The organism is Sphingobium sp. TomTYG73 (assembly GCF_055394245.1).
Genome location: NZ_AP027339.1, coordinates 2,123,784 through 2,177,899, shown reverse-complemented (window position 1 = coordinate 2,177,899; position 54,116 = coordinate 2,123,784). Strand labels below are relative to the sequence as shown.

Genomic DNA, 54,116 nt, shown 5'->3' with positions numbered 1-54,116 from the left:
AACTAGAGCGCGCGACCTGCGTCCAATTAAGCGCAGCGCGCTCTATCGGTGATCGTCATCAGACCGTCATCGGTCTTTCATGCCCATGTCCCTGAAATGAAGCGCTGATTTCACGCAGCGCTGCCAAGCCCCGGCCCAGGGACGCGGCATTCCGCCGACAGTCCGATCTGGAACAGGGGTAATTCATGTCTCACCTTACCGACGAGGCGCGCGCGCCTTTTCGCGATGCGGAACCCAGGATCGACGCAGGCAACGACTGCCTCGAAGCCATCGTCGCCGCCAATCCCGGCCGCCGTTCCGTACTGAAGAACGGTCTGTTGGGGCTTTCCATTCTGCCGATGCTCGGTACGCTTGCGGCCTGCGATGATGATGAGACCGCCTTCCCGACTCCCACCCCCAGTCCCACGCCTACTCCGACGCCCGCGCCCAGCTATGCGATCGCCTTTGCCCCTGTTGCCGCCAATCAGAATGATACGGTCACGGTCCCAGCCGGGTACACCGTCGATGTCCTGCTGAAAGCGGGTGACTCCGTTGAAGCTGGCACCCCCTATTCGGGCAGCTTCCCGACCCCAGCCGACGCTGAAAAATGGGCGGGCGGCAACCATGACGGCATGGAATATTTCGCGCTGTCCGGTGTTGACGCCAACGGGGGCGGTCTGCTCGCGATCAACCATGAATATCCCGACGTCCAAATCCTGTTCGCAGGCAGCTATGATGCCGCCACCGCAACTGCTGATCAGAAAGCGTTGGCGCTTTCGGCAGTCGGTATCTCGGTCGTGGAAGTCGCCAAGGGCACTGACGGTAAATGGGCCATCAAGGCAGGTTCGCGCTTCAACAAGCGTTACACCGGCAACAGCAACTATCGCGCGGGCGGCCCCGCCGCGGGCCAGCTGTCCGGCACGATCAAGGGCATGCTCAACAACTGCGCGTCCGGCCGCACGCCTTGGGACACATATCTGACCTGCGAAGAGACCACCGACAATTATCTCGACCCGACGCAGCCCCCGCAAAATTATGGCTGGGTGGTTGAAATCGACCCCTATCAGGAACTGGCCGATCCGACGAAGCGCACAGCCATGGGCCGTTTCGACCATGAAAATGTCGCGCATATGGCCGACAGCAACAATCGCGCCGCCTTTTACATGGGTGACGACAGCACGCCGGGCTGCATCTACAAATTCGTGCCCGATCGCGCTTTCAGCACATCCAACCGTGCCGCCAATACCGGCCTGCTGGATTATGGCACGCTCTACGTAGCCCGCTTCAACGCCGACGGCACGGGCGAATGGCGCGCATTGGTGCAGGGGCAGAACGGCCTGCTGCCCGGCGCTTCGGACCCCGGCAACATCAGCCAGAGCACGACGCCGCCCACGCCCGTCATCGTCAACTTCAACAGCCAGGCGGACGTGCTGATCAACACCAAGTCGGCTGCGCGTGTCGCGGGCGGCACCGTTATGGATCGTCCGGAATGGCTCACCGTCGCACCGGACAACAGCGCGGTCTATTGCACGCTGACCAATAATAGCGGTCGCCAGGTCACCGACGCGGCCAATCCGCGCACCCGCAACCTTCACGGCCACATCATCAAGTTCAAGGAGAAGGACAATTCGCCGCTGGCGACGACCTTCACCTGGGAAATCTTCCTGCTGGCGGGCGATCCCGCTCTGGCATCAGGTGGGGCCAATCTGGTCGGCAATATCAATGGAGACACCTTCTCCAGCCCTGACGGCATCCGCATCGATCCGCAGGGCCGCCTGTGGGTGCAGACGGACCACAGTGTCCCCGGCAATTCGGGCGTGACCGGCACGACCATCGATCAGGCCTTCGGTCACAACGCGATGTTCTATGTCGATCAGACCAGCAAGCAGTCCAAGCGCTTCCTGGTCGGTCCCGCTGGCTGTGAGATCACCGGCATCGCCTACACGCCGGACCTCAAGACCTTCTTCGTCAACATCCAGCATCCCACGGGTGACTGGCCGGTCGCGGGGCAGCAGCCACGCTCATCGACCATCGTCGTGACGCGCACCGACGGTCAGCCAGTCGGCAACTGATTGGTGGGAGGGCTTTGCGCCCTCCTCCCTTCGCTTCGAGCGAAGTCGAGAAGCCTCTCAAACCGTTTCTCGACACGCTCGAAACGAACGGAAGCACGGTTTCAATGACACAAGGAAAGGCCCGCTCCCTGACAGGGGCGGGCCTTTTCCATCGAAGCCATCAAATGGATCGAAGCGACCGAAGCCGCCTTCAGATCACTTGATCTTGGCTTCCTTGAACTCGACATGCTTGCGCACGACCGGGTCGTACTTACGGAAGCTCAGCTTCTCGGTCTTCGTGCGCGGGTTCTTCTTGGTAACATAGAAGAAACCGGTGTCAGCCGAGCTGACGAGGCGAATCTTGACGGTTGCTGGCTTGGCCATGGCCCTGGTTCCTGGTCGTGAATATCGTGAAAAAGAGAAGCGGCCCCGTGAAGGGCCGCCCCGTTTCAGCAGCCGCCCATGAGGGAGATTCGGGATAATGTCAAGACGCGCGTGGCGGCTGAACGGGCCGCGTGCTAGACTTTACGCGGCCTTAACAGGTTCCGATGCATCTTGTCATCGGAGCGACAGGACAGGGGGATGCTTCCCATGCGACATGATCCGATGCTGGCCATTCTTGCAGACATGCTGCGCCGCGTGGACGGCCTTGCCGGGCAGCGCGGGCAGGTGAGCCTGCTGCGATTGAGCGATGAAGTTGACCAGATTCGCCATGTCGCCCGCGCCTATCATCTCGACAGCGTCGAAGGGCTGGCGGACACGCTGCAATCCGCGCTGTCTTTGCAGGGCACGGGGCCGGTCATACTGTCCTACCTCGACCTCATGCGGGATGCCATCGCGGCGGAAATGTCCGATGCGCAGGTGATACCGATACTCATGGCAGCGAAACCGGCAGCAACCGCCGGAACGCCGCTTTCCTGCTGACGACCTTCCCTGCCGATGGATGCATTGCTGACCGCGCTGCTCGGATGCTTCCTGGCTGAGATTGGCGACAAGAATCAATTACTGGTGCTGGCGCTGGCGACGCGTTTCAGCCGCGATGGCGCGATCATTGCGGGCATCATGCTGGCCGCTGCGGCTAATGCGGCGATCGCCGCCGTCGCGGGCGCGTTTCTGGCGCCAATGCTGGGCTCTGATGCGCGGCTGCTGTTTCTTGCCCTGGCCGTGCTGTTTTTGGGCATAGGCCTCCTTTGGCGGGTGAAAGCACCCGATCCTCTCGCGGAATGGCCGACAGGGCCGTTCCTCACCACGGCGCTGGGGCTGTTCATCCTTGGCTTTGGCGATGGTTCCCAATTCCTGATCCTGGGCATCGCGACGCGGACGGCAGAACCGCTGCTGGCTGGAATTGGCGGCGCACTCGGTGTGACGGCGGCGCTCGTTCCGGTCGTCTTGCTCCGCGACCGCATCTTGCCTGCAAAGCCCGTCAGGGCGATCCGCCTGACCGCCGCTGCACTGATGCTGATCATCGCCTTAATGCTGGGCGTGACCGCCATGGGCCTGGCATAGGCGCTCTACTTATCGACGGAGTGGATCAGTCTGAGCGATGATTTCGTCGGGTAATTCCCGCCCTGAGATGGCACCTTATCGCCATCAGATCATTATACCCCCGAAATCATTTTCACGAGCCAGGAGCATGACATGACAGCCCCCGATCTCAAGACGCCCACCGACCTGCGCAGCAACGCCACAAAGTCCGTGGCGCAAGCGCTCAACGGCGTGCTCGCGGACAGCTATGCGCTGTATTTCAAGACCAAGAATTTTCATTGGCATGTGTCGGGGCCGCATTTCCGCGACTATCATCTGATGTTCGATGAGCAGGCGGCGCAAATCCTGGCCGTAACGGATGCCATTGCGGAACGCGTGCGCAAGACCGGCAACACCACCCTGCGTTCGATCGGCGACATTGGCCGTCACCAGTCGATCAAGGATAATGACGCGGAATATGTCAGCCCCGCCGACATGTTGAACGAACTGCGCGAGGATAATCTTCGCCTCGTCGAATCGCTGCGCGCCGCCAAGTCCGCCGCCACCGAAGCGGGTGACAACGCGACCGAAGGCATTGTCGATGACTGGACCGACCAGGCCGAAGAGCGCGCCTGGTTCCTGTTCGAAGCTGGCCGCAACGGCTGACACATAGAAAAGCCCTCCAGCATAGAACTGGAGGGCTTTTCTATTGCAAGACATTGGATGACCGGCGCTATTCTCCGTCGATCGTCTCGATGGCGAGAATTGTGATCGCGCCCGGCTTGCCAGCGAAGTCGATTGCCTCATCCACTTCCGCATCCATCATCGCGCGCGCAAGCGGTGCGGTGAAGGCGATCCGCCCCTCCGCCGGTGCCGCCTCGTCATCGCCGACAATGTCGATCCGCTTTTCCGCGCCATTCAGCCGGTAAGTCACGCGCGAACCAAAGGTCACCGCGCCCCCCGCCGCTGCTGGCTGAAGATGCGCCGTCGCCAGCCGCGTGCGCCAGTAGCGCAGCTCGCGCTTATGCTTCTTCGCATCCTCTTCAGCCATGGCCGCCGCATCAATCGCTTCCAGCGCCTCGACCTTCTCGCGCGTCAGCCGCAGCCCGCGCGTCGTCACCCAATTGGGCCCAGGTGGAATCGGAATCTCGAACGTCGGCTCCAGATGCTCCTCGTCGCTCTCGCGGCGAAAGGCGACACTCATGGCACACTCCTCAAAAACGCCTGCCCACCCCTATCCCAAGGTCGAGATCGCCGATCTTCTTTTCAAGGGAAGGCCGGGCTCAGATGGCCAAGCCGGGACAGTTTCGGCCTAATCTTCGTCGAACAGCCCGGCCAACTGCTCCACCATCGTCCCACCGAGTTGTTCGGCATCCATGATGGTGACGGCCCGCCGATAATAGCGGGTGACGTCATGACCGATGCCGATCGCCACCAGCTGCACGGGCGACCGGTTCTCGATCCACTCGATCACCTGCCGCAGATGGCGCTCCAGATAGGTGCCGCTGTTCACCGACAGGGTGGAATCATCCACCGGCGCACCATCGGAAATCACCATCAGGATGCGCCGTTCCTCATTGCGGGCAATCAAGCGGCTATGCGCCCACAGCAGCGCCTCGCCGTCGATATTCTCCTTCAGCAGCCCCTCGCGCATCATCAGGCCCAGATTCCGCCGCGCCCGGCGCCACGGCTCGTCGGCCTTCTTGTAGATGATGTGCCGCAGGTCGTTGAGGCGTCCCGGCATCGGCGGCCGTCCGGCGGCCAGCCAGGCTTCCCGGCTCTGCCCACCCTTCCAGGCGCGCGTCGTGAAGCCCAATATCTCCGTCTTGACCCCACAGCGCTCCAGCGTCCGCGCCATGATGTCTGCGCTGATCGCGGCGATGCTGATCGGCCGCCCGCGCATCGAACCACTATTATCGATCAGCAGCGTGACGACCGTATCGCGAAACTCGGTATCCCGCTCGATCTTGTAGGAAAGTGACCGGGTGGGATCGATGACGATCCGCGCCAGCCGCGCGGCATCGAGCAGCCCTTCCTCCTGATCGAAGTCCCACGACCGCGACTGCTGGGCCATCAACCGCCGTTGGAGCCGGTTGGCGAGTTTCGTCACCGCGCCCTGCAAACTCACCAACTGCTGGTCGAGAAAACCGCGCAGGCGGTTCAGCTCATCCTCGTCACACAGGTCCTCGGCGGTCACCACCTCGTCATGCGCGACCGTATAGGGCTTATAGTCGAAACCGGGCGGCAAGTCGGACATCGGCCGGTTGGGACGGACGGGCATCATGCCCTCATCGCCCATGTCGTCGGCGCCTTCATCGCTGTCGGCGTCGAAATCGTCGCTATATTCGGTCTCGCCTTCCTCGGTGTCGCCGCCCTGATCCTCGGCGCGCGCCTGGGCGTTCATGTCGCTGTCGCCAGCGTCCTCCTCGCCAGAGTCGCCTTCTTCCTGCTGCTCTTGCTCGTCCTCGCCTTCGTCCTGCGGCTCCTCCTCCTCGGTTTGAGGCGGCATATCGCTTTCAACGAGTTGCAGATGCTCCAGCATCGCCTGCGCCAGCTTCTGAAAGGCGCGCTGATCGTCGATGGCGAGGCCCAGCGCATCGAGATCGGCGCCCGCCTTCTCCTCAATCCACGCATCGACCATCGCCATGCCGGTGACGGCATCCTTGGGGACGGGCTGGCCGGTCAATCGCTCGCGCACCTTCAACGCCAGCGCAGTCGAAAGCGGCACTTCATCGGCGGATCGCGCCCGGCGCAGTGGGTCCGATTTCAGCCGCAAGTCCAACGCATGGTTGAGGTTGTCGCGCACCCCTTCCATCGCCCGCGATCCAATCGCCTCCACCCGCGCCTGCTCGACCGCGTCATAAACAGCACGGGCGGTCGCGTCGGCTGGCGCAGCGGCCGTATGCATCCGCGCATTATGGTGACGCAGGCGCAGCGCATTCGCGTCAGCAAACCCGCGAGCGAGCGCCACCTGATCGGGCGGCAGGTTCCGGCCCGGAGTCGGCACCTTGATCGCCTTGCCCGCCATGTGCGGCGCGTCGGCGGTAAAGCCCACCTCCACCTCTGCATCGCGCGCGATCGATCGAGCCGCGCCCGACAGCACGTCCTTGAAGGCATCCAGAGGCGACCGCTCCGCCATCAGTCGAGCAGCCTTTCGCGCAGGACTTGGCTAGCAGCCTCGTCAACACCGAGCGACCCGGCCAGATACCCCTCGATCCCGCCATGGTTGGCGTCCAGCTCCGCGAACAGACTGTCCAGATAAGCCACATTGACCGTCAGCACTGGCTCCAGCGCCTCCGCACGGGTCGACCATGCCCGCGCAACCAATGAGTTGCGCTGGTTCAGCAGCCAATGCCAATCGGCATGCTCTTTGGTCAGCAGATAATCCTCGACGATCGTCTCACGCGGCACGCCCAAAGCCGCCAGGATCAGCGCCGCGCCAACGCCGGTGCGGTCCTTGCCAGCCGAACAGTTGATGATGATCGGCAGGCGCCCGGCGGCAATCTGCGCGAACATCGCCCGATAGGATGCGGCGTGGTCCGCCGGAATGGCGCGATAGAGCGCGATCATCGCGTCACGCATGTCCTGCGCGGTCGCATCCTTCCGCTTCAGCATCTCGCCCAGAACGCCGCTGCTTTCGCTATAATCGCGGCAAAAATAATCGACCTCCGCCCCGTGCCAGATCGTGGGTTCGGCGCTGCGTTCATTGCCCCTGCGGAAATCGCAGATCGCCCGGATGCCGAGCGACCGCAGATGCGCGGCGTCCGCATCGCTCAGCAACGCCATCGTCCCCGACCGAAAAAGCGCGCCCCGACGAACCACACGCCCATCCGCCGTCGCATAGCCACCAAAGTCACGCAGGTTGAACGCGCGCTCCAACGGCAGGCGGCGCTGATCAGCGACCAGGGCGCTGGTTTCCGTCACGGCCGTTCACCTTCGCCAACTGGCGGCACGGCGATCGTCTCAATCCGCGTCTCGACTTCGCTCATCAGCTTGTGAACCGGACAGCGCGCGGCGACGCCGACCAGCGTGTCATGCTGCTCCTGCGACAACGGCCCGCTCAGCGCGATCCGCGTCGTCAGCCGGTAGATGCCGTCCCGTTCCTCACTCGCGTCACGGATGACGCCAACATGGATGCCCTCGACCGGAATGCCCTTGCGCTGCGCATACCACAGCATCGTCATCGCCTTGCACGCACCCAATGCCGAATCATACAGGTCATGCGGATCAGGTCCGGCATCATGCCCGTCAGGCGGCGTCATATCGACGATCAGCTCATGGCCCCGGATGTTGACCCGGTGCGCGCTGCCATCCGGCGCGATGCGCTCTACGACTATCATTGCGTCAGGCCGCCCGGTGGGCGACGCTTTCGGGCAGGTCCTTGCCGAATACGCGCTGATAATATTCCGCCACCAGCGGCCGTTCCGCCTCATCGCATTTGTTGAGGAAGGACAGGCGGAAGGCAAAACCGATATTGTTGAAGATCAACGCATTCTGCGCCCAGCTGATCACAGTACGCGGGCTCATAACGGTGGAAATGTCGCCGTTGATGAAGCCCTGGCGGGTCAATTCCGCCACCTTGATCATATTCTCGACTTCCTTGCGGCCGCCTTCATGGTCGTACTCGCCCGACTTGGCGAGCACGATCTGCGCTTCGGTCGCGGCGGGCAGGTAATTGAGCGTCACCACCAGATTCCACCGGTCCATCTGGCCCTGGTTGATCTGCTGCGTGCCATGATAGAGGCCGGTCGTGTCGCCCAGACCCACGGTATTGGCCGTGGCGAACAGACGGAAATGCGGATTGGGTCGGATCACGCGGTTCTGGTCGAGTAGCGTCATCTTGCCGTCGGTTTCCAGTACGCGCTGGATCACGAACATGACATCGGGGCGCCCGGCATCATACTCGTCGAACACCAATGCTACCGGGCGCTGCAACGCCCAGGGCAGCAATCCCTCCCGGAACTCCGTCACCTGCTGTCCATCCCGCAGCACGATCGCATCACGGCCGACCAGGTCGATACGGCTGATATGCGCGTCCAGGTTGATGCGGATGCAGGGCCAGCGCAGCCGCGCCGCAACCTGCTCAATATGGCTCGACTTGCCGGTGCCATGATAGCCCTGCACCATGACGCGCCGGTTATAGGCAAAACCCGCCAGAATTGCGAGCGTGGTATCCGGGTCGAACACATAAGCGGGGTCGAGATCCGGCACCCGCTCGTCCGCTTCGGAAAAGGCCGGGATTTTCAGATCGACGTCAATGCCGAACACTTCCCGCGCATCCACCTCACGGTCGGGCGCAGCCAGCAGCGTCTCTGATCGGGTATCGGGCTGGACGTTGGGAATGTCGGTCATTGCTCTTCTTTCTATTCGCTCTCCTCCGCCGTAACCCATGGCGAAGGCCGGTGTCGAGTGGCCAATCCATCCGGCGCGGCCTGCCCATTCACGCGAAGGCAGCCGCCTTGCGCAGCAGCCCATAGGCTTCGATCACGCCCTGCAATGCGCTTTCGTGGCTACGGTCGCCTCCATTATGGTCGGGATGATAGCGCCGCAGCAGCTCGGTATAACGCTGTCGCAACGCCTTGCGATCCGCATCGATGGGGAGGCCCATGACAGACAGCGCCTTGCGATCTTCCTTGGACAGGAATTTGCCGTCCTCGCGCATCTGCGCGTCGGCTCGTGCTTTTGCCACCCGCTCCTTGAACTTGGCGCCGATCGCGTCGAGCGGGTCCTGGAAGTCGGACCATTTGGGCGGCGGGCTGGTGGCGTTAGACGAAAAGGCGCGCGTCTCCCGCTCCCACCCCGCAAAGGGTCGTTGGGCAGCGGCGATTTCATCCGGGCTCATGCCGGTGAAGAAATTATAGCCCTGGTTGAATTCGCGCACATGGTCGAGGCACAGCCAGCGCCAGCGCGGACCTTCCTGATTTGACGCGCCCTCCAGCGGCGGCGCGCGAAACTCTCCGGGTTCGGCGCACCCATCGACCGCGCAGGGGCGGTCACTTTCCACGCGACCATGGAAGCGGTTGAAACGGCGGGTCGAGTACGGGTCGGTAGACAAGATTGCCCTGATGCATGATGGAACAAAGGGCCTATATAGGGGCGATGAGCACCCAACTGAAAGGCCCGGTGGCCACGGAAATCGAACAGCGGCTGCGCGCCGCCCTGTCGCCAGAGCATCTCGCCGTGATCGACGACAGCGAGAAGCATCGCGGTCATGCGGGGCATGACGGATCGGGCGAAAGCCATTTCACGGTGGAGATCGTCTCGGCCGAGTTCGCGGCGAAAAACCGTGTAGCCCGCCAGCGGCTGGTCAACGCCGCGCTCGCCGATCTGCTGCGCGACAAGGTTCACGCGCTGGCGATCAAGGCCCGCGCGCCCGGCGAAGCCTGATCAGGGGAAAGCTCATGACGTTAGACGACCTCGTCATCCAGACCGTTAGCCCGACCACCCATGATCTGGGCGACTTCCGCGTCCATCGTTCACTGCCCGCGCCGGGCCGGACGATGGTCGGCCCCTTCATCTTCTTCGATCAGGCCGGACCCGCGAAGATCGGCGCGGGCCAAGGCATCGACGTGCGCCCGCACCCGCACATCAATCTCTCGACGGTCACCTATATGTTCGAGGGCGCATTCCTGCATCGGGACTCATTGGGCACGGAGCAGTTGATCGAGCCGGGCGCGGTCAACCTGATGACCGCGGGCAGCGGCATCGTCCATTCCGAACGCTCCCCCGACAGCGACCGCGTGCGCGAGTCCAAAATCTCGGCCATTCAGACATGGCTCGCCCTGCCCGATGGCATCGAGGAAATGGCGCCAGCCTTCGAACATGTCAGCGAAGGCGGCTTGCCTGTGATCGACTGCGGCCGGGCCAGCGCGCGCGTGATCATGGGCAGCCTGTGGGGCGCGACGTCGCCGGTCACGACTTATGCCGACACCATCTATGCCGATATTCAGCTGTCACCCGGCGGAACCGTGCCGATCGACACCGATGCGGATGAGCGCGCCATCTATGTCGCTGGCGGAGACGCGGCGCTCGATGGCGTCGCGCTGTTGCCCCAGACGCTCTACGTCCTGCGTCCCGGCACCCGCGCCACATTGATGAGCGTCGATGGCGGCCGCGTAATGTATTGCGGGGGCGAGGCGTTCAAGACGCCGCGCCATGTCTGGTGGAACTTCGTCTCCTCTTCGACCGATCGCCTCTATCAGGCGCGCGAGGATTGGGAGGCGATGCGCTTCCCGCTGATCCCCGGCGATGATCAGGAATTCATCCCGATCCCGAAGGGGCGGCCCAAAACGGTGAGCTATCCGTGAAACCATCCGCCCCACAATGACCGTTCGCCCTGAGCTTGTCGAAGGGCTTACTTTCTTGAAAAAGAAGGGGCTTCGACAGGCTCAGCCCGAACGGAGATGGGGTAATCGAGGCTGGCCGCTTACTGAACGAAGGTCAGCGACAAATTCTCGGCGTTTTTCGGAATGTCGATCCGGCTTTCATTGATCGACGCTTCCTCGCCCGGTTTCAGGCTCGTGCGATCCGCCTTCGTCGTCCAGCTGAACACCAGCCGGTTCTGCTGATCACGCAACTGCACCAGCACCGGCGGCACCGGCAAAGTCTGCTTCCCGCTGTTCACGATCCGCGCGCCAAAGGCGAAATATTCCTCCCCGGTCGGCAGCTTGCGCCGCTCAGCGGGCTTGGACAGGTAGAATAGCAGGTCCGGATCGCCCTCTTCCGAAACAAAGCCCAGATTGACCGCCCAGCTTGGCGTGCCGAAATACCAGAGCGCGCCCCCAATGCCGCCAACCGCAAGGCAGAAAAGCACTGCCGCATAGGTCCACAGCTTCAGGCGATTGCGGCGCGGCCTGACCGGCGCGGCGTAGCTTTCCGCAGGTTCCTCGCGGTGCCGGCCGTAAATGTCATCGACGCTATTATCGGTCTGCGCTGCTGACATGCTCGGCGCGACTGCCACTGGCTCGGGTATCGGCGCAGCTACCGCTTCTACTACCCGAGCGGGCTCCGCCGGAGCCTCGACAGGCGCAGCAGGAGGAGGCGGAGCAGAGGCAACAGGCGGCGGTGGGGCAGGGCGCGCTTCGGCGGCGACGGGCGCTTCCGCCATCTCCACGGCCTTTTCCCTGACCGGCAGAGCCGCACCTTCCTGGAACCAGCTATGTTTGCAGGAGGCGCAGCGAACCTGGCGGCCATCGGGGCCGACGGCGCTGTCCGGCACAATATAGCGCGTGGCGCAATTGGGACACACCAGGATCATGACGCTTCATAGCCATGGCTTGGACTCGAGGGCAAGCGGCATTGAATGGGGAGGCCGAAGATGCCGCGACTCGGTGGATGATGGCGCTTGGCGCTTTACGCCTGCCTGCCCGCTGTGCCATGGCTGTACCCAAGGGGAAGCAGGGAGCGCGCGGGCGCATTCATCGAAACATGTCGGCGATCGTCCAGTTCGAAAATGTCGGCCTGCGCTATGGTCTGGACAGCGAAACGCTGTCCGACGTCAGCTTCTCGCTGCATGGCGGCGGCTTCTATTTCCTGACCGGCGCGTCGGGCGCGGGCAAGACGTCGCTGCTGAAGCTCCTTTACTTGGCCCAGCGCCCCAGTCGCGGCGTCATCCGGCTGTTCGGGGAGGATGTGGTGACGCTCCCCCGCAAGCGCCTGCCAGGCTTTCGCCGCCGCATCGGCGTCGTTTTCCAGGACTTCCGGCTGGTCGCCCACCTGTCCGCCTATGACAATATCGCCCTACCGCTCCGGGTCGCGGGCATGGAGGAAAGCGAGATCGACGCTTCGGTCTCGGAGATGCTCAATTGGGTCGGCCTTGGTGACCGGGGGCAGGCGCGCCCGGCGACACTCTCGGGCGGAGAGCAGCAGCGCGTCGCCATCGCCCGCGCCGTCATCGCCCGGCCCGAAATCCTTGTCGCCGACGAACCCACCGGCAACGTCGATGCCGACATGGCTCGCCGCCTGCTCACCCTGTTCGAAGCGCTCAACCGCCTCGGCACCACCATCGTCGTCGCGACCCACGACCTGCCGCTCATCGGTCAGGTCGAAGGCGCGCAGATGATGCGGCTGGACAAGGGCCGTCTGTCCGATCCCACGGGATCACTGCGCTACCCGCCCCGGCCGCAGGGCGCGGCAGCGTCATGACGGGCGCAGACCGCCGCGCCGCCGCCGCCGCCCGCCACCGGCTTCTGCCCGAAGGCCGCGTCGCCGGACCCATGCCCTGGGTGATCGCGATCATGATGTTCCTGACCGTCCTTGCCGCCGCCTCTGGCCTTGGCCTTGCGGCGGCGGTGCAGTCGGTCGGCGCCGACCTTGCCGGACGCGCCACGGTCCAGATTGTCGAGGCCAATGCCGATCGTCGCGAGGCGCTGAGCGGCGCCGCAGCCCGCCTGCTCCGCAAATCCGCTGACGTGCGCGCCGTCCATCCGGTCGATCCGGCGACCCTCGCCGAACAGATTCGTCCCTGGCTCGGCCAGGATGCCGCGAGCGGCGACCTGCCCATCCCGGCGCTGATCGATGTCGAACTGACCCCCGGCGCGACGGCGGCCAAGGTGCAGCGGCTAGGCCGCGTCCTCGCGACCCTGTCGCCGAACATCCGCGTCGAACCCCACGCCGCCTTCCTCCAGCCGCTCGGCAGCCTGCTTGCCGCGCTAGGTGGCCTCGCCGCTGGTATTGTCCTGTTGATGGCGCTCGCCACCGCCGCGATCGTCGTGCTTGCCGCGCGTGCCGCGCATGACAGCCATCGCGGCACGATCGACGTGCTCCACCTGATGGGCGCCACCGATGTGCAGATCGCCCGGCTATTTCAGCGGCGCATCGGCCTCGACGCGCTGTTCGGCGGCCTGCTGGGCTTCGTCACCGCGTTGCTGGTCATCATCCTGCTGGGCACCCGGCTCGCGGCGACAGGGTCTGATCTGCTGGCGGCGATCAGCCTGCCGTGGAGCAGTTGGCTGATCCTTGCCACCCTGCCCATAGGCGGCGTCCTACTCTCGACGCTAGCCGCACGGTGGACCGTCCTGCGGTCCCTGGGGCGGTTGCTATGATCGTCCGCCTCTTTGCGGTGACATTGCTCGCCTGGATATTGGGTTTCGCCTGGTTTGCGATTTTCCTGCCCCAACCGCTCGATGGCCGCCCGACAGACGCCATCGTCGTGCTGACGGGCGGCGCGGGCCGGATCGACCGCGGCCTTGCCCTGCTTGAAGAAGGGGCGGCAAAGCGAATGCTGATCTCTGGCGTTGATCGTTCCGTCCGCCCGGCGGAGCTGGCGGCGCAATATGAAAGGCCCGAACGGCTATTTTCCTGCTGCATCACCCTGGGCCGTGAAGCGATCGACACCCGCTCCAACGCCATCGAAACCGCCCATTGGCTGGAGCGCAGGGACTTCCGCACCGTCCGCCTCATCACAACGGACTGGCACATGCGCCGCGCCGCGCTTGAACTGCGCCAGGCGGTGCCGGGCAATCTGACGATCGTCTATGACGCCGTGCCGAGCAGGCCGAGCCTCAGGATGCTGATGCGCGAATATAATAAATATCTCCTCCGCCGCGCCGCCGCGCTCGTCGGGATTTGAAGAACGGCCTTATGATCACCGCCCTGCGCTCGCTCGTCTTCACGCTGATATTCTACAGCGGCTCCTTGCTGCTGGTTCTTGCTGCTCTGGCTGTGGCATGGCCATGGCCTGCTGGGGTTCCGGTCGTGGCAACGGCATGGGGCCGCTTCCACCGATCCTGCGCGCGCTGGATTCTCGGGCAAAAAGTGCGGATCGAAGGCAACCTGCCGCACGGCAACTATCTCTATATCGTCAAGCATGAGTCGATGTTTGAAACGATCGACCTGCTCTGCATCTTCGATCGCCCGGTCATCGCCGCCAAGCGCGAACTGCTCGACATTCCTTTGTGGGGCCGTATCGGTCGGCTGTACGGCCTTATCCCGGTCGAGCGCACCGCTGGGGCCAGCGCCCTGCGGACCCTGCGAGCCGCCGCCCGCGCCGCAACCGATCAGGGCCGCGCCGTTTGCCTCTTTCCAGAAGGTACGCGCGTCCCTCATGGCGAGGCGCCGCCGTTGCGGGCGGGTTTCGCGGGCCTTTATTCCCTCCTCGCTTTGCCCGTCGTTCCGATCGCGATCGACAGCGGGCGCCTTTCCCCGCGCGGCAAATTCCTGAAGCGCGCGGGCGTCATCACCTACAAGGTCGGGGAAGTGATCCCGACCGGCCTGGACCGCCGAGACGCCGAAATCCGCGTCCATGCCGCGATCAACGCGCTGAATCCCGCGCATGCCTTTGACAAGCTTAACCCAAACGCGGTCGAGTGATCCCGGATAAAAGGCGCGAAGCCTTAGAGCATGATCCTATTTGAGTGACCGTCGCCCCGGACTTGATCCGGGGTCCCGCTTCTTTTCTGACGCTGCCGAGGCAGTGGGACCCCGGATCAAGTCCGGGGTGACGGAAAATCAGCCTTAATGCCGATGCTTCCGTGTAAGAAGATCGGTCCTAGTGACGCCGCCCAAAATCTGGCTTGGGATCGTCCTGCCCCTGTTCGATGATCGACCGGCGGATGGCCCGCGTCTTGGTGAACAGGTTGAACAGCGTGTCCCCGTCATTCCACCGGATCGCCCGCTGCAAAGCCGACAGGTCCTCGGAGAAACGCTGTAGCATTTCCAGCACAGCGTCCTTGTTCGCCAGGAACACGTCGCGCCACATGGTGGGATCGGACGCCGCGATACGGGTGAAGTCGCGAAAACCGCCTGCGGAATATTTGATGACCTCGGACTGGGTCACGTCTTCCAGATCGCTCGCCGTGCCGACGATGGTGTAGGCGATCAGGTGCGGCAGATGGCTTGTCACCGCCAGCACCAGGTCATGATGCTGCGGGTCCATCGTCTCGACATCCGCGCCGACGCGATGCCATAGTTCGGAAATGCGCTCGACCGCCGCCGGATCGGCTCCGGCAGGCGGCGTGATGATGCACCAGCGGCCTTGGAACAAGCTGGCGAAACCCGCCTCAGGCCCGCTATTCTCTGTCCCGGCGACCGGATGCGCGGGGATGATGGCCCGTCCGGGCAGGGCCGCGTTCAGCTGCGCCAGCACATCGGCCTTGCATGATCCCACATCGCTCACGATCGCATCGGCGGGCAGATCGTCCGCAATCTCCGCCGCCGCCGCGCCCATGGCCCGTACCGGCACGCACAGCACGACCAGGTCGGCGTCGGTCACGCTGGCACCGGCCGTGTCGGTCACATCGTCGCACAGGTCGATCGCCCGCGCGATCTGCCGCACATTTGGATCGGCGTCATGCCCCGTCACCCGAACGGTGGGCATATATTCGCGGATCGCCCGCGCGAGCGATGAGCCGATCAGGCCAAGGCCGATGATGGTGACGCGGGAGAAAGGCAGCATGGTTCAGGCCGCCTCCGCCATCGCCCGCAGCTTCGCCGCGACCGCGCGCACCTGTTCTTCGGTGCCGATGGTGATGCGCAGGCCATTGGGCAGCCCCTGGCCGGGCAGCCAGCGCGTCGCAAAGCCTTCGTCCCACAGCCCCTTCATTGCTGCCTCGGCGGTCAGCTTGCCGTTGAACAGGATCAAAAGGAAATTTGCCTTGCTCGGCACCGCCCGCAGGCCATGATTGGACAGCGAAGCAACCTCATCGGCCAGCCAAGCCCGCCATGTGCGATTGTGCGCCCGGCTGGCATCCACCCACGCCTGATCCTTCACCGCCGCGATCGCCGCCGCCTGTCCGGCTGTGGTGACATTGAACGGCGCGCGGATACGATGCAGCGCGTCGATGATCTCCGCGCTGGCATAGCCCCATCCAATCCGCTCAGCGGCGAGGCCGTAGATTTTGGAGAAGGTGCGGGTCACCAGCACATTGGCGGCGTTCTTCGCCAGCTCCAGCCCGCCATCATCTTCTTGCGGGTCCAGATATTCGGCATAGGCCTGATCCAGCACGAACAAAATGTCCGGCCGCAGCGCCGCGTGCAGCCGCGCAATCTCCTCGCGCGGCGTCATGGTGCCCGTCGGATTGTTGGGATTGGCCAGGAAAACGACCTTCGTTTTTTCCGTCACGCAGGCGAGCAGCGCGTCCACATCGGTCGCATAATCCTTGTCCGGCGCGATCACCGGGGTCGCGCCGACCCGCCGCGCGGCGATGTCGTAAACCGAAAAGCCGTAATGGACGTAAAGTATCTCGTCCCCCGGCCCGGCATAGGCGCTCGCGGCAATGTGCAGCAGCTCGTCCGATCCGGTGCCGTAGATCACCCGAGCGGGATCAAGGCCATGCACCCCCGCAATCGCCTCGCGCATCTTCGCCGCGCCCGGATCGGGATAGGTCGCAAGGTCCGCCGTCGCCGCGATCATTGCTGCCCGCGCCGCTTCGCCGGTGCCCAGCGGGTTTTCATTTGCGCTCAGCTTGATCAGCGGACGCCCGTCATCCGCCGCCGCCTTGCCCGGCACATAGGGCGAAATGCCCAGAATCCATTCCTTGGGTGCAGGTTTCGTCATGGCCGGGCTTTAGCGTCATCCGCGCCAAAGGCAAAGCGCTGCTATCGTACCGGCGTGACCAGCGGCTGGCCCGCCGCCCATGAGTCCAGATTGGCAAGCACAAGGTCTGCCATCGCCTTGCGCGTGTTCACCGTGGCGCTACCCTGATGCGGTTGCAGCACGACATTATCCATGGCGAACAAAGCCTCGGGCACGTGCGGCTCCTGCGCGAACACGTCCAGCCCGGCGCCACCGACCCGACCTTCCGCCAGCGCCGCGACCAGCGCGTCCTCATCGATGACGCTCCCCCGGCTGATGTTGATCAGCACGCCCTGCGGCCCCAGCGCCTCCAGCATCGCCGCATCGACCAGCCCGTGCGCTTCCGGCCCGCCCGATGTCGCGACGATCATCGCCTCGCTCTCTCGCGCGAAGGCGATGCGGTCGGCCACATAGCGATAGGGGGCGTCCGGTGCAGGTCTGCGGTTATGATAAATGATCTCGCTTGCCATCGGCTCCAGCCGCCGCGCGATCGCTCGCCCGATCCGGCCCAGTCCCAATATCCCGATCCTGCGCCCCGTTACGCTGCCGCTCAACGGCGCCGTGCCACCCCGCGCCCAGCTGCCAGACCGCACCATCCGATCGTTGGCAGCAATATTGCGCACGGTCGCATAAAGCAGGCCCACCGCCAGATCGGCCACATCGTCGGTCAGCACGTCGGGTGTGTTGCTGACCTTGATGCCCTTCGCCTTGGCGTGCGCGACATCGACCTTGTCATAGCCAACCGAAAACAGCCCGATCATCTCCAGCCGGGGCAGCGCATCCATGATCGCGGCAGAAGCGCCGACCGCCCCGAACGACACCAGCGCTCGCGCTTCCCGCACCGCGTCGGGCAGGCCCGACGGGTCAACATCCGCTCCAACCTCATGCACCTGGAACCGGGCTTTCAGCTGCTCTTCCAGATAGGATGACACAGGACCATAGATGACGATCGGAATGCGGGTCTGGCTCATGCACCCGTCCTAGCTCATCCCCCGCCGATTGACAGCACCCCTCCACGGTCCTAGCCCGCTTTGACCATGGCCAGCGCCTCCTTCATCGACGACAGCCGTTTCGGCCTCCGCCGCCAGGTCCGCCTGTCCGGCCCCCTGCGGCTGGACAGCGGCGCCGCGCTCGCGCCGGTCGATATCGCCTATGAAACCTATGGGCAGATGAACGCGGACAAGTCGAACGTCATCCTCATCTGCCACGCGCTGACCGGTGACCAATATGTGGCGTCCGACCACCCCGTCACCGGCAAGCCCGGCTGGTGGTGGCGCATGGTGGGGGAAGGAAAGCCCATCGATCCGGCGCGCCATTTCATCGTCTGCGCCAACGTCATCGGCAGCTGCATGGGGTCCAGCGGCCCCGCCAGTGTCGATCCGTCGAGCAACGCGCCCTATGCGATGCGCTTTCCGGTGCTCACCATCGCCGACATGGTGCGCGCCCAAGCGCTGCTGCTCGACCATCTGGACGTCGATCGCCTCTCTGCCGTCATCGGCGGCTCCATGGGCGGCATGCAGGCGCTTAGCTGGCCAACCATCTTCCCCGATCGCGTCGAAAGCTGCATCGTCATCGCGTCCACCGCCCGCCACAGCGCGCAGAACATCGCCTTCCACGAAGTTGGGCGTCAAGCGATCATGGCCGACCCCAACTGGCGCGGCGGCGACTATTATGCCGACGCCCAGGTGCCGAGCGCCGGTCTTGCCGTCGCCCGCATGGCCGCGCACATCACCTATCTGTCCGAAGCGGGCCTGACCGAAAAATTCGGCCGCCGCCTGCAAGGGCGCGATGCCAAGACCTTTGGCTTCGACGCCGACTTCCAGGTCGAAAGCTATCTGCGCCATCAGGGGTTGAGCTTCGTCGAGCGGTTCGACGCCAACTCCTATCTCTACATCACCCGCGCCATGGATTATTATGACATTGCGGAGGATCATGGCGGCAGCCTCGCCACCGCCTTCGCCCCGTCCAAGGCCCGCTTCTGCTTGGTAAGCTTCGACACGGACTGGCTCTACCCCACGGCGGAGTCCCGCATCATCGTTCACGCCCTCAATGCCAGCGGCGCGCACGCCAGCTTCGTTGAGCTATCCAGCCCCTTCGGCCATGACGCGTTCCTGCTGGAATGCCCGGAATTGAACCGCGTCGTCGATGGCTTCCTCAAGGGCGGCCGCGCGTGAGCGAGACGCTTCGGCCGGACCTCGCCCTGATCGCCCGCACCGTAACGCCGGGCGCGCGCGTGCTGGACGTCGGCTGCGGCGACGGCGCGCTCATGGCGGCGCTGCGCGACACGAAACAGGTGGATGCGCGCGGGCTGGAACTGGACGCGGGCAATGTCGCCGCCGCCGTCGGCCGGGGCCTGTCGGTCGTGCAGGGCGACGCCGACACTGATCTCACTTATTATCCCGACGCCAGCTTCGACTATGCGATCTTGAGCCAGACGCTACAGACCACGCGCCGCCCGGACCTGGTGGTGGAGGAACTGCTGCGCATCGGCCGTCAGGCCTTCGTCTCCTTCCCCAATTTCGCCCATTGGCGCGGGCGGCTGTCGCTGATGTGGGGTGGGCGCATGCCGGTGACGCGCCTGTTGCCCGACACCTGGTACGACACGCTCAACATCCACCATGTCACCGTCGATGATTTCCGCGCGCTGGTGAAGGATCGCGGCTGGACGATCGATGGCCAATGGTTTCTGAAGGGCGACAAGGAAACGACCCACGCGAACGCCAACCTGTTCGCCGAGCACGCTGTCTTCCTGCTGCGCCGCTAAAGAAAGACCGGCGCGTCACCCGGCCGCCATGCAGCTCTGCGCGTCATGGCGCGGTCAAACAATTCCGACCCGATCAAAGCGCGCAACCATGCCTGCACACGCGGCACGGGCTGTGCGTCAAACCACGCCTGATCAGCCGCCGCAAACTGCCGCACAAACGGAAAGATCGCGATGTCGGCCAGCATCCTGCGCTCGCCACACAGGAAAGCACTGCTCTCCAGCCGCGCCTCCAATTCGCCCAGCCACGCCATCCCTGCGGCGCGATGTTCCAGCGGGTCCGACCCATGGCGCGTCGCATATTTGTAGCGGTCGAGATGTTGCTTGAACGGCCCGTCATTGGCAGCGATCAGCGTCGCATCATCCCTATCGAGCCAGCCCTCCGGATCATCCAGGCGAAGCGCCCAGCGCATGATGTCCAGGCTCTCGTCGATCACGTCGCCACCGGGCAGCGCCAGCACCGGCACCGTGCCCTTGGGTGACAGCGCCAGCATCGACGCAGGCTTGTCGCGCAAAACGACCTCGCGCAACTCCACCTGCTGCCCGCTGATGATCAGCGCCATCCGCGCCCGCATGGCATAGGGGCAGCGGCGGAAACTGTAGAGGATGGCGCTCATCCCCCGACCGCCAAACTTCAGCGTTCCTTGGTCGCGCTGAACTTCACCTTGGGATGCCGCTCCTGCTGATAACCCACATCCCACGCGCTCTTCGCCATGAAGACAAGGTTGCCGTCGCGATCCTTCGCCATGTTCGCCACGTTGAACGAGGCCAAGTCCTTCACCGCCGCCTCATCACCGGAAATCCAGCGAGCCGTATCGAAGGGAGATGCCTCCAGCCCCGCCGCCACCTTATACTCGGCTTCTAACCGCGAAATCAGCACGTCCAGCTGCAACTGCCCGACCACGCCGACGACCCAGCTGCTGCCGATCTCGGGATAGAAAACCTGGATCACCCCTTCTTCGGACAGGTCGTCCAGCGCCTTCCTCAACTGCTTCGTCTTGGTTGGATCTTTCAGCGCCACGCGCCGCAATATTTCCGGTGCGAAGTTCGGCAGGCCGGTAAAGCGCACCCCCGCCTTCTCACTCAGCGTGTCGCCCACCCGCAAAGTCCCGTGGTTGGGAATACCGATAATGTCACCCGGAAAGGCCTCATCCGCAATCTCGCGGTCCTGCGCAAAGAACAGGATCGGCGAGTGCACCGCGATCGGCTTGCCCGACCCGCTCGGCGTCAGCTTCATGCCGCGCCGGAACTTGCCCGAACAGAGCCGCATGAAGGCGATGCGGTCGCGATGCTGCGGGTCCATATTCGCCTGCACCTTGAAGATGAAGCCAGTGACTTCGCTATTCTCCGGCTCCACCGGCGCAGGCTCGGCCGGCTGCGCACGCGGCGGCGGCGCATGGGCGGCAAGCGCGTCGATCAGCTCGGTGACGCCGAACAGCTTGAGCGCCGACCCGAAATAGACCGGCGTCAGATCGCCGTGGCGATAGGCCGCCAGATCGAAGTCCGCATAGCCGCCAACCGCCAACTCAGCTTCCTCGCGCAGCTTTTCGAGGCCCCGCGCGGAAATATGTTCGGCCAGCGCATCATCATCGATGCCCTCGACAAACACCTGCTTGCCCTCAAATTCCTTGCTCGGACCGCTGGGCTGGCGCAGCCGGTTCTTGGCGAAATCGTAAACCCCTTCGAACTCGCCACCCATGCCGACCGGCCAGCTCATCGGGCACACGTCCAGCGCCAGCGCGTCCGCCACTTCGTCCAGCAGGGCGAAGGTGTCGCGCCCTTCGCGGTCCACTTTGTTCACGAAAGTGATGATCGGCACGTTGCGCAACCGGCACACTTCGAACAGCTTGCGCGTCTGCGGCTCGATACCCTTGGCCGCATCGATCACCATGACCGCCGAATCCACCGCCGTCAGCGTGCGATAGGTATCTTCCGAGAAATCCTCGTGCCCCGGCGTGTCGAGCAGGTTGAAGGTGATGCCGTCGCGTTCGAACGTCATGACCGAGCTGGTCACGGAAATGCCGCGCTGCTGCTCAATCTTCATCCAGTCCGACCGCGCGCGCCGGTTCGCCCCGCGCGCCTTGACCTCACCGGCCAGATGGATGGCGCCGCCTTCCAGCAGCAGCTTTTCGGTCAGCGTGGTCTTACCCGCGTCAGGGTGGGAAATGATCGCGAAGGTGCGGCGGGATGGGATGGTCATGATGTTGTCGGGGGCTCGGTATAAAAACAACCGTTCGCCCTGAGCTTGTCGAAGGGCTTTACTTCCTTCCAGGGAAGAGGCTTCGACAGGCTCAGCCCGAACGGAATCATGGAAGCCGCCGTTACACGTCCACGACCGTCACGTCCATGCGGAACCGCCGCTCGTCCCCCGGCAGTAGCCGCATGACGCCCTGCTTGTCCCAGACATCTCCTTCGAACCCGACCAGGTCAGCCATCCCCGCCCAGGGCTCGACGCACAGATAATGCGCGCCCGGCTTCTGCCACAGCCCCAGCCATGGCGTATCGGGAAAGTCGATCTTCAGCCGCGTCTGTCCCGGCACACCCCAATATAGGCTGTCGCTCTCCAACGCATCCCAGACCAGCGCATCGCCCTCGAACATCGCATGGGTGGGATGCAGGACCTTGCCCTTCACCGGCGATGCAACGCTTTCCCGCGCGATCAGGCCCGGCTCGTTTCCCACCCTGCGCAGCGGTGCCGTTTCCGCCTTCTCGAACTCTATCTGATGATCTTGCGCCGAACCGCCAAAGGGCAGCGGCCAGGCAAAGGCCGGATGATAGCCAAAGGAAAAGGGCATATCGGCCTCACCCCGGTTCATCACCGTGGCCGTCATCATCAGCGTGCGGCCCGCGACAGCGAACTGCATGTCCAGCCGGAAATCGAACGGATAGACGGCCCGCGTCGCCGCGTCCGCCTCCAGCCGGAAGATCACCGATTCCGGCCGATGCTCCACCTGCGCGAACGCCATGTGCCGGGCAAAGCCGTGCTGCGGCATCGGATGATCATGCCCGTCCAGCCGATACACATCATTGCGCGACCGCCCGACGAAAGGAAACAGCAACGGCGCATGCCCTGTCCACCAGCGCGGATCGGCATCGGTCATGAGTTCGCGCCCGGCAGAATCCTTGAGCGACCAAAGCTCCGCGCCCAGCGGGTTGATAGCGGCGGTCAGCCCGTCCGACACGATCGTTACAAGCTCGTCCATCAGCCCTCTACTTTTGATCCTGTCGGTCCAGCCCACTATTTCCGTTCGGACTGAGCTTGTCGAAGTCCTTCTCTTCTCTTCAACGGAGCAAAGCCAGCCTCGCTACTCCAGCCAGACCCCTGGCGAGGTTTCCCTCACCCCCGCAACGTCGCGCCCAGCTTCTCCGCCGCCTTTACGACAGCGGCGCTGATGGCGTCCAGCTCCTCCTGCGAAAAGCTCTTCTCACCCGGCTGTAACGTTACCTCGATCGCTAGGCTCTTGCTGCCCTCGTCCACGCCCGGCCCGACAAAGACGTCGAACAACCGCGCATCGACGATGCTCTTCTTGTCCGCGCTCTTGACCGCGCGCACCAGCGCATCCGCCTCGATCGCCTCATCGACAACAAAGGCAAAGTCGCGCTTCACCGCCTGCAAGGCGGGTGGCGCATAGGGCGCGCGCATGAAGCCGCTCTTCCGCTTGGCCGGGATCGCATCCAGGAAAATCTCGCCTGCCACTACCGCGCCGCTGATGCCGAATTGCTTAGCCAGCGAAGGATGCAGCACGCCAAATTCGGCCAGCACCACCTTGGGGCCAAGGCGCAACGTCCCCGACTGACCCGGATGGTAGGCGCCCGATGCCTCGCCAAAGCTTTGCAGGTTGGCCACGGGCGCGCCTGCGGCGGCCAGCAGCGCGATCGCTTCGGCCTTCGCGTCAAAGGCGGAGAAAGTCTGCGCCTTGCCCGTCTGCCATCCGCGCGCGACTTTCTCGCCTGCCAGCACGAAGCCGGCCGTGGCCCGCTCCTTGTCGCTGAAATAGCGACGGCCGACCTCGAACAGCCGCACCGAAGTCGCGCTCCGGTCCATGTTCCGCCGCGTGGCCGACAGCAGGCCGGGCAGCAGCGAAGGGCGCATGACCTTCAAATCCTCAGAAATCGGGTTCGCCAGCGTCCAGTCGCCACCGCCGACCGACGCCGCTTCCTTTTCCGAGATGAACGACCAGTTGATCGCCTCGGCCAGGCCCCGGGCCGCCGCCGTCCGCCGAACCCGCCGCTCCATCAGCTGCTCGCTGGTTGCCGTTGGCTTGGCGACGCCGGGCATGCGGGGCAGGGGGGTGGAGGGGACCTGATCCAGCCCCACGATACGCACGACCTCCTCGACCAGATCGGGCCAGCCATCGACATCGCGCCGCCAGCTGGGCACGCTGACCGACCAATGGGCGGTCGTCGTTACCGGGACGCCGTCGTCATAATCGAACGTGGCATCATGTTCCTCGACGCCAAAGCCCAGGCTTTCCAGGACGCGCTTCTGCTCGGCATCGCCCACATAAACGCCAGCCAGCGTCAGGCATTGCGACGGTTCGTACCGGACGATCTTGTTTGCGACGGGCGGCATGCCACTGCGCGTCGCCTCGCTGGCGCTGCCGCCGCACAGCTTCACCACCAGGTCGGTCGCGATCGACAAGCCGTCATCCAGGAATGCCGGGTCCACCCCGCGTTCGAACCGCCCCCGCGCGTCGCTGGTCAGGCCCAGCTTCTGTCCCGTAACCGCGATGCGTTCGGGCGTGAAATAGGCGCATTCGATCAGCACATCTGTCGTCGCCTCGCTGGCGCCCGAATGCTCGCCGCCCATGATGCCGCCAATGTCGTGCACCGCTTGCGTGTCGGCGATGACGGTCATCGTCTCATCAACCGTATAGCTCTTGCCATTGAGCGCCAGCACCTCTTCGCCAGCCTTGCCCAGACGGGCAGTCAGCGGACCTTGCAGCTTGGCCATGTCGTAGACATGCAACGGGCGGCCAAGGTCGATCATCAGATAGTTGGTGATATCGACCAGCGTGCTGATCGGCTTCTGCCCGATCGCCTTCAACCGTCGCGCCATCCATTCGGGCGACGCGCCATTGGTCACGCCCCTGACCGTGCGCGCGAAGAAGGCTGGGCAGCCATCCGCATCCTCGATCCGCACGTCCGGCCCCGGCCCGACGCCCTCGACCTCCGGCACGACGATCGCGTTCAGCGTCCCCAGCCCCGCCGCCGCCAGATCACGCGCAATCCCCCGCACGCCCATGCAGTCCTGGCGATTAGGTGTTATACTCACATCAATCACCGGGTCATCCAGCCCGGCCCACTCGGCATAGACCCGCCCGACCGGCGCATCCGCGTTTAATTCGATGATTCCTTCATGATCTTCGCCCAGTTCCAGCTCCCGGAACGAACACATCATGCCGTTGGATTCGACCCCGCGAATGGCAGTCTTCTTGAGCACCATGCCATTGACGGGCACCACCGCGCCCTCGGTCCCGAACACGCCGACCAGCCCCGCCCGAGCGTTGGGCGCGCCACACACGACCTGCAACGCGCCATCGCCCGCATCCACGGTCAGCACCTGCAACTTGTCCGCCTGCGGATGCGGATCGGCGGTCAGCACCCTGGCGATGCGGAAGGGCGCGAGCTTTTCCGCCGGATTCTCCACACCCTCGACCTCAAGGCCGATATCATTGAGCGTTTTGAGGATCGTCGGCAGGTCGGCATCGGTACTGAGATGCGTCTTGAGCCAGCTCAGCGTGAACTTCATGCGCCCACTCCTCCGCTCAGCGTCGGCACATCCAGCGCCGAAAAGCCATAATGTTTCAGCCAGCGCAGATCGCCGTCGAAGAAAGCGCGCAAGTCGTTCATCCCATATTTCAGCATGGCGAGCCGATCGACGCCGGTGCCGAAGGCAAAGCCCTGCCATTCGTCCGGATCGAGCCCGCAGGCTTCGATCACCCGGCGATTGACCATGCCGCTGCCCAGCACTTCCAGCCAGCCGCCGCCGGGCGCATCGCCGTCGCCGCCAATCACCCGCTGACCGCTCACCAGCGTGTAGCCGACATCCACCTCGACCGATGGCTCGGTAAAGGGGAAGTAACTGGGCCGCAGGCGCAGCACGATATCGTCGCGTTCGAAAAAGGCCTTCAAAAAGGTTTCCAGCGTCCATTTGAGATGACCAAGGGTGATGCCCTTGTCGATCACCAGCCCCTCGATCTGATGGAACATCGGCGTATGCGTCGCATCGCTGTCCGACCGGTAGACGCGGCCCGGCGCGATGATACGGATCGGCGGCTCGCCACTCATCATCGTGCGAATCTGCACCGGCGATGTGTGGGTGCGCAGCAGCATCTTCTTCCCGCCTCCATTCTCGTCGGGGCCATCCGGGAAATAGAATGTGTCATGCATCGCCCGCGCCGGATGCGTCTCGGGAATGTTGAGCGCGGTGAAATTATGCCAGTCGTCCTCGATCTCCGGCCCGGTCGCGACGGAGAAACCAAGGTCCGCGAAAATCTCCGCCAGTTCGTCCATGACCTGGCTCACCGGATGCACCGACCCCTGCGCGCCGAGATCAGCGGGCAAGGTCATGTCGATCTTTTCCGCCGCCAGCTTCGCATCGAGCGCCGCCTGCTCCAGCGCCGCCTTCCGCTCGGCCAGCGCAGCCGTCACGCTTTCCCGCAAATCCTGGATAGGCGGTCCCTTCTCCAGCCGCTCCTCGGGGCTCATCGACCCCAATGTCTTGAGCAGCCCCGTCACCACGCCATTCTTGCCCATGGCCCCCACGCGCAGGGCTTCCAGCGCATCTAGCGTGTCGGCGGCATTGATGTCGGCGATCAGGCCGGCTTTCAGATTGGCAATTTCACTCATGAGTATTCATCATTCCCGCGAAGGCGAAATATTTGACCGCGCCTTAGCCGGGCGCGAGCGGCAAGGAAAGGGTCAGGCCCGCGCGCCTAGCAGCGCACCGCCAAAGCCGATGAACAGCAAGCCCGTCCCGCGATTGAACAGACGTTGCCGGTTTGCGGGCTGGAGCCAGCGTTTCAACTTCATCCCGCCCAGTGCATACATGGCGTACCAGAAGCTTTCGATCACGACGAAGCTCGCCACCAGGATGACCAACTGGACTGTGAACGGCCGTTCCGTATCAATGAATTGCGGGAAGAGCGCGGCGGCAAAGATGATGAGCTTGGGGTTGTAAAGGCCAGTCAGGAGCGCGGTGCCGAAAAGTTTGCTGACGGGCCGCGCGACTGCCGCTTCACCCTCGTCGGATTCGACGGGCGCGCGCCAAGCCTTAACGCCAAGCCAGATCAGATAAGCCACACCGGCATAGCGCAGCGCATCGAAAAGCACCGGCGACGCCTTGAGCAATGCGCCCAATCCCAGCGCGGACGCAATCAGGCAGAGCAATACCGCGCTCATCAAGCCCGCCATCGTCACGATTGCCTTGTGCGGTCCATGCGCGATGCTCTGCGTCATCACATGCAGCATGTTCGGTCCCGGCGTCGCCGAGATCAGGAACACCGCCGTGACATAGAGCCACCAGACGTGCAGCGGCATGGACATCTCCTTACCCGCCGTTCGCTTCGAGCAAGGTCGAGCCGTGCTGCGCAACCGCTTCTCGACGTCGCTCGAAGCGAACGGAAGTCACGACAAAACAAAAAGGGCGCCGGAAGCATCTGCCCCGGCGCCCCTTGGACGATCTTTCGACCGTTCTATGCTCAGGCCGCGGGCAGCGCAGCCTTTGCCTGGGCGATGATGGCGCTAAACGCCTCGCCTTCGTGCATCGCAATGTCGGCCAGAACCTTCCGGTCCAGATCGACGCCAGCCAGCTTCAGGCCGTGCATGAACTGCGAATAGGTCAGGCCTTCAGCGCGGACACCAGCGTTGATGCGCTGGATCCAGAGGCCACGGAAGGTGCGCTTCTTGACCTTGCGGTCGCGATAAGCGTACTGCCCAGCCTTTTCGACGGCCTGGCGAGCGATACGAATCGTGTTCTTGCGACGGCCATAATAGCCCTTCGCCTGATCCAGAATCCTCTTATGCTTCGCCTTGGTGGTAGTACCACGTTTTACGCGTGCCATGTGCCTCTACTCCTTACTTCAGGCCGTAGGGCGCCCAGAGGCGCACGTGAGCGACATCGGAATCCGACAGCACGGACGTGCCGCGATTCTGGCGGATATACTTTGCGTTGTGGCTGATCAGGCGGTGACGCTTGCCAGCGACGCCGTGCTTGACCTTGCCGGAAGCGGTGAACTTGAAGCGCTTCTTCACACCGCTCTTGGTCTTGAGCTTGGGCATTTTCGTCTCCTTCTTCAGCGCGACGATTACGGACAGCCACGGCAGCCCTAGTTAGCCGGGCGGTCCTTCCAAATATCGCGAAGGGGCGCGCATAATCCGCCGGCCGCCGGAAAGCAAGGTGATTCGGACCTAAAGCAGGGGAAGGGCGTTCTTGCGCCATGGCCGACGCCGATCCCCTGCGGCCGGGCACCCCGGCGAAATCGGCTCCTGCGCTCGACAGCGGGGCGGGAGGTGTTGGCCATTATTGGTCCGCTGCGCGTCAGAAATGGCGGAATGTTCCCCTGCCGCTGCGTATCATCGCCTATATCGTCGGGCTGATCCTCCTGCTGTGGTTGATCCTGTTCATCACGAAGGGCCGCTTCCTCAAACATCCGTTCGAGCGCTTCCTCACCAGCCGGCTGGAGCGCCCGGTCAAGGTCGGTGGTGACTTCCAACTCTATTTCGCACCCATCACGATCAAGTTTCGCGCCGAGGGAATGACGATCGCCAACACGCCCTGGGCGAGCAGGCCGCATTTCTTCCATTCCGACCTTATCGACACGCGGATCGCCCCGTTCAGCCTGATCTTCGGCGACAAATATCGCATTCGTTGGCTTGAGCTTCGCAACGCCGCCGCTGACCTGGAATGGTCGAGGGATGGCAAGAGCAATACATGGACCTTCGGTGACCCGAATAAGAAAGGAGAGCCGCTCAATCTGCCTCTCGTGCGTCGGGCGCTGCTTGACGGGACGACCTTGCGCTATCGCGACCCCCGGATGCAGCTGTCCACCGACATAAAATTCGAAACGGTGAAGGCGCAGGACACGCGCTTTGCGAGCGACATCCGTTTCTCCGGCGACGGCACGATGCGCAGCCGTCCCTTCACTCTGCGTGGCGGGTTGCTTTCGCCCAATGAGACCGTCACCGGCGGCAAGAACAGTCTCGCGCTTCACGCGCAATCCGGGCCGACAATTTTGGAGGTCAGCGGAACCTTGCCCGGCGCGACTGAGATTGAGGGAGCGGACTTGCGGCTGCTGACGCGCGGTCCCAATCTCGCGCTGCTGTTCGACTTTCTGGGCGTCGCCATCCCCGAAACCCGCACCTACCGCTTCACCTCCGCGCTCACCAAGCAGGGTGGAGAATGGCGTTTCACCCATCTCAAGGGCCGGTTCGGAGACAGCGACCTTTCCGGGCGCATGACCGTGTCGCATCGTGACAATCGCCTGCGTCTGAAGGCTGACCTCGCCACCCGCACCCTCGATATTGTCGATGTGGGTCCCTTCATCGGCTACAATCCCCAAAAGCTGGAAGCGCAGGGCGCCAGTGGCGCGATCGAGAATGTCAGCGGCAGGCCGCGCGTCCTGCCGGACGCGCCGCTCAGGGTAGAGGCGCTGCGCAACTTCGATGCCAATGTTCGATACGACGTGCGCCAGGTCAGGGCGCCCAATGTGCCCATTTCCAATATCGGCCTTACGCTAGCGCTTGAGCGCAGCCTTTTGACGCTTTCGCCGCTCACTTTCGACATGTCCGGCGGGCATGTCAGTTCGGACATAGAGATAAACGCGCGGGCTCAGCCGGTGCGGACGCGCTATGATGTGCGCCTGTCGCCGACACCCATGGGCAAGCTGCTTGGCCGCTGGGGTGTTGAGGAATCCGGGACCACCGGCATCATCAAGGCGCGGGCGCAAATGACAGGTTCGGGCAACACAGTGCATGATTCGCTCAGTACCGCCAATGGCAGGATCGCGGTCATCCTGCCTGCGGGCACTATGTGGGCACGCAATGTTCAGCTTGCTGAACTCGATGTGGGCACCTTCATCACGAAGATGTTCGAAAAGAAGCTGAAGGAACCTGTCCAGATCAATTGCGGACTCATCGCTTTCACCGTTCGCGACGGCATCGCGGCGGCGGACCCGATCATCATCGATACCAGGAAGAACGTCATGCTGGGGCGGGGCGGCTTTTCCTTCCGTAATGAGAGCCTCGATCTCGCCTTCCGCGCTGACGGCAAGAAGTTCAGCCTGTTTTCCGGCCAATCGCCGGTCGGCATCACAGGCTATTTCGCGAAGCCCGGCATCAACGTCATCAGTCCTGAACTGATCGCGCGCGGCGGTGCGGCGGCGGCGCTGGGGATCGCGGCGAGCCCACTCGCTGCCGTTCTGGCCTTTGTCGATGTGGGTGACGCCAAAAGTGCGGCGTGCGGCCCCGTCCTGGCAGGCGCGACCGCCACTGCGCAGAGGACGAAGGGCGGGGAGCCCCGAGATGACGTAGGCCGGGGCACAACTTCAAAGGAAGAAGCCGGCAAGGCCAACGCGAGGGAAGAGAAGAAGCAGAAGAAGAAATTTCTGGGGATTTTCTAGGGGGATCGACATTCAGGAGACGGCGAGGCGAAAATGGTGGTTTTCCGTGAGCCGGAGCGCAGCGTACTCACAGTACGTGAGTACCGGAAGCGCGGAGACCGCCATTTGCAGGCCGCCAGAACTGAATGTCGATCGACCCTAGGGTAATGCTGCGAACGCAATTCATCGAGAGGGGCTGCGATATGATCTGCGGCACCGCCCGCTGGGAAATCCGAACTGGCGACATTATCCGTTGGGCGACGGACGCGATCGTCAATGCCGCCAATAGTTCCCTGCTGGGGGGAGGCGGCGTGGATGGTGCGATCCATCGTGCGGCAGGGCCTGAACTGCTCGCCGAATGCCGTATGCTGGGCGGCTGTCCAGTGGGGGAGGCGCGGATCACGCGCGGCTACAGCCTGCCCGCTGCCCATGTCATTCATACCGTCGGTCCGGTATGGCGGGGCGGGGCTTCGGGCGAACCCCGGTTGCTCGCCAATTGCTACCGATCATCGCTCGATCTGGCGCGGGAGCACAGCCTCCGCAGTATAGCCTTCCCCGCCATCTCCACCGGCATTTATGGCTATCCGAAAGAACAGGCCTCTCGGATCGCGGCCCAGACGGTGCGGGGCCAGCTTGCTGCTTTCCCGTCGGCCTTCGACCTCATCCTGTTCATCTGCTTCGATGACGAGAGCGCGCGGATCTATGCTGAAGCAGTAACGGCGGTGGCCGCCTGAAACATCAAGGCCTGAAACATCAATGCCTTAAACATCAATGAGCGTGATGTCCCTCGGCAAGCGCTTCCAGCACATCGTCCAGCCGAGCAGGATCGCCGATCGCGATAACCTGTCCGTCGCTTTCCGCCGTGATGGGGTCGCCCGCCCAATCGCACATCCGTCCACCTGCGCCTTCCACGACCGGGACGAGCGCGGCAATGTCGTGCAGCTTCAACCCGGCTTCGACGACGATATCGACATGGCCTGACGCGATAAGGCCGTAATTATAACAGTCGCCGCCCCACACGGTGTCGCGACACTGACCAGCCAGCCGCGAGAAATGCTCGCCGGTGCATCCGGGGAAATATTGCGGCCCGGTGCTGGCGACGATCGCTTCTTCAAGCGACCGGCAACTGCGGGCGGTGACGGGTGCGCCGTTGAAGGTGGTGGGCTGGCCCATCATGCCTGCCCAGCGCTCTTGCGCGATTGGCTGGTCGATGATGCCGACCGTCGGCCATCCCGCCTCAGTCAGCGCGATAAGCGTGCCAAAGATCGGCCGTCCCGCAATGAAGCTGCGCGTGCCGTCGATCGGGTCGAGGATCCAGACGCGCTCCGCGTCTTCGCGTGTCGCTCCATATTCTTCCCCGATGATGCCGTCCTGGGGGCGTTCCTTTTCCAAGATGGCTCGGATCGCTGCTTCCGCCGCCCGATCCGCCTCGGTCACCGGCGATTGGTCCGACTTGAATTCCATGTCGTATCGCGCGCGGAAAAAGGGCCGGATGGCCGCCGCCGCGGCGTCGGCGAGGCGGTGGGCAAGGGTCAGGTCATCGCGGGTCGTCATCGCTCCCGCCTAGCCGGAAAGCACCTGCTGCGCTAGGCTTTGCCAACCTGTTCCTGATCGCGACGAAGGAAGGAAAAAACATGCCTGGCTCCTCACTGATCCCCGGCCTGCGCTATGCCGATGCTCCAGCGGCTATAAACTTCCTGCAAGACGCTTTCGGCTTTGCATTGCACGCATGTTATGAGGACGAAGCGGACCCGCACATCATCCACCACGCGCAACTCATATTGGGCGAGGGCATGGTCATGCTGGGTAGCGCGCGCGATGGCGAGGCCGAGTCGCTCTACAGTTGGACGACGCCGCGCGATCTGGGCGGTGTCACGACCTGCATCTATGTGGTGGTCCCGGATGCCGACGCCCACTGCCTGCATGCCCGCAATCAGGGTGCGGTGGTGGTGAACGAGCCGCATGATAATCAGGGCTATCCCGGACGCGGTTATGAGGCGCTCGATCCGGAAGGGAATCTCTGGAGCTTCGGCACCTATGATCCTTGGGCAGCCGCCGTTTAAGCTTCGTCAATCCGCGCCGTTTATCGCTTCGTATCGGAAGGGAATCGTTGTGGCGCTGATCGGCTGGATCTTGAGTTTCGCGGCCTTGCTGGGCGCTCTCGCCATGCGGCAGGACGCGCCCGTCGGCGGGTCAGCTACCCTTTCCAACATGCTCTTACTGCTGGCGCTGCTCGCCTGCCCGATGCTCTGGCGGGAAAAGCCGCTTGGCATTTCCCGCGCTCAGAGAGTCGTTGGCGGACTGATCCTGCTATTCTGCCTGCCCATAGTGTTGCTGCCGGGCGCATAGAACAAGTCGCGCGGCGCAACTTCTCCTGTCAGTCGAACAGACTGGAAACCGAGCTTTCGTCCGCAATCCGCTTGATCGCTTCGCCCAGCAGCGGGGCAATCGGCAGGTGACGGATGCTCTTGGCAGTGCACACCGTGTCCGTGCCCTGGATCGAATCGGTGATCACGAGTTCCTTGAGTTCCGACGCCTCGACGCGCGCAACCGCGCCGCCCGACAGCACGCCATGGCTCACATAGGCGACCACATCCTCTGCCCCTGCGGCCTTCAGCGCTCCGGCCGCGTTGCACAGCGTACCGGCCGAATCGACGATATCATCGATCAGGACGCAGAAGCGGCCCTTCACGTCGCCGATGATGTTCATCACTTCCGATTCGCCCGCCCGCTCGCGACGCTTGTCGACGATGGCGAGCGGGGCGTTGTCCAGCCGCTTGGCCAGCGCACGGGCGCGCACCACGCCGCCGACGTCCGGCGACACGACCATCAGGTTGCGATCACCAAAGCGCGCCTGGATATCCGCCGACATCACCGGTGCACCAAAGAGGTTGTCGGTCGGAATGTCGAAAAAGCCCTGGATTTGCCCAGCATGCAGATCAACCGACAGCACGCGGTCAGCACCCGCCGTGGTGATGAGGTTCGCCACCAGCTTGGCCGAGATCGGCGTGCGCGGGCCGGGCTTCCGATCCTGCCGGGCATAGCCGAAATAAGGAACCACCGCAGTGATTCGCTTGGCCGACGCGCGCTTCAGCGCATCGATCATGATCAGCAATTCCATGAGATTGTCGTTAGTCGGATAAGCCGTCGACTGAATGACGAACACATCCTCGCCCCGGACATTCTCGTGAATTTCCACGAAAACTTCCTCATCCGCGAAGCGGCGGACGCTCGCGTCGGTCAGCGGGATCTCGATATAATCTGCAATTGCGGCCGCAAGCGGCTTGTTCGAATTGCCGGTCATGAGTTTCATGGCCAAACCCCTGTGACGATTGGATGACGGTGCGCGAAACGCGGCCCCTTTAGCCGCGCTTGCCCTCACTGGAAAGGCGCTTTTGCGCAGGGGGGCAAAATGCACTAGGGCGCGGGCATGACCGACAAACTCGTGATCGCCCTTGCCCAAATGACACAGAGCGTGGGCGACCTGAAGGCCAATGCGGACGCGATGCTCGAATGGCGGGCGCGCGCGGCCGGTGCCGACCTCATCGTCTTTCCCGAGCTCCAGCTGATCGGCTACCCGCCCGAAGACCTGGTGTTGAAGCCTGCACTGGTCGATCGCGCCAACCATGAACTGGATCGTCTGGCCCAGGCGACAGCGGACGGCGGCCCCGCGATGGTGGTCGGCACCGTAGTCGCCTCCCAAGGCGTATTGTTCAACGTCATCGCCCTGTTGGAAGATGGGGCCGTTACCGCCATCCGCCAGAAGCGCGAGCTGCCCAATTACGGCACATTTGACGAAAAGCGTCTGTTCGCGCCCGGCCCGCTACCCGCGCCGATCGACTTCCGTGGCGTGAAGATCGGCGTGCCGATTTGCGAAGATATCTGGTTCCCCTTCGTCACCGCGCATCTGCGGGCGGAGGGGGCGGAAATCCTCATCAGCCCCAATGGCAGCCCGTTCGAAGTCGACAAGGACGACCGCCGCATCAACGCCGTCGCTGGTACGCGCGTGCGTGAAACCGGCCTGCCGCTCGTCTATCTGAACCGCGTCGGCGGCCAGGATGAACTGGTGTTCGACGGCGCGTCCTTCGTCATGGGCGCCGACCGCAGCATCGCCCACCAGCTCCCCGACTGGGAGGAAGCGCTCGTCCTCACCCATTGGGAAAAATGGGAAGGCCAGTGGGTCTGCATTCCCGGCGAGCGGCACGAACTCGATAGCCGCCCCGCCGATATCTACAATGCGATGGTGCTGGGCCTGCGCGACTATGTGAACCGCAACGGCTTCCCCGGCGTCGTCCTCGGCCTGTCAGGCGGCATCGACTCAGCGCTGTCGGCAGCGGTGGCCGTGGACGCCCTGGGGCCGGAGCGCGTCTGGAGCGTCATGATGCCGTCGCGCTTCACCAGCCAGGACAGCCTGGACGACGCCGTCGCATGCGCCCGCCTGCTCGGCATCCGCTACGACACGATCCCGATCGAGCCTGCCGTGGCGGCCTTCGACACGATGCTGGCGGATGCTTTCGCGGGGCGTCAGCGCGACCTTACCGAGGAAAATCTCCAGTCCCGCATTCGTGGCGTGACGTTGATGGGCCTGTCCAACAAGTTCGGCCACATGCTGCTGACCACCGGCAACAAGAGCGAGATGTCGGTCGGCTACGCCACCATCTATGGCGACATGGCAGGCGGCTATTCGGTGTTGAAGGACGCCTACAAGACCACTGTCTTCGACCTCAGCCGTTGGCGCAACGAGCATGTCTCTTCGCTTGGCCTTGGCCCATCCGGTCCGGTAATGCCCGAACGCGTGATCACGAAGCCGCCGAGCGCGGAATTGCGGGACGATCAGAAGGACGAAGACAGCCTCCCTCCCTATGAGGTGCTGGACCCCATCCTGTATGGCCTGGTGGAGGAGGAGCTGTCGGTGGAAGAGCTTGTCGCGCGCGGCTTCGACAAGGATGTGGTCGCCCGGATCGAGCGCCTCCTCTATGTCGCCGAATATAAGCGCCGCCAATCCCCTCCGGGCGTAAAGCTCGGCATGCGCAATTTCGGGCGTGATCGCCGTTATCCGATCACCAACGCTTTCCGGACCCTTTAAGCTCATGACTGTTATCACCCGCTTTGCCCCTTCGCCGACCGGCAACCTTCATGTCGGCAATATCCGCGCCGCGCTCCACAACTGGCTTTGGGCGCGCAAAAGCGGCGGCAGGTTCCTCCTGCGCCTCGACGATACGGACCTTGAGCGTTCGCGCGCGGAATATGCCGACGCGATCCGGGCGGATCTGTCCTGGCTCGGCCTGAACTGGGACGGTGAGGAGAAGCAGTCGGATCGCTTCGCCCTGTATGAAAGCCGGTTCGAGCAGTTGAAGGCGTCGGGCCATGTCTATCCGGCCTATGAAACGAGCCAAGAACTGGAACTGCGCCGAAAGGTCCTGCTCGGCCGGGGACTTCCGCCGGTCTATGACCGCGCCGCCCTGTCGCTGACCGCCGATCAGATTGCCACCTATGAAGCCGACGGCCGCACACCCCATTGGCGCTTCAAGCTCGATCATGATCAGCCGATCGTCTGGACCGACCTCATCCGTGGCGAGCAGCGCTTTGACCCCAAGCTGCTGTCCGACCCTGTGATCCGCCGCGCCGATGGCAGCTGGCTCTACATGCTCCCCTCCGTGATCGACGATGTGGACATGGGGGTAACCCATGTGCTGCGCGGCGAAGATCATGTCTCCAACACGGCGACGCAAATCCAGATGTTCGCCGCTTTAGGGGCCGGGCTCCCCTTCTTCGCGCATGAGGCATTGCTGACGGGTAGCGAAGGCAAGCTCTCCAAGCGCTTGGGCTCGCTAGGCGTCGCCCATTTCCGCGAGATCGGGCTGGAGCCCATGGCTGTCTTGTCGCTACTCGCCCGCCTCGGCACATCACTGCCGGTAGAGCCATTCGCGAATGTCGGGCCGTTGGTCGAAAGCTTCGACTTCGCGCATTTCGGACGAGCGCCCGCCCGCTTCGATGAAGCGGAACTTGCCGCACTCAACCAGAAGATCGTCCATCTTCTACCCTATGACGCCGTGTCCGGCCGCCTGCCTGCCGGGATGGATGAAGCAGGCTGGAACGCCATCCGGCCGAACCTCGAAAATGTGGGGCAGGCCGCCGATTGGTGGCGCATCGTGACCGGCCCCATCGAAGCGCCTGCGCCCGACGAGGATGATCGCACCTTCCTCGCAACTGCTCGGGAAATGCTGCTGGAGTTGGACTTCAACGCGGACATTTGGCCTGCGCTCACCGGCGCGCTCAAGGAGCGTACAGGCCGCAAGGGCAAAATGCTGTTCCTGCCCCTACGCCGCGCCCTTACCGGCTTGGATCACGGCCCGGACATGGCTCAACTCTTGCCGCTCATCGGCAGGGAGGAGGCGCTTCGCCGCCTGGGTTGAGTCGGGCAGCGCCCTGAGCAGATCAGGCGCGTATGGCTTCCAACGCCTTGCCCACAGCCAATATGCCTTCGGGCGCGACAGCAAAGCCCATATGGGTACAATCCACCTCGATGGCCCTGTCGCGCTCGCCGGGCCTGCCCTTTGCGCATTCCGGCACAATAACCCCGTCGCGCCGCGACCAGAGGGCAATGGTGGGGACCTGCGGCTTTACCTCCCGATTGCAGGCAAAAGGCGGGCAATCGACGGGATGACCCGCTACCAGCTGATAGAGCCGCCAAGCATGATTGGCGCGCGGATCGCCTGAAAAGGGCGTGCCCATGGTGATGACGCCAGCAACTTTCTCCTGCGCGACCTTGGCATATTCTCGTGCGAACAGCCCTCCCAGGCTCCAGCCCACCAGAGTCACTGGTGCATCGGTTTCCTTGCGAATCCTGTCCACTCGCCGGTCGATTTGCTCGAGCGTGTCTGGCCGGGGACCCAGATTGCGTCCCATGTCCCAGCTGTGTGCCCTATATCCCGCAGCCTGAAGGATCGTGCGCATCATCTCCATCCGCTGCTCTGAAGCGAGCAGGCCGGGGATCAGCAGGATGTGGCGCCCATCGCCCTTTATAGCTCGCGACAAGGCACCGGCTCGGGCACGGCTGCGCGCCAGATCGATCGGCATGGAAGCGTTGCCCAGCAGATGCCGCAAGGAAGGCCGCACTGCATCGCTAGGATGCTGCGCTACGCGGCCCTTCCAGAAGCTGGTGATCGAATCGACATAAGGCGGCACGAGAAAACAGTCTCCAAGGCCCGAAGGCGAAAGATGACATTCTCATGACAAATGCGCCGCGCGTCCAATGGTTTCGCGCGGCCGTCTCAACGGCTGGTCGATTATGACAGGTTCTTCAGGGCGCGAGGGGAGAGGTTTGGGTGACCGGCCCGCCACTGACGCCGTGCAGCTGGCGCGGTTCCAATATGGCTGCGGTCTCGATCAGGTCGAGCGCCCGCCGTGCTTCGATATAGCGGCGGGCGAACTGCAACCACCTGTCGGCGGCCGCCCTGCCGGGCATTTTCTCCACCTCTGCAAGAGCAGGGCCTACCCGCCCCGCATCGATATAACGCAGCGCCCGTTCCATCGCGGCCTCCGGGCGCGGAGAGGGTGTGGACGTCCGCCTGATGGTGACGAGTTCGCGGGCCTCATGCTCCACCGATTCCCACCAGCTCGTTTGTGGCCCGGGCGTTGTCAATTGATCGGCGACGCCGGAAAGTCCGGCGCGCAGGTCGGCAATCGTGACCGGCTCGCGCGCCGCATTGATGATCGTCGCCACGGCGCGCGGCTGCGCCTGGCCAAAGCGCAACCTCAATTGCCCTTCGATATAACCGAGAGGCATCCCGCTATCGAGCGCACGGCGCGCGGCGAAGGCGACCAGCAATCCCTCGGCGCGGGCTGCATTTCCGGATGCGGCCTGAGCTTCCACGGTAATGCGATTGAGCCGATCTTCCAGCTGCACCACCCGTCCGTCCAGCATCTGCGCCGCATCGGCGGACAGGGGGCGTAGCGCGACGCCGGGGCGCAAATAGGGGTCGGCGGTGGCTACCGGCGGTTGCGCGCGATCATTCCAGCGGCCTTGAAAATAGAGCATCGTGCCGATGGCAAGCGCGACGCCGATCACAAAGGCAAATAGCAGGGACGCGAAGATCGGCCAGGAACTCCGTTTGCGCGGAGGAACCGGCGGAATCGCCGTGACGCTTGTCGCGCCGCCTTCTTCGCTCATTGAGGACCTTTCTTCCATCTTGGCGGGATCATTCGCACAATCGTGCCGCGAGGGCCAGCATCCTCTCGTCATCGGGCCTGTCGGGCGCTTCGCCGCTGGCCCAGCCGGCTCCGCAGGCTGAAAGAGCCGCCGGGCTGATGGCGATGATATGGAAATCGCGCCGCCGCTCCGGGGCGGTCAGTTCCGCAAGCCTGCTCCCCGCGCGGGGCGAATGAACCAGCAATATCGCGCCAGGCTCCAGCTGAGGATCAAGCTGCGCCTGTGGCCGCGCGCCGATCGTATAGACGGCCACCCGCTCGATACTCAACTGCCCCGCCTCTATCGGGGCGAGGGTCGTGCCTCCCAGATGCAGCACCCGCCGGTGTCCGTCCGCCGCCATGCGTGCCGCGATGGCGCTGCCATCCTGATCGCCGGTGACGACATTCGCGAAGCCATGCTCTGCCATTGCCTGGGCGGTCGCGCTCCCGACCGCATAGGCGGGTAGCGCCCGGTAACGGACAAGCTGCGATCCGCCGAGCCGCGCCGCCTGCGCACTGGTCATCACCAATGCATCGAACCGCTCGGGGGGAGGTGCGTCCCAGCTGACCGGCCGTGCCTCGAACAGCGGGCAAAGGCGGGGTTGGAGGCCCAGCTTCCTTGCCCGCGCGGCAGTCTCGCTCGCGCCCGGTTCGGGCCGCAGGATGATGACCGGCCTCACGCCTCGAACAGCGCGCGCAGCTCCGCGCTGGCACGGTCGAGCAGGGAGCGTCCCAGCGCCTCCGCCGCGCTGAGATCGCCGCGTGCGATGACCTTTATGTCATCCACCCGCTCGCGCCCGTCAGCGCTCAATATCTCCGCTGCGAGACGGATTTTCCCATTCTCCAGCCTTCCCAGAGCCGCGATGGGCGAATGGCACGTCCCGCCCAGCCCTTTGAGGACCGCTCGCTCGGCCATCACGCAATCGAACGTGTCGCTATCGTTGATCCCGGCCAGCAGCGCCTGCATCTGCGCATTGTCGCTCAATGTCTCGATGCCCACTGCGCCCTGCGATGGTGCTGGCAGCATGACGTCAAGCGGGATGCATGTCCCGACGTCCGGCTGCCCCAGCCGGTCGAGCCCCGCCGCCGCAAGCAATGTCGCATGCACCTCCCCGGCGGCAAGCTTCGCCAGCCGCGTCGCGACATTCCCCCTGAACAGCACGACTTGCGCATCAGGCCGCAGCCGCTTGACCTGCGCCGCCCGCCGGGGGGAACTTGATCCCACCACCGGGTTCTCGGGCAGGGCCGCAAAGCTTTCCGCGCCGACCAGCCGATCCCGGACATCCGCGCGGGGCAGCATGGCCGCAATGGCGATTTCGGCAGGTCGGATAGTCTCCACATCCTTCATGGAGTGGACGGCAAAATCGATTTGACCTTCCACCAGTGCCCGGTCCAGTTCCTTCGTCCACAGCGCCTTGCCGCCGATTTCCGCCAACGCCCGGTCCTGAATCCGGTCGCCGCTCGTCTGGACGATCACCGTCTCGATCGTGTCCGCTGCCCAGCCATGCTGCGCGCAGAGCGCCTCGGCCGTCATGCGCGCTTGCGCCAGCGCAAGGGGCGAACCTCGCGTGCCAAGACGGAGCGGGCGATCAGGCGTGAAAGATTGCAATGTCATATGCCGCTTGCTCTAATATCCGTGGCCATTAGATGGAAGCAGCAATGACGATCATCCTCGGCCTGGAATCTAGCTGCGACGAAACTGCGGCAGCGTTGGTGACGGCTGAGGGGAAGATACTCGCCCATCGTCTCGCCACGCAGGAGGAGGCGCATCGCCCCTATGGCGGCGTTGTGCCTGAGATAGCCGCCCGCGCCCATGTCGAGGCGCTAGCTCCCCTGATCGAAGCGGCACTCGCCGACGCGGATCTAACTCTGGATCAGGTTGACGTGATCGCCGCGACCGCAGGCCCCGGATTGATCGGCGGCGTGATGGTCGGTCTGGTGACTGGCAAGGCGCTCGCCCATGCCGTCAACAAGCCGTTGGTCGCCGTCAATCATCTCGAAGGCCATGCGCTGTCGCCCCGGCTTGCCGATCCGTCGCTGCAATTTCCTTATCTCCTTTTGCTAGTTTCCGGCGGACATTGTCAGTTGCTCCATGTCCGTGGACCCGGTGACTATGCCCGCCTTGCCACCACGATCGATGATGCCAGTGGCGAGGCTTTTGACAAGACCGCCAAGCTGCTTGGCCTGGGCTACCCCGGAGGTCCGGCGGTCGAGCGGGCTGCGGCAAGCGGCAATCCTAAGGCCGTCCCCCTGCCGCGTCCGCTGGTCGGAACGGCCGAGCCGCATTTCTCCTTTGCCGGGCTCAAGAGCGCGGTAATGCGCGCCGCGCAATCGGGACAATATTCGACCGAAGACATTGCTGCGAGCTTCCAGCAGGCAGTGATAGATTGCCTCGTTGATCGGACTGAAAAGCAGCTTTTCGCGCTGGACGGGATAACCGCTTTGGTCGTTGCGGGTGGCGTTGCCGCCAACCAGTCGATCCGCACGGGGCTTCAGGCACTCGCCGCTCGCTATGATCTGCCCTTTGTCGCGCCACCGCTTTGGCTTTGCACGGATAATGCTGCAATGATCGCCTGGGCCGGGGCTGAACGCTATGCAGCCGGTCTGGTCGATGATCTTACCGTTCCAGCCCGGCCGCGCTGGCCGCTGGATCCGGATGCCGAAAAAGCGCGCGGGGCAGGAGTGAAGGCATGAAGGCGGGTGTCATAGGAGCGGGCGCCTGGGGCACGGCCCTTGCGCAAACCCTTTCGTCGCAAGGCGAGGATGTTCGTCTATGGGCGCTTGAGCCGGACGTCGTCAGCGCCGTAAACCAGGATCATCTCAATCCCCTTTATCTTCCCGGGATTCCCCTCAACCCAGCCGTACAGGCGACGGGGGACATGGCGGACATGGCTGACCGGGAACTGCTGTTGATCGTCAGCCCGGCTCAGCACCTGCGCGCTGTCGTGGCGGGACTTCCTGCCGGTATCCCACTCATCCTGTGTTCGAAGGGGATCGAAGCTGGTTCCGGCCTGCTCATGTCGGAAGTGGCCAAGCAGGCTCAGCCCAGTTCGCCTATCGGCGTTTTGTCAGGCCCGACCTTCGCACATGAAGTCGCGCGGGGGCTTCCCACTGCCGTCACCTTGGCTTGCGATGATGCCCAGCTTGCCGGGCGTATCGCGGCGCGTGTCGCCCGCCCCGCCTTTCGTCCCTACCTCTCCGATGACATCGTAGGCGCGGAGATTGGCGGGGCCGTCAAAAATGTGCTCGCCATCGCTTGCGGCGTTGCAGAAGGGGCGGGCCTCGGCCTGAACGCTCGCGCATCGCTCATCAGCCGAGGCTTCGCCGAAATGACGCGTTTCGGCCTCGCGCGCGGCGCCCGCGCCGAAACGCTCTCGGGCTTGTCAGGTTTGGGTGACCTGGTTCTCACCTGCTCCTCGACCAACTCGCGCAATTTCTCGCTAGGCAAGGGGCTGGGCGAAGGACGATCGGCTGCCGAACTGCTCGCCAATCGCCGCACGGTGGCCGAAGGCGCCTTTACCGCGCCAGTGCTGCGCGAGGCCGCACGCGCGGCGTCTGTCGAAATGCCGGTGGTCGAAGCCGTCTGTGCCCTGCTGGAAGACGCGGCCCCTCTGGGCAAAGTCATCGACGCGCTGCTCGCGCGTCCGCTGCGTCCCGAATAATCCGTCGCCCTTCGATCATTTATTGTTTACCGTTCGGCAACAGAGAATATGACGCGACAGGGGGATCCACTTTCTTTGCCGACTGAGCAGGCTTCCTCCGCGCAACAGGATGACATCGCGGCGCTTGCCAGAGGTGGCCGGACGAATATCTTCGGCTTTCTTCTGCGCCTGGCTGCTCGCCTCCCTTTCCTTTTCATCGCTGGCCGCTGGTATGGTGCCGATGCGCTAGGCCGTTTCGCCTATGCCGTCCTTGTCGTTGAATTCATCGCGCAACTGGCGACGCTGGGGCTGAAGCGCGGTCTGGCTGGCGCGCTGGCTCAAACCGAGCGACCGCACAGCCATGTCGTCACGGACGCGATGCTTGTGACGCTGATCGCCGCCTCGTTCGGCAGCTGCATATTGGTTGCCTTCCCGCAAGCGATGTTCCCCAACAGCGGCATCAATGGCCTTGACCGTTTGCTGGCGCTCATTGTGATCGCCGTTGCGGGGTCAGACGTTGCACTCGCCGCCTGTGCTTATCGTTTTGACATAGGGGCAACAGTTCGTGCCAGGTCCATCATAGAACCCTGGGCTATCAGCATCGGCGCTTTCGCCTTCGCCTTTTATTCGACGCGCGATGGCCTGATCCTTTCCTACGTCGTCTCCATGATCGCGGCGTTCGTCGCCTCCATCATCCCCATGACCCGCCACTATGGCATACCCTATGGATGGCGCCCCGACTTTGGCAGGCTTTGGCGTCTCGCGCGCCGCAACTTGCCGCTCGCCGCCGCCGATGGTGTGGAATGGGGATCGCGTCGCCTCGACCTCGCCATTCTGGGCCTGTTCGTCAGTCCTGCGATTGTCGGCGTCTATTATGTGGCGCAGCAGGTCGCCTCATTGCCGCAAAAGCTGAAAACCAGCTTCGATCCCATTCTGGGGCCGGTCATTACCCGCAACCTTGCCGAGGGCAATCTTGCCGCCATTGCGCGGCAGGTCAGCCAGGTGGGCTTCTGGATCATCGCTGCACAGGCCGGTATCGCCCTTGCGCTGGGCATCCCCGGTGAGGCGGTGATGGGGCTAGTCGGGCCGCATTTCGTTGGCGGCACCGGAGCGCTGGCCTTTCTCCTGCTGGCGGAGGTCGTCGCGGCCACTGCCGTAGTCAGCGAATCCGCGCTGGTATATATCGCTCGCCACCGCAACCTGATGATTTCGCTGTTCATGATCGGATTGCAGGCCGCGCTCAGTTTCGGACTCATATTGCTTGCGCGCCGATTTGATTTGCCTCCGATGGCGATAGCAGCGGCACCGGCTCTCGCGCTCACCATCGCGCTGGGGGTTGGCGCGCTGGTGAAGGCGCGCCTTTTGTCACATCTGCTGAAGGCCAAGGTAAATGCCTGGCGCTGGCCATTGCTCAGCGCATGTGGCGCTGCCTGCATCGTGGGCGCCGCCTTCGTCGCTCTGCCGCCCGCACTGGAATGGATCGAACTTGTTTTCGGTGTGGGGACGATTTTGGCGGTCTACGGCTTTGTCATTTGGCGATGGGGCTTCGGCCCCGATGACCGGGCCTTGTTCCGGCGCCAGAAGGCCGCCTGACCTAAGCAGAGCTTAGGCGGCTTGGATCTTCCCGGCCGATGCGGATGAGCGTTCCGCGGTCTTACCGCCCCAGCTTCGCCCGGATCATCTTCAGATCCTGCTCGGGCCGCGCGCCCCAATGGGAAATCACTTCGGCTGCGGCTGCTGCGCCCAGTTCGAGGCAGTGATGCACGTCCAGTTCCTCGATATGACCGGCAAGGAATCCTGCGGCGAACAGGTCGCCTGCACCCGTGGTGTCGATCACCTGCGCAACAGGCGCCGCAGGCACCTCGTAGCGAACGCCGTCCACCACAGCGATCGCGCCCTTTTCGCTGCGCGTCGATATCAGCACTGGCACGCGTCCGGCGAATGACGCCACAGCTTTGTCAAAATCATCGATCTGCGCCAGCGACTGAATTTCATGCTCGTTGGAAAAGAGGATGTCGATCAACCCCTGATCGATGAGTTGCACGAAATCGTCCCGATGGCGTTCAATGACGAAGCCATCGGACAGCGTGAAGGCCACCTTGCGGCCCGCCCCCTTCGCGGCGTCGATGGCGGCACGCATGGCAGCACGCGGCTGTTCAGGATCCCACAGATAGCCTTCCAGATAGAGGATCGAGGCTGAACGGATCAGGTCGAGGTCGAGCGCTGATTCCGGCAGAAACTGCGATGCGCCCAGAAAGGTGTTCATCGTGCGTTGAGCGTCGGGCGTCACCAGGATCAGGCAGCGCGCGGTGGGCACCTCGCCCCCCACCGCTGGCGTGTCATAGCGGATACCGAGGGCGCGCACATCATGGGTGAACACGTCGCCCAACTGGTCGTCGCGCACTTGCCCGATGAAGGCGCAGCGCTTGCCCAGTGCCGCGAGGCCAGCCAGCGTGTTCGCCGCTGATCCGCCGCTGACCTCTTTGCCCGCGCCCATATCGGCATAGAGTGCCTCCGCCGTCTCCGCGTCGATTAGCTGCATCCCGCCCTTGGTCAGCGCATGTTCGGCAAGGAATGCGTCATCGCTGGGAGTAAGCACATCGACAATGGCATTGCCGATCGCGACAACATCTAGCGAGGGGGCAGCAGCAGCGGTCACGCGATATCCTTACTCAAAGGCTCAAAATCGCGCCGTGTCTATCGAGCCGCGCTGCTGCGTGCAACGTTGCAGATTGACCATGCGTGCAGAGCGCGGAATAGCGTGCCCATGGTGATCGCCGCCGCCCTTCGTGCCTTTCCCGTAGTCTTCCATCGGGCTGCTCTGCGCCTGTTGGCCAAGACGCTCATGCTGACGCTGCTGATCTTTGCGCTGGCGGGACTAGGTCTTTGGACAGCAGTCCACGCAACGCGCGCATATTTCGGCTGGAGTGGTGGTGGCCTAGCGGAAGCCGCCGTAATGGCTATGAGCCTGGTCGCGCTTGCATGGCTGCTCTTCCGGACCATCGCCATGGCAGTCATGAACCTGTTCGCCGACGACATCGTGGCTGCGGTCGAACGGGACAGTTATCCCGCCGCCGCAGCCGCCGCGCGGCCCTTGGGCTTCGCGCCTAGCTTGCGGCTTGCCCTCGCTTCGGCCGCGCGAACGGCGGGCTGGAACATGCTGGCGCTGCCAGTCTACCTCCTTCTTCTGGTTACCGGCGTCGGCACGATCCTGCTCTTCCTGGCGCTTAACGCCTATCTCCTGGGTCGCGATCTCAGTGATATGGTGGAACAGCGGCATCCGGGGCTCCCGCCGATCCCTCGCCTCGGCCGGTGGCTCATGGGCCTCGTCTCGGCGCTTATGTTCCTCATTCCCTTCATCAACTTGCTTGCGCCCGTTTGGAGCGCGGCTATGGCGGTGCACATGCTGCATGGCGTCCGGAACAAGTCACGATGAAAGCCCCCCAACATATCTTTTCGGTCTTGCTTGCGCTGCCATTGGCGGCTTGCGGCGGGTCGATTGTGCCGCCAGCGCCGATGCGCCCGTCTCCAGCTGGTCCGCCCGCCAGCGCCTTCATGAAATCGGGTCCGCTCATGGGAATGGACGTGCGCCACCTCGTCCAGCAATTCGGTACGCCGCGGCTTGATATCCGGGAAAGCACCATGCGTAAGCTCCAGTTCGCTAACGGGCGCTGCGTTCTGGACGCCTATCTTTACGCGCCGGCTCGCGGCAAGGAGCCTGTTGTCACCCATGTCGATGCTCGCACCCCCGCCGGGGCCGATACAGATCCGGGCGCCTGCGCTTCAGCGCTTCGGCGATAGGTCAGGGCGCGGACAGCCGCTCCACGGCCCACGCCGCCGCTTCCGCCACCACGGGATCGTCATCACTCAGCAATGGGTGCAATCGCGCCAAAAGACGTGGGTCGCTACTGTTACCCGCCGCTATGGCCGCGTTGCGGACCATCCGGTTGCGCCCGATCCGCTTGATCGGCGACCCTGAGAAAACCTCCCGAAACCCAGCATCATCCAAAGCCAGCAGGTCGCCAATCTCGGGCGCCGCCAGTTCGGCCCGTCCGATAAACGCCCGGTTTGCCGCTGCCGCATCAGCGAACTTATTCCACGGACACACCGCCAGACAATCGTCGCAGCCATAAATGCGATTGCCGATCTTGTCGCGAAACTCCGGCGGGATCGGCCCCTTATGTTCGATGGTAAGGTAAGAGATGCACCGCCGCGCATCCACGACATAGGGGGCAGGAAAAGCATCGGTGGGGCAGGCCGACTGGCAGGCCGTGCAACTGCCGCAATGATCCACTTCGGGCAGGTCGGGTTCCAGGGCCAGTTCGCTATAGATCGCGCCCAGGAACAGCCAGCTGCCATGCGCCCGGCTGACGAGATTGCTGTGCTTCCCCTGCCAGCCCAGACCGGCCGCCGCCGCCAGCGGCTTTTCCATCACCGGCGCGGTGTCCACGAAGACCTTAAGGGCGCTCGCCTGCTCCTCGACCAGCCAGCGAGCAAGGCTCTTCAGTCCTTTTTTCACGACGTCATGATAGTCGCGCCCCTGTGCGTACACGGAAATGCGTCCACGATCCCCTTCCTCTGCCAGCGCCAGCGGGTCGCGGCCCGGGGCATAGCTCATCCCCAGCATGATGACGCTGCGTACGTCGGGCCACAGCGCGCTGGGTGAGCCGCGCTGCTCCGCGCGCTCCTCCATCCACAGCATCTCGCCATGACAGCCATCGTCCAGCCATTTGCGTAAGCGCCGCCCGGCCTCGGGCGCGGCGTCCGCGCGCGCGATGGCACATGCGGCAAACCCCAGCCGCTGCGCTTGCGCCTTCAGGCGCTGTTCCAAGGTTTCGGTTTGCGTTGGCATGCTGTGCGACTATCAGGAGTGGATGATCCGTAACAATCCGGCTCCCCCTTCGGCCTATGCCGTCGAAGGCCATGCTCTTGTCAAGACATTCGGCAAATTCCGGGCAGTCGATGGCATCGACCTCGCCGTTCCCACGGGCTCCATTTACGGCATTCTCGGGCCTAACGGAGCGGGCAAGACGACCTTGCTCCGCACGCTGCTCGGCATCATCGATCCCGACGAGGGTTCTCGCCGACTGCTGGGGGATGATGTCCCGCTGCGTCAGGCGCGGGCCATCGGCTATCTGCCCGAGGAGCGGGGCCTCTATCCCTCGATGAAGGCGGCGGAAGCGATCGCGTTCATGGGCGCATTGCGCGGGCTGCCGCTAAAAACAGGGCGGCAGCGCGCACGCGAGATGCTGGCCGAACATGGCATGGGCAGTTCGATCGACAAGCCGATCCGTCAACTGTCCAAGGGCATGGCGCAGACCGTTCAGCTATTCGGCACGATCGTCCACGAGCCTCGGCTGATAGTTCTTGACGAACCTTTCTCCGGGCTCGACGCGATCAACCAGGGCAAGCTGGAGCTACTGATCCGCGATCAGGCACGGCGGGGCGTCACCATCCTCTTTTCCACCCATGTCATCGCGCACGCCGAACGCCTCTGTGAACGCATCGCCATCGTCGCGGGCGGTCGCATCAGGTTCGAAGGGTCAGTGAGTGAGGCGCGCGACAAGCTGCGCCCGCAGGTTCGCCTGCGGACCCGCGCGAGCGATGGCAGCTGGCGCCGTGCCTTGCCTGCTGAAACGCTGGCGGCCGATGGCGCATGGCATTTTGATCTGCCGGATGAGGGGATCGAACCGCTGCTCCGGGCTTTGCTCGACGGGCAGGCGGGCATCGAAAGTCTCTCGATCGAACGGCCCGGCCTGCATGATGCGTTCGTCTCCATCGCAGGTGCCGCCGCGGCCCAGCAGATGCAGGATGCGGAAGAGGAGCCCGCGTGATGAGCGAAGTTCTGCGCGCGGCTCTGGTCATCGCCCGCCGCGATTTTTCCGCCGTGATCTTCTCAAAGACCTTCATCCTGTTCCTGCTTGGACCCTTGTTCCCGGTCGTGATCGGCATGGCGTTTGGCGGCCTGGGTGAAAAGATCACGACTGAAAGCCTGCGCCCCACCGTCGGCATCGCCATGGCGAAGGAAGATGCGGTGCGCATGGAACGTGCCCATGACATTCTTGCCGCCCGATTGGGGGCGGACAACCTCCCTCGCCTGCAACGCGCGCCCAAGGGAGCGCCGCGCGCCTTGCTTATGCGACCCGACGCCCGCTTCATCGCCATTGTGTCGGGCACGATCACCCATCCTGTGCTCACCGGCAAAGCCGACGATCTCGCCATGCTGGAAGGCGATATCAGCCTGCTCGCAAGCGCGGCCGTCGCTGGCGAACAGCTACCCCATGTGCGGATCAAGAAGCAGCTTGTTACGGCCAGCGCGGGCGCGGAGGCGCAATCGCGATTGTTGACCGGCCGGGCGGCGCAGGTCCTGATATTCCTGCTCACCATGCTTCTCGCGGGCATGGTTCTGTCCAACCTTGTGGAGGAAAAAACCAACAAGGTGATCGAAATCCTCGCCGCCGCCGTCCCGATCGACTCCGTTTTCCTGGGTAAACTCATCGCCATGCTCGGCATGAGCTTCGTCGGCATCGGCTTCTGGGGGGCGGGGGTCGTGCTGGGCGTCCGGATTTTTGCAGGCCCTGACATCGCGCCGCCTACCCCTGCGGTTGGATGGCCCATGTTCCTGCTGCTTGGCGGCGTCTATTTCACCATGGCTTACGCCCTGCTGGGCTCGTTATTCCTGGGCATCGGCGCGCAGGCCGCAACCGTGCGGGAGGTGCAGACCCTCAACATGCCGGTCACCATGGCGCAGATGGGCGTCTTCTTTTTCGCGACCTATGCGGTCGATCATATGGGCTCCGCTCCAGAGATTGGCGCGATCATCTTCCCCTTCTCCTCGCCATTCGCGATGATCGCGCGAGCGGCTCAGGACTCGGCGCTGTGGCCCCATATTCTTGCGATCGTCTGGCAGGCGATTTGGGTTGCCGCCATTATCCGTCTGGGCGTCTGGCTGTTCCGTAGACATGTGCTGAAATCAGGCCATGGCAGCAGCCGGAAATGGTTCAGGCGGCGCTCAGCCTCGGTTGGTTAGGTAGACGGGATGACACGGCGGGATATTCTCAAAAGTGGCGCCTGTGCGGTAGCCGCTCTCGCCTTCTGGCGATTGGGCATGGAAGAGGCTGCCGCCGCTTATCCCTTTACCCTGACCGATGCTGAATGGCGCAAGCGCCTCAGCCCGCTTGCCTATAATGTGCTGCGCAAGCAGGCCACCGAACATCCCTTCACCAGTCCGTTGAACAAGGAACATCGCGCGGGCACCTTCAAATGCGCGGGTTGCGACCAGGCACTGTTCAGTTCAAAGACCAAATTCGACAGCGGCACAGGCTGGCCTAGCTTCTGGGCGCCCTTGCCCCGTGCCACGGGCACATCGCGAGACCTATCCCTGCTTTATCCAAGGATCGAGGTTCATTGCGCCAGATGTGGCGGCCACCTGGGCCATGTTTTCGATGATGGACCGCCGCCCACCGGGAAACGTTATTGTATGAACGGCGTGGCGCTCAGTTTTTCGGCGGCATGATCCTGTAGACACGCAAGGACGTCATCCCCTGAAGCCTGACCGGCTTCAACCAGTCGGGATGTCCACCCTTGTCCAAAATCATTGCCAGGCTGCCCGGATGCTCCTGAGCATAATGTCTGAACTCATTTAGGCTGGGACAGGTCACTAGATAGTCTGGTCCCTTGCCATTATTCAAAGCCTTCAGAATAGCCCGCGCCTTAGCTGGCGGCGCGGTAAAGCCCTCGACCACCGCCGTGATCCCGGCCGCATTCCGGTGATGCGCCGTGCCGATGACGTCGTGGGGGGTGCGGATCAAAATGTCGGGACCTATATCCAGGGGCGCAAACAGCGTCGATCTGGGCAACTGCCGCAATGGGCTCAACGCCGCGGCAGTCCGGCATTCGCCTGCAGGCGTGGGCGATTTCTCCTCTTTCTCCGCGCCCGCCGTCGCTGCGATCCAGAGCGCGCACAAGGCCGCTGGTGTGAGCAAGGCGACCGCCGAGGACGCGAACACCCTCGGGATCGTCGCAGTTTTCTGCTGCGCACGGCGGAAGAGCCGTAACATCAACCAGGCGACCCCCGGCAACGCCAGTACATGGGCGACCGACATCGCCCGCATCACGAGCATGGCGACCAGTGTCGCCCCGGTCAGAAGAAGCGCCACAGCCAGCCAGCGATCCCGCGCCTTGGCCGTATCGGCAACTCGCGCCGCCATGATCGACCCGGCCAGTCCCGCGAGCGGAGGCAGCAGGATGAGCCCCATCATCGAACGGCCCTGTTCCCAGATCGGGCGGCCTTCCATGACATGCAAATACCAGAGTTTATAAGCGACGGGTCCCAGCGACTGGAAAGGATCGCCGGTCAGGCAAGACTTGCCAGTGATGATGAACAGCGCAGCGGCGGCCAATGCGCCCGTTCCTGCGGCGGCGAACCGTCCAGTCGCGGAAACGGGGGCGGCGATGCGGAAGACAATCGGCGTTACGATCGCAAAGGCGATCAATGGCCAGATATAGGCCGCTGAAAGGGCATCGCATTGCGCGTGCGCCAGCGGCGCCATGCCGCGCAGTACAGCCAGCAGCAGCAGCGCGGCACTGCCCAGAGTCAGCGCGTAGGCTACAAAACGGGGCGTCTCATCTCGATCTCGCCACTGCTGCAACGCCAATACAGCCGCGAACAGGGCGGCATAGGGCAGTCCTTCGCTCGAAATCTGTAGCCACACGGCCATGGCCGTCCCTGCGACCACGCCGCCGCGTGCAGGCCGCGTATCCATTGCACCGGCAAGAGCGATCGTCGCCATCAGGATCTGCCAGCCATGGTGATCGATTCGCAGCGGCCCGAACTGCACAAGGATGGTCGGCGTCGTCAGCATAAGCACCGGCGCCAGCATCGCCGCCGGTTTGCCCGCAATACGAACAACGGCAACATGCAGTGCCCATGCCAGCGCACCCAACGACAGCAGTGGAACGGTCGAGCAGGCGATCACTTCGGCCAGGTGGTTGCCCAGGATCGGCTGCAACAGCAGGATTATCGCCGCGATCGGCATATCGACGATCCGCGACCAATGCATGGGTCCGCCAAAGGGCGGGTTCACCCGATGCTGACTGACATCCAGAAAGGCCTGGCCGCCGAGCCAGTCGCGCACCTGCTGAAGGCGCATTGCGTCGTCCGGATCACGAAAGCCCAAAATGTCTAGTTGGTCGCGGGCCAGCCACAATAGAATGATGGCACAGCAAATCCAGGCAAGGATAAGCCAGCGGGCACTGGGGGTGCTTGTCCCCCCAATGTCCCGGGTAAATCCCGTGCGGATCTTAGCGAGCGGCGAAGACGCCATATTTCCGGATCGCATATACAGATAGAAAACTTGCGGGGATGGCGACCAGCTTCGCAAGCGCCGGGGTCATTCCGGCGGCTCCCAAAACGCTGATAAGGCCGGATGTCACGGCGATGCCGACCACCGCGCTGACGGCAAAGCCCAGACGCTGCCGGTTCGTCGGGCCGACAGCCGAAGGAAAAACGAAACGAACGCTGATCAACCAGTGCAACAGCAGGCCCGATGCATAGCCGATGGCTCCCGCCATCGTAGGCGGCACATCGAACCGCAGCAGCGTCAGGAACAGCAGCATGTCGCCGCAAAGCGCGCAAAGGCTCGCCAGCAAATAGCGGACTAAGGTGAAGCGGACGGTGAGGGCGCTGCTCAGATGGCCAAGGTTCATCAATGCCATGACTGCCGGTTTACGCGGCCTTCAGGCGGCCGGGCACCCGCCGCACGCTCCCCAGCGCCGCATTCTGCCCGATGGCTTCTTCGCCTTCCTCGCCAGCTTCATGATATTCGGCATCCTCGTTGACCGCCCAGATGTCGAACTGCCGCTCGCCAGCTTCGATGTTCCGCACCGTCAGCATGGCGGTCATCATCGCATGATCCTGATTATTATAGCGGTGCATGCCGTTACGGCCGACCAGATGCAGCGTCGGGTAGAGCTGCTCCAGTTCCGTCCGCATCTTCAGCACATTGGCGGCATAATCATCGTCATAGACGGGATAGGCCTTCTCCTGACGGACGACCGCTCCCCCGACCACATCGGCAGGATCGCACAGCCCCAGTATCGCCATTTCGCGCTTGGCGAGCTCGACCAGGGCATCGTCGTTCGATGACCAAAGGCCATCGCCCTCGAAGCAGAAATATTCAAGGCCGACGCAGGCGAGCGATGGATCTGGCACCATTTCCGGAGACCAGCTGCGGAAATTCTGGATGCGGCCGACCTGAACCTTCGAATCATGGATGTAGATCCAGTTGTCGGGAAACAGGTCCTCCGACTTGATCATCAGCGCCACGGTCAGGAAGTCGCGATATTTAAGCTCCATCGCATTGCCGAGCGTCGCGGGCAAAGGATGAATGCGGCCCGCCAGCTCACGCATCGGCGCGGAACTGATGACATGACGCGCCTTCAACAGCACCTCACCCTCGGGACCCTGAGCGACCATCTGCCACCGGCCGGTGCCTTGGTCGTGCGACAGCTGCTTGAGGCTGTGCGCCATCAGCACCTTGTTGCCGCCCTTGACGACGAAGTCCCGTGCGGCTTCCCACATCATGCCGGGGCCAAGGCGTGGATAGCGGAAGCTTTCGAGCAGGGTCTTGGTCGCCATGCCATCATTGGGCCGCTTGTTGAGACCCATCGAGCGTTTCAGCCCATCCTTTACCGCGCCCCAGAGCGAAAGGCCCTTGATCCGCTGCGCCGCCCAATCAGCCGACATCTCGTTGCAGGGCATGCCCCAGACCTTTTCGGTATAGGTTTTGAAGAAGATGGAGAACAGCTTGTGCCCGAACGCATTCACCGTCCAATCCTGAAAGGATCGGACATTGCGGTTCGGCCGCAGCCTGGCCTTCGCGAAACTCGCCATGCATAGCGTCGATCGCCACACGCCAAGGTTCCACAACGCTTCAAAGGCACGCAGCGGATAGCTGTAGAATTTGCCCTCATAATAGATGCGGCTCATCCGGGGGCGCTGGATGAAATCATTGGGCAGGATCTCATTCCAGAGATCGACCACCTCTTTCGACTTGGAAAAGAAGCGGTGGCCGCCAATGTCGAAGCGGAATCCGTTCAGTTCAACAGTCCGGCTGATCCCGCCGACATAGCGGGAGTCCTTCTCGATAACGGTGACCGAATAGCCCTTCTTGGTGAGCAAATAGGCCGCAGTCAGGCCTGCCGGACCCGCGCCGATGATGGCGACATCCACATTCTGGTCGATTTCCGGCATGCAATGCCCCCCGATAGGCTAACTTCTATCATCGGAATTGGCGGAAATCATCTAAGGAATGGTTAATGATCAGGTAAGCATGGCGGGGCAGGTGAACCGCCCCGCCAGCCTGTCTTAGTGGCGGAAGTGCCGCATGCCGGTGAAGACCATCGCGAGGCCCGCTTCGTCCGCCGCCGCGATGACTTCCTCGTCACGGATCGATCCGCCCGGCTGGATCACTGCCGTCGCGCCAGCTTCGACCGCCGTCAGTAGGCCATCGGCGAAGGGGAAGAAGGCGTCGGACGCGACCGCCGACCCGATGGTGCGGGCTTCGCTCCACCCCGCCTTTTCAGCAGCGTCCTTCGCCTTCCACGCCGCGATGCGGGCGGATTCGAGACGGTTCATCTGCCCCGCGCCGATGCCTGCGGTGCTGTTGCCCTTGGCATAGACGATGGCGTTCGACTTCACATGCTTGGCTATGGTCCAGGCGAACAGGCAGTCATTCAGCTCCTGATCGGTTGGCGCGCGCTTGGTCACGACCTTCAACTGATCGCGGGTGATGTGGCCATTGTCGCGGCTCTGCACCAGCATGCCACCGGCAATGCTCTTCATCATCAGCCCGGTGCGGGCAGGATCGGGCAGTTCGCCCGTCAGCAGCAGGCGGAGGTTCTTCTTTTTGGCGA

At 63.6% G+C, this 54,116-nt stretch carries 57 protein-coding genes (1 of these 57 only partly in view); 26 read left to right on the top strand and 31 right to left on the bottom strand.

The features are described 5' to 3' along the window. Window positions 1-185: 185 nt before the first annotated feature. On the top strand, window positions 186-2,051 hold the full coding sequence (locus tag ACZ5TH_RS10985; protein WP_464793932.1) for a PhoX family protein: 1,866 nt from the start codon (window positions 186-188) through the stop codon (window positions 2,049-2,051). Window positions 2,052-2,246: 195 nt separating this feature from the next. Here ACZ5TH_RS10985 and rpmG read toward each other — a convergent pair whose 3' ends face one another. Then, window positions 2,247-2,414, bottom strand: a complete 168-nt coding sequence (gene rpmG, locus ACZ5TH_RS10980) for a 50S ribosomal protein L33 (RefSeq protein WP_007687342.1) — start codon at window positions 2,412-2,414, stop codon at window positions 2,247-2,249. A gap of 207 nt (window positions 2,415-2,621) precedes the next feature. On the opposite strand from rpmG, the gene ACZ5TH_RS10975 reads away from it, so the two are divergent. From ACZ5TH_RS10975 to ACZ5TH_RS10965, 3 genes are all read left to right on the top strand, one after another. Continuing rightward, window positions 2,622-2,954: a hypothetical protein gene (locus tag ACZ5TH_RS10975; RefSeq protein WP_449474466.1), complete on the top strand. Its 333-nt coding sequence runs from the start codon at window positions 2,622-2,624 to the stop codon at window positions 2,952-2,954. A gap of 15 nt (window positions 2,955-2,969) precedes the next feature. Next, window positions 2,970-3,536 carry a TMEM165/GDT1 family protein gene (locus ACZ5TH_RS10970; protein WP_464793931.1) on the top strand — a complete coding sequence of 189 codons (567 nt, stop codon included), beginning with the start codon at window positions 2,970-2,972 and terminating at the stop codon, window positions 3,534-3,536. Window positions 3,537-3,668: 132 nt separating this feature from the next. Next, complete coding sequence (locus ACZ5TH_RS10965; RefSeq protein WP_196224850.1) at window positions 3,669-4,160, top strand: Dps family protein; 492 nt, start codon at window positions 3,669-3,671, stop codon at window positions 4,158-4,160. A gap of 67 nt (window positions 4,161-4,227) precedes the next feature. Here the strand turns inward: ACZ5TH_RS10965 and ACZ5TH_RS10960 are convergent, their stop codons facing one another. From ACZ5TH_RS10960 to ACZ5TH_RS10935, 6 genes are all read right to left on the bottom strand, one after another. After that, window positions 4,228-4,698 carry a GreA/GreB family elongation factor gene (locus ACZ5TH_RS10960; protein WP_464793930.1) on the bottom strand — a complete coding sequence of 157 codons (471 nt, stop codon included), beginning with the start codon at window positions 4,696-4,698 and terminating at the stop codon, window positions 4,228-4,230. Window positions 4,699-4,806: 108 nt separating this feature from the next. Further along, entirely contained in the window at window positions 4,807-6,633 is a 1,827-nt protein-coding gene (gene cobT, locus ACZ5TH_RS10955; RefSeq protein WP_464793929.1) for a cobaltochelatase subunit CobT, read from the bottom strand. Further along, complete coding sequence (locus tag ACZ5TH_RS10950) at window positions 6,633-7,418, bottom strand: tyrosine-protein phosphatase (RefSeq protein WP_464793928.1); 786 nt, start codon at window positions 7,416-7,418, stop codon at window positions 6,633-6,635. The genes cobT and ACZ5TH_RS10950 overlap by 1 nt, the downstream gene beginning before the upstream one ends. Next, window positions 7,415-7,834 carry an OsmC family protein gene (locus ACZ5TH_RS10945; RefSeq protein ID WP_464793927.1) on the bottom strand — a complete coding sequence of 140 codons (420 nt, stop codon included), beginning with the start codon at window positions 7,832-7,834 and terminating at the stop codon, window positions 7,415-7,417. The genes ACZ5TH_RS10950 and ACZ5TH_RS10945 overlap by 4 nt, the downstream gene beginning before the upstream one ends. A 4-nt stretch (window positions 7,835-7,838) precedes the next feature. Next, the gene (gene cobS / locus ACZ5TH_RS10940) at window positions 7,839-8,846 is read right to left on the bottom strand and encodes a cobaltochelatase subunit CobS (protein ID WP_464793926.1); all 1,008 of its coding nucleotides are present in this window, start codon (window positions 8,844-8,846) and stop codon (window positions 7,839-7,841) included. A gap of 88 nt (window positions 8,847-8,934) precedes the next feature. Beyond that, window positions 8,935-9,549, bottom strand: a complete 615-nt coding sequence (locus tag ACZ5TH_RS10935; protein WP_464793925.1) for a DnaJ domain-containing protein — start codon at window positions 9,547-9,549, stop codon at window positions 8,935-8,937. A 44-nt stretch (window positions 9,550-9,593) separates the two neighbouring features. Between ACZ5TH_RS10935 and ACZ5TH_RS10930 the strand changes: the two genes are divergently transcribed. Further along, a complete protein-coding gene (locus ACZ5TH_RS10930) occupies window positions 9,594-9,881 on the top strand; it encodes a BolA family protein (protein ID WP_449474457.1) in 288 nt (95 codons plus the stop codon). Between the two features lie 14 nt (window positions 9,882-9,895). Further along, a complete protein-coding gene (locus tag ACZ5TH_RS10925; protein ID WP_449474456.1) occupies window positions 9,896-10,801 on the top strand; it encodes a pirin family protein in 906 nt (301 codons plus the stop codon). A 119-nt stretch (window positions 10,802-10,920) separates the two neighbouring features. On the opposite strand, the gene ACZ5TH_RS10920 is transcribed toward ACZ5TH_RS10925, so the two are convergent. Next, on the bottom strand, window positions 10,921-11,751 hold the full coding sequence (locus ACZ5TH_RS10920) for an MJ0042-type zinc finger domain-containing protein (RefSeq protein ID WP_464793924.1): 831 nt from the start codon (window positions 11,749-11,751) through the stop codon (window positions 10,921-10,923). A gap of 170 nt (window positions 11,752-11,921) precedes the next feature. Here ACZ5TH_RS10920 and ftsE point away from each other — a divergent pair, with 170 nt between their 5' ends. From ftsE to ACZ5TH_RS10900, 4 genes are read left to right on the top strand one after another with little or no spacing between them, the layout of a single operon-like run. After that, window positions 11,922-12,638 (top strand): cell division ATP-binding protein FtsE, encoded by a 717-nt coding sequence (ftsE, locus tag ACZ5TH_RS10915; RefSeq protein ID WP_196224841.1) that lies wholly within the window; start codon window positions 11,922-11,924, stop codon window positions 12,636-12,638. After that, complete coding sequence (locus tag ACZ5TH_RS10910) at window positions 12,635-13,537, top strand: cell division protein FtsX (protein WP_464793923.1); 903 nt, start codon at window positions 12,635-12,637, stop codon at window positions 13,535-13,537. The genes ftsE and ACZ5TH_RS10910 overlap by 4 nt, the downstream gene beginning before the upstream one ends. Beyond that, window positions 13,534-14,064 carry a YdcF family protein gene (locus tag ACZ5TH_RS10905; protein ID WP_449474453.1) on the top strand — a complete coding sequence of 177 codons (531 nt, stop codon included), beginning with the start codon at window positions 13,534-13,536 and terminating at the stop codon, window positions 14,062-14,064. The genes ACZ5TH_RS10910 and ACZ5TH_RS10905 overlap by 4 nt, the downstream gene beginning before the upstream one ends. Window positions 14,065-14,075: 11 nt before the next feature. After that, a complete protein-coding gene (locus ACZ5TH_RS10900; RefSeq protein ID WP_449474452.1) occupies window positions 14,076-14,804 on the top strand; it encodes a lysophospholipid acyltransferase family protein in 729 nt (242 codons plus the stop codon). A 178-nt stretch (window positions 14,805-14,982) separates the two neighbouring features. Here ACZ5TH_RS10900 and ACZ5TH_RS10895 read toward each other — a convergent pair whose 3' ends face one another. The 3 genes from ACZ5TH_RS10895 to ACZ5TH_RS10885 are packed head-to-tail and all read right to left on the bottom strand — an operon-like array spanning window position 14,983 to window position 17,978. Continuing rightward, window positions 14,983-15,888 (bottom strand): prephenate/arogenate dehydrogenase family protein, encoded by a 906-nt coding sequence (locus tag ACZ5TH_RS10895; RefSeq protein ID WP_460986994.1) that lies wholly within the window; start codon window positions 15,886-15,888, stop codon window positions 14,983-14,985. 3 nt (window positions 15,889-15,891) lie between these two features. Next, window positions 15,892-16,989 (bottom strand): histidinol-phosphate transaminase, encoded by a 1,098-nt coding sequence (gene hisC, locus ACZ5TH_RS10890; protein ID WP_464793922.1) that lies wholly within the window; start codon window positions 16,987-16,989, stop codon window positions 15,892-15,894. Between the two features lie 41 nt (window positions 16,990-17,030). After that, complete coding sequence (locus tag ACZ5TH_RS10885; protein ID WP_464793921.1) at window positions 17,031-17,978, bottom strand: 2-hydroxyacid dehydrogenase; 948 nt, start codon at window positions 17,976-17,978, stop codon at window positions 17,031-17,033. A 66-nt stretch (window positions 17,979-18,044) separates the two neighbouring features. Here ACZ5TH_RS10885 and metX point away from each other — a divergent pair, with 66 nt between their 5' ends. Together metX and metW are read left to right on the top strand one after the other, a co-directional pair. Continuing rightward, window positions 18,045-19,181, top strand: coding sequence for a homoserine O-acetyltransferase MetX (gene metX / locus ACZ5TH_RS10880; protein ID WP_464793920.1), 1,137 nt, complete (start codon window positions 18,045-18,047; stop codon window positions 19,179-19,181). Further along, a complete protein-coding gene (gene metW, locus ACZ5TH_RS10875; RefSeq protein ID WP_464793919.1) occupies window positions 19,178-19,771 on the top strand; it encodes a methionine biosynthesis protein MetW in 594 nt (197 codons plus the stop codon). Before metX ends, metW begins: the two co-directional genes overlap by 4 nt. On the opposite strand, the gene ACZ5TH_RS10870 is transcribed toward metW, so the two are convergent. The 8 genes from ACZ5TH_RS10870 to rpmI all read right to left on the bottom strand — a co-directional run bounded on the left by ACZ5TH_RS10870 (window position 19,768) and on the right by rpmI (window position 28,051). Continuing rightward, window positions 19,768-20,385 carry a glutathione S-transferase gene (locus ACZ5TH_RS10870; RefSeq protein ID WP_464793918.1) on the bottom strand — a complete coding sequence of 206 codons (618 nt, stop codon included), beginning with the start codon at window positions 20,383-20,385 and terminating at the stop codon, window positions 19,768-19,770. The genes metW and ACZ5TH_RS10870 overlap by 4 nt on opposite strands. A 17-nt stretch (window positions 20,386-20,402) precedes the next feature. Further along, the gene (locus tag ACZ5TH_RS10865; protein ID WP_464793917.1) at window positions 20,403-21,968 is read right to left on the bottom strand and encodes a peptide chain release factor 3; all 1,566 of its coding nucleotides are present in this window, start codon (window positions 21,966-21,968) and stop codon (window positions 20,403-20,405) included. A gap of 121 nt (window positions 21,969-22,089) precedes the next feature. Then, window positions 22,090-22,971: an aldose 1-epimerase family protein gene (locus tag ACZ5TH_RS10860; protein WP_464793916.1), complete on the bottom strand. Its 882-nt coding sequence runs from the start codon at window positions 22,969-22,971 to the stop codon at window positions 22,090-22,092. A 134-nt stretch (window positions 22,972-23,105) separates the two neighbouring features. Continuing rightward, entirely contained in the window at window positions 23,106-25,520 is a 2,415-nt protein-coding gene (pheT, locus tag ACZ5TH_RS10855; protein WP_464793915.1) for a phenylalanine--tRNA ligase subunit beta, read from the bottom strand. Beyond that, on the bottom strand, window positions 25,517-26,620 hold the full coding sequence (gene pheS, locus ACZ5TH_RS10850) for a phenylalanine--tRNA ligase subunit alpha (RefSeq protein ID WP_464793914.1): 1,104 nt from the start codon (window positions 26,618-26,620) through the stop codon (window positions 25,517-25,519). The genes pheT and pheS overlap by 4 nt, the downstream gene beginning before the upstream one ends. Before the next feature lie 72 nt (window positions 26,621-26,692). Then, on the bottom strand, window positions 26,693-27,310 hold the full coding sequence (locus ACZ5TH_RS10845) for a LysE family translocator (RefSeq protein WP_464793913.1): 618 nt from the start codon (window positions 27,308-27,310) through the stop codon (window positions 26,693-26,695). A 161-nt stretch (window positions 27,311-27,471) separates the two neighbouring features. Continuing rightward, the gene (gene rplT, locus ACZ5TH_RS10840; protein WP_022682430.1) at window positions 27,472-27,834 is read right to left on the bottom strand and encodes a 50S ribosomal protein L20; all 363 of its coding nucleotides are present in this window, start codon (window positions 27,832-27,834) and stop codon (window positions 27,472-27,474) included. Window positions 27,835-27,847: 13 nt separating this feature from the next. Beyond that, window positions 27,848-28,051 (bottom strand): 50S ribosomal protein L35, encoded by a 204-nt coding sequence (gene rpmI, locus ACZ5TH_RS10835; protein ID WP_183955972.1) that lies wholly within the window; start codon window positions 28,049-28,051, stop codon window positions 27,848-27,850. Window positions 28,052-28,209: 158 nt separating this feature from the next. Here rpmI and ACZ5TH_RS10830 point away from each other — a divergent pair, with 158 nt between their 5' ends. Both ACZ5TH_RS10830 and ACZ5TH_RS10825 read left to right on the top strand, forming a co-directional pair. Continuing rightward, the gene (locus tag ACZ5TH_RS10830) at window positions 28,210-30,390 is read left to right on the top strand and encodes an AsmA family protein (protein WP_464793912.1); all 2,181 of its coding nucleotides are present in this window, start codon (window positions 28,210-28,212) and stop codon (window positions 30,388-30,390) included. 182 nt (window positions 30,391-30,572) lie between these two features. Further along, window positions 30,573-31,103, top strand: coding sequence for an O-acetyl-ADP-ribose deacetylase (locus tag ACZ5TH_RS10825; protein WP_464793911.1), 531 nt, complete (start codon window positions 30,573-30,575; stop codon window positions 31,101-31,103). Between the two features lie 34 nt (window positions 31,104-31,137). On the opposite strand, the gene hisN is transcribed toward ACZ5TH_RS10825, so the two are convergent. Continuing rightward, window positions 31,138-31,923, bottom strand: coding sequence for a histidinol-phosphatase (gene hisN, locus ACZ5TH_RS10820; protein ID WP_460986983.1), 786 nt, complete (start codon window positions 31,921-31,923; stop codon window positions 31,138-31,140). Window positions 31,924-32,003: 80 nt separating this feature from the next. Between hisN and ACZ5TH_RS10815 the strand changes: the two genes are divergently transcribed. Together ACZ5TH_RS10815 and ACZ5TH_RS10810 are read left to right on the top strand one after the other, a co-directional pair. After that, window positions 32,004-32,432: a VOC family protein gene (locus ACZ5TH_RS10815; RefSeq protein ID WP_449474437.1), complete on the top strand. Its 429-nt coding sequence runs from the start codon at window positions 32,004-32,006 to the stop codon at window positions 32,430-32,432. Between the two features lie 49 nt (window positions 32,433-32,481). Next, window positions 32,482-32,718, top strand: a complete 237-nt coding sequence (locus ACZ5TH_RS10810) for a hypothetical protein (RefSeq protein ID WP_464793910.1) — start codon at window positions 32,482-32,484, stop codon at window positions 32,716-32,718. Between the two features lie 28 nt (window positions 32,719-32,746). Here ACZ5TH_RS10810 and ACZ5TH_RS10805 read toward each other — a convergent pair whose 3' ends face one another. After that, a complete protein-coding gene (locus ACZ5TH_RS10805; protein WP_460986980.1) occupies window positions 32,747-33,682 on the bottom strand; it encodes a ribose-phosphate pyrophosphokinase in 936 nt (311 codons plus the stop codon). A 117-nt stretch (window positions 33,683-33,799) separates the two neighbouring features. On the opposite strand from ACZ5TH_RS10805, the gene ACZ5TH_RS10800 reads away from it, so the two are divergent. Next, the gene (locus ACZ5TH_RS10800; RefSeq protein WP_464793909.1) at window positions 33,800-35,455 is read left to right on the top strand and encodes an NAD+ synthase; all 1,656 of its coding nucleotides are present in this window, start codon (window positions 33,800-33,802) and stop codon (window positions 35,453-35,455) included. A 4-nt stretch (window positions 35,456-35,459) separates the two neighbouring features. After that, window positions 35,460-36,785, top strand: a complete 1,326-nt coding sequence (gene gltX, locus ACZ5TH_RS10795; protein ID WP_464793908.1) for a glutamate--tRNA ligase — start codon at window positions 35,460-35,462, stop codon at window positions 36,783-36,785. A gap of 22 nt (window positions 36,786-36,807) precedes the next feature. Here gltX and ACZ5TH_RS10790 read toward each other — a convergent pair whose 3' ends face one another. The 4 genes from ACZ5TH_RS10790 to hemC all read right to left on the bottom strand — a co-directional run bounded on the left by ACZ5TH_RS10790 (window position 36,808) and on the right by hemC (window position 40,174). Beyond that, window positions 36,808-37,557 carry an esterase/lipase family protein gene (locus tag ACZ5TH_RS10790; protein ID WP_464793907.1) on the bottom strand — a complete coding sequence of 250 codons (750 nt, stop codon included), beginning with the start codon at window positions 37,555-37,557 and terminating at the stop codon, window positions 36,808-36,810. Between the two features lie 115 nt (window positions 37,558-37,672). After that, entirely contained in the window at window positions 37,673-38,560 is an 888-nt protein-coding gene (locus tag ACZ5TH_RS10785; protein WP_464793906.1) for a hypothetical protein, read from the bottom strand. A gap of 10 nt (window positions 38,561-38,570) precedes the next feature. Continuing rightward, complete coding sequence (locus ACZ5TH_RS10780; RefSeq protein ID WP_464793905.1) at window positions 38,571-39,239, bottom strand: uroporphyrinogen-III synthase; 669 nt, start codon at window positions 39,237-39,239, stop codon at window positions 38,571-38,573. Beyond that, complete coding sequence (hemC, locus tag ACZ5TH_RS10775; protein ID WP_464793904.1) at window positions 39,236-40,174, bottom strand: hydroxymethylbilane synthase; 939 nt, start codon at window positions 40,172-40,174, stop codon at window positions 39,236-39,238. Before hemC ends, ACZ5TH_RS10780 begins: the two co-directional genes overlap by 4 nt. A gap of 44 nt (window positions 40,175-40,218) precedes the next feature. Here hemC and tsaD point away from each other — a divergent pair, with 44 nt between their 5' ends. Genes tsaD through ACZ5TH_RS10760 form a run of 3 tightly spaced genes read left to right on the top strand, consistent with a single transcriptional unit; the run spans window position 40,219 to window position 43,793 of the window. Continuing rightward, window positions 40,219-41,253 carry a tRNA (adenosine(37)-N6)-threonylcarbamoyltransferase complex transferase subunit TsaD gene (tsaD, locus tag ACZ5TH_RS10770; protein WP_464793903.1) on the top strand — a complete coding sequence of 345 codons (1,035 nt, stop codon included), beginning with the start codon at window positions 40,219-40,221 and terminating at the stop codon, window positions 41,251-41,253. Then, a complete protein-coding gene (locus tag ACZ5TH_RS10765; RefSeq protein WP_464793902.1) occupies window positions 41,250-42,221 on the top strand; it encodes an NAD(P)H-dependent glycerol-3-phosphate dehydrogenase in 972 nt (323 codons plus the stop codon). Before tsaD ends, ACZ5TH_RS10765 begins: the two co-directional genes overlap by 4 nt. Before the next feature lie 48 nt (window positions 42,222-42,269). Beyond that, window positions 42,270-43,793, top strand: coding sequence for a lipopolysaccharide biosynthesis protein (locus tag ACZ5TH_RS10760; protein WP_464793901.1), 1,524 nt, complete (start codon window positions 42,270-42,272; stop codon window positions 43,791-43,793). 61 nt (window positions 43,794-43,854) lie between these two features. Here ACZ5TH_RS10760 and ACZ5TH_RS10755 read toward each other — a convergent pair whose 3' ends face one another. Further along, window positions 43,855-44,859 (bottom strand): adenosine kinase, encoded by a 1,005-nt coding sequence (locus ACZ5TH_RS10755; RefSeq protein WP_464793900.1) that lies wholly within the window; start codon window positions 44,857-44,859, stop codon window positions 43,855-43,857. A 108-nt stretch (window positions 44,860-44,967) separates the two neighbouring features. Between ACZ5TH_RS10755 and ACZ5TH_RS10750 the strand changes: the two genes are divergently transcribed. Both ACZ5TH_RS10750 and ACZ5TH_RS10745 read left to right on the top strand, forming a co-directional pair. Further along, a complete protein-coding gene (locus tag ACZ5TH_RS10750) occupies window positions 44,968-45,636 on the top strand; it encodes an EI24 domain-containing protein (RefSeq protein ID WP_464793899.1) in 669 nt (222 codons plus the stop codon). Next, window positions 45,633-46,001 (top strand): hypothetical protein, encoded by a 369-nt coding sequence (locus ACZ5TH_RS10745; RefSeq protein ID WP_464793898.1) that lies wholly within the window; start codon window positions 45,633-45,635, stop codon window positions 45,999-46,001. Before ACZ5TH_RS10750 ends, ACZ5TH_RS10745 begins: the two co-directional genes overlap by 4 nt. A gap of 1 nt (window position 46,002) precedes the next feature. Here ACZ5TH_RS10745 and queG read toward each other — a convergent pair whose 3' ends face one another. Further along, complete coding sequence (queG, locus tag ACZ5TH_RS10740) at window positions 46,003-47,052, bottom strand: tRNA epoxyqueuosine(34) reductase QueG (protein WP_464793897.1); 1,050 nt, start codon at window positions 47,050-47,052, stop codon at window positions 46,003-46,005. A gap of 22 nt (window positions 47,053-47,074) precedes the next feature. Between queG and ACZ5TH_RS10735 the strand changes: the two genes are divergently transcribed. Genes ACZ5TH_RS10735 through msrB form a run of 3 tightly spaced genes read left to right on the top strand, consistent with a single transcriptional unit; the run spans window position 47,075 to window position 49,716 of the window. After that, complete coding sequence (locus ACZ5TH_RS10735; protein WP_464772638.1) at window positions 47,075-48,034, top strand: ABC transporter ATP-binding protein; 960 nt, start codon at window positions 47,075-47,077, stop codon at window positions 48,032-48,034. After that, window positions 48,034-49,230 carry an ABC transporter permease gene (locus ACZ5TH_RS10730; RefSeq protein WP_464793896.1) on the top strand — a complete coding sequence of 399 codons (1,197 nt, stop codon included), beginning with the start codon at window positions 48,034-48,036 and terminating at the stop codon, window positions 49,228-49,230. Before ACZ5TH_RS10735 ends, ACZ5TH_RS10730 begins: the two co-directional genes overlap by 1 nt. A gap of 9 nt (window positions 49,231-49,239) precedes the next feature. After that, a complete protein-coding gene (gene msrB / locus ACZ5TH_RS10725) occupies window positions 49,240-49,716 on the top strand; it encodes a peptide-methionine (R)-S-oxide reductase MsrB (RefSeq protein ID WP_464793895.1) in 477 nt (158 codons plus the stop codon). Here msrB and ACZ5TH_RS10720 read toward each other — a convergent pair. The 4 genes from ACZ5TH_RS10720 to purH form a co-directional block, all read right to left on the bottom strand. Then, window positions 49,697-51,352 carry a hypothetical protein gene (locus tag ACZ5TH_RS10720; protein ID WP_464793894.1) on the bottom strand — a complete coding sequence of 552 codons (1,656 nt, stop codon included), beginning with the start codon at window positions 51,350-51,352 and terminating at the stop codon, window positions 49,697-49,699. The two genes, msrB and ACZ5TH_RS10720, sit on opposite strands and share 20 nt — an antisense overlap. Before the next feature lie 151 nt (window positions 51,353-51,503). Further along, window positions 51,504-51,917, bottom strand: a complete 414-nt coding sequence (locus ACZ5TH_RS10715; protein WP_464793893.1) for a GtrA family protein — start codon at window positions 51,915-51,917, stop codon at window positions 51,504-51,506. Window positions 51,918-51,927: 10 nt separating this feature from the next. After that, window positions 51,928-53,454, bottom strand: a complete 1,527-nt coding sequence (locus ACZ5TH_RS10710; RefSeq protein WP_464793892.1) for an NAD(P)/FAD-dependent oxidoreductase — start codon at window positions 53,452-53,454, stop codon at window positions 51,928-51,930. A 114-nt stretch (window positions 53,455-53,568) separates the two neighbouring features. Beyond that, window positions 53,569-54,116, bottom strand: partial view of a bifunctional phosphoribosylaminoimidazolecarboxamide formyltransferase/IMP cyclohydrolase gene (gene purH / locus ACZ5TH_RS10705; RefSeq protein ID WP_464793891.1) — the end only. It continues 1,042 nt past the right edge of the window; 548 of the gene's 1,590 nt are visible here — the last part of the coding sequence; its start codon lies off the right edge, out of view; it ends in the stop codon at window positions 53,569-53,571.

What these genes read in the sequence shown, in the direction of transcription:
- ACZ5TH_RS10930 (WP_449474457.1), top strand. Translation starts at nt 9,594, where the DNA reads ATGAGCACCCAACTGAAAGGCCCGGTGGCCACGGAAATCGAACAGCGG.
- ACZ5TH_RS10920 (WP_464793924.1), bottom strand. Translation starts at nt 11,751, where the DNA reads ATGATCCTGGTGTGTCCCAATTGCGCCACGCGCTATATTGTGCCGGAC.
- ftsE (WP_196224841.1), top strand. Translation starts at nt 11,922, where the DNA reads ATGTCGGCGATCGTCCAGTTCGAAAATGTCGGCCTGCGCTATGGTCTG.
- ACZ5TH_RS10925 (WP_449474456.1), top strand. Translation starts at nt 9,896, where the DNA reads ATGACGTTAGACGACCTCGTCATCCAGACCGTTAGCCCGACCACCCAT.
- hemC (WP_464793904.1), bottom strand. Translation starts at nt 40,174, where the DNA reads ATGACATTGCAATCTTTCACGCCTGATCGCCCGCTCCGTCTTGGCACG.
- ACZ5TH_RS10830 (WP_464793912.1), top strand. Translation starts at nt 28,210, where the DNA reads ATGGCCGACGCCGATCCCCTGCGGCCGGGCACCCCGGCGAAATCGGCT.
- ACZ5TH_RS10825 (WP_464793911.1), top strand. Translation starts at nt 30,573, where the DNA reads ATGATCTGCGGCACCGCCCGCTGGGAAATCCGAACTGGCGACATTATC.
- hisC (WP_464793922.1), bottom strand. Translation starts at nt 16,989, where the DNA reads ATGACGAAACCTGCACCCAAGGAATGGATTCTGGGCATTTCGCCCTAT.
- ACZ5TH_RS10975 (WP_449474466.1), top strand. Translation starts at nt 2,622, where the DNA reads ATGCGACATGATCCGATGCTGGCCATTCTTGCAGACATGCTGCGCCGC.
- ACZ5TH_RS10815 (WP_449474437.1), top strand. Translation starts at nt 32,004, where the DNA reads ATGCCTGGCTCCTCACTGATCCCCGGCCTGCGCTATGCCGATGCTCCA.
- rpmI (WP_183955972.1), bottom strand. Translation starts at nt 28,051, where the DNA reads ATGCCCAAGCTCAAGACCAAGAGCGGTGTGAAGAAGCGCTTCAAGTTC.
- ACZ5TH_RS10745 (WP_464793898.1), top strand. Translation starts at nt 45,633, where the DNA reads ATGAAAGCCCCCCAACATATCTTTTCGGTCTTGCTTGCGCTGCCATTG.
- metX (WP_464793920.1), top strand. Translation starts at nt 18,045, where the DNA reads ATGGCCAGCGCCTCCTTCATCGACGACAGCCGTTTCGGCCTCCGCCGC.
- ACZ5TH_RS10720 (WP_464793894.1), bottom strand. Translation starts at nt 51,352, where the DNA reads ATGCGCCTTCAGCAGGTGCGCGACTGGCTCGGCGGCCAGGCCTTTCTG.
- pheT (WP_464793915.1), bottom strand. Translation starts at nt 25,520, where the DNA reads ATGAAGTTCACGCTGAGCTGGCTCAAGACGCATCTCAGTACCGATGCC.
- ACZ5TH_RS10845 (WP_464793913.1), bottom strand. Translation starts at nt 27,310, where the DNA reads ATGCCGCTGCACGTCTGGTGGCTCTATGTCACGGCGGTGTTCCTGATC.
- rpmG (WP_007687342.1), bottom strand. Translation starts at nt 2,414, where the DNA reads ATGGCCAAGCCAGCAACCGTCAAGATTCGCCTCGTCAGCTCGGCTGAC.
- rplT (WP_022682430.1), bottom strand. Translation starts at nt 27,834, where the DNA reads ATGGCACGCGTAAAACGTGGTACTACCACCAAGGCGAAGCATAAGAGG.
- ACZ5TH_RS10885 (WP_464793921.1), bottom strand. Translation starts at nt 17,978, where the DNA reads ATGAGCCAGACCCGCATTCCGATCGTCATCTATGGTCCTGTGTCATCC.
- queG (WP_464793897.1), bottom strand. Translation starts at nt 47,052, where the DNA reads ATGCCAACGCAAACCGAAACCTTGGAACAGCGCCTGAAGGCGCAAGCG.
- ACZ5TH_RS10735 (WP_464772638.1), top strand. Translation starts at nt 47,075, where the DNA reads ATGATCCGTAACAATCCGGCTCCCCCTTCGGCCTATGCCGTCGAAGGC.
- ACZ5TH_RS10870 (WP_464793918.1), bottom strand. Translation starts at nt 20,385, where the DNA reads ATGAGCGCCATCCTCTACAGTTTCCGCCGCTGCCCCTATGCCATGCGG.
- ACZ5TH_RS10750 (WP_464793899.1), top strand. Translation starts at nt 44,968, where the DNA reads ATGGTGATCGCCGCCGCCCTTCGTGCCTTTCCCGTAGTCTTCCATCGG.
- ACZ5TH_RS10910 (WP_464793923.1), top strand. Translation starts at nt 12,635, where the DNA reads ATGACGGGCGCAGACCGCCGCGCCGCCGCCGCCGCCCGCCACCGGCTT.
- ACZ5TH_RS10800 (WP_464793909.1), top strand. Translation starts at nt 33,800, where the DNA reads ATGACCGACAAACTCGTGATCGCCCTTGCCCAAATGACACAGAGCGTG.
- ACZ5TH_RS10785 (WP_464793906.1), bottom strand. Translation starts at nt 38,560, where the DNA reads ATGGAAGAAAGGTCCTCAATGAGCGAAGAAGGCGGCGCGACAAGCGTC.
- cobS (WP_464793926.1), bottom strand. Translation starts at nt 8,846, where the DNA reads ATGACCGACATTCCCAACGTCCAGCCCGATACCCGATCAGAGACGCTG.
- gltX (WP_464793908.1), top strand. Translation starts at nt 35,460, where the DNA reads ATGACTGTTATCACCCGCTTTGCCCCTTCGCCGACCGGCAACCTTCAT.
- tsaD (WP_464793903.1), top strand. Translation starts at nt 40,219, where the DNA reads ATGACGATCATCCTCGGCCTGGAATCTAGCTGCGACGAAACTGCGGCA.
- ACZ5TH_RS10970 (WP_464793931.1), top strand. Translation starts at nt 2,970, where the DNA reads ATGGATGCATTGCTGACCGCGCTGCTCGGATGCTTCCTGGCTGAGATT.
- ACZ5TH_RS10965 (WP_196224850.1), top strand. Translation starts at nt 3,669, where the DNA reads ATGACAGCCCCCGATCTCAAGACGCCCACCGACCTGCGCAGCAACGCC.
- ACZ5TH_RS10945 (WP_464793927.1), bottom strand. Translation starts at nt 7,834, where the DNA reads ATGATAGTCGTAGAGCGCATCGCGCCGGATGGCAGCGCGCACCGGGTC.
- ACZ5TH_RS10765 (WP_464793902.1), top strand. Translation starts at nt 41,250, where the DNA reads ATGAAGGCGGGTGTCATAGGAGCGGGCGCCTGGGGCACGGCCCTTGCG.
- ACZ5TH_RS10895 (WP_460986994.1), bottom strand. Translation starts at nt 15,888, where the DNA reads ATGCTGCCTTTCTCCCGCGTCACCATCATCGGCCTTGGCCTGATCGGC.
- cobT (WP_464793929.1), bottom strand. Translation starts at nt 6,633, where the DNA reads ATGGCGGAGCGGTCGCCTCTGGATGCCTTCAAGGACGTGCTGTCGGGC.
- ACZ5TH_RS10715 (WP_464793893.1), bottom strand. Translation starts at nt 51,917, where the DNA reads ATGGCATTGATGAACCTTGGCCATCTGAGCAGCGCCCTCACCGTCCGC.
- ACZ5TH_RS10710 (WP_464793892.1), bottom strand. Translation starts at nt 53,454, where the DNA reads ATGCCGGAAATCGACCAGAATGTGGATGTCGCCATCATCGGCGCGGGT.
- ACZ5TH_RS10900 (WP_449474452.1), top strand. Translation starts at nt 14,076, where the DNA reads ATGATCACCGCCCTGCGCTCGCTCGTCTTCACGCTGATATTCTACAGC.
- hisN (WP_460986983.1), bottom strand. Translation starts at nt 31,923, where the DNA reads ATGACGACCCGCGATGACCTGACCCTTGCCCACCGCCTCGCCGACGCC.
- ACZ5TH_RS10960 (WP_464793930.1), bottom strand. Translation starts at nt 4,698, where the DNA reads ATGAGTGTCGCCTTTCGCCGCGAGAGCGACGAGGAGCATCTGGAGCCG.
- ACZ5TH_RS10805 (WP_460986980.1), bottom strand. Translation starts at nt 33,682, where the DNA reads ATGAAACTCATGACCGGCAATTCGAACAAGCCGCTTGCGGCCGCAATT.
- ACZ5TH_RS10860 (WP_464793916.1), bottom strand. Translation starts at nt 22,971, where the DNA reads ATGGACGAGCTTGTAACGATCGTGTCGGACGGGCTGACCGCCGCTATC.
- ACZ5TH_RS10985 (WP_464793932.1), top strand. Translation starts at nt 186, where the DNA reads ATGTCTCACCTTACCGACGAGGCGCGCGCGCCTTTTCGCGATGCGGAA.
- ACZ5TH_RS10865 (WP_464793917.1), bottom strand. Translation starts at nt 21,968, where the DNA reads ATGACCATCCCATCCCGCCGCACCTTCGCGATCATTTCCCACCCTGAC.
- ACZ5TH_RS10730 (WP_464793896.1), top strand. Translation starts at nt 48,034, where the DNA reads ATGAGCGAAGTTCTGCGCGCGGCTCTGGTCATCGCCCGCCGCGATTTT.
- ACZ5TH_RS10905 (WP_449474453.1), top strand. Translation starts at nt 13,534, where the DNA reads ATGATCGTCCGCCTCTTTGCGGTGACATTGCTCGCCTGGATATTGGGT.
- ACZ5TH_RS10760 (WP_464793901.1), top strand. Translation starts at nt 42,270, where the DNA reads ATGACGCGACAGGGGGATCCACTTTCTTTGCCGACTGAGCAGGCTTCC.
- msrB (WP_464793895.1), top strand. Translation starts at nt 49,240, where the DNA reads ATGACACGGCGGGATATTCTCAAAAGTGGCGCCTGTGCGGTAGCCGCT.
- pheS (WP_464793914.1), bottom strand. Translation starts at nt 26,620, where the DNA reads ATGAGTGAAATTGCCAATCTGAAAGCCGGCCTGATCGCCGACATCAAT.